At 49.6% G+C, this 56413-nt stretch carries 60 protein-coding genes and 1 pseudogene (1 of these 61 cut by a window edge); 19 read left to right on the top strand and 42 right to left on the bottom strand.

Translation table 11 applies throughout. The features are described from left to right. The 5 genes from efeO to KNQ07_RS12355 all read right to left on the bottom strand — a co-directional run. Nucleotides 1-221 carry the 5' portion of an iron uptake system protein EfeO gene (efeO, locus tag KNQ07_RS12375; protein WP_214767015.1) on the bottom strand. Its footprint begins 610 nt before the window's first position, so 221 of the gene's 831 nt are visible here — the first part of the coding sequence; the start codon lies at nucleotides 219-221; its stop codon lies beyond the left edge, outside the window. Between the two features lie 129 nt (nucleotides 222-350). Continuing rightward, complete coding sequence (locus KNQ07_RS12370) at nucleotides 351-2015, bottom strand: DUF2339 domain-containing protein (RefSeq protein ID WP_214767013.1); 1665 nt, start codon at nucleotides 2013-2015, stop codon at nucleotides 351-353. 147 nt (nucleotides 2016-2162) lie between these two features. Next, nucleotides 2163-3245 (bottom strand): SH3 domain-containing protein, encoded by a 1083-nt coding sequence (locus KNQ07_RS12365; RefSeq protein ID WP_214767011.1) that lies wholly within the window; start codon nucleotides 3243-3245, stop codon nucleotides 2163-2165. Nucleotides 3246-3419: 174 nt separating this feature from the next. Further along, a complete protein-coding gene (locus KNQ07_RS12360) occupies nucleotides 3420-4469 on the bottom strand; it encodes an oxidoreductase (protein ID WP_214767009.1) in 1050 nt (349 codons plus the stop codon). A gap of 73 nt (nucleotides 4470-4542) precedes the next feature. Next, entirely contained in the window at nucleotides 4543-5028 is a 486-nt protein-coding gene (locus KNQ07_RS12355; protein ID WP_012370490.1) for a GNAT family N-acetyltransferase, read from the bottom strand. 564 nt (nucleotides 5029-5592) lie between these two features. Here KNQ07_RS12355 and KNQ07_RS12350 point away from each other — a divergent pair. Beyond that, entirely contained in the window at nucleotides 5593-7056 is a 1464-nt protein-coding gene (locus KNQ07_RS12350) for a potassium/proton antiporter (protein ID WP_214767007.1), read from the top strand. A 58-nt stretch (nucleotides 7057-7114) separates the two neighbouring features. Here KNQ07_RS12350 and KNQ07_RS12345 read toward each other — a convergent pair whose 3' ends face one another. Beyond that, entirely contained in the window at nucleotides 7115-8317 is a 1203-nt protein-coding gene (locus KNQ07_RS12345) for a hypothetical protein (RefSeq protein WP_214767005.1), read from the bottom strand. A 19-nt stretch (nucleotides 8318-8336) separates the two neighbouring features. Then, a complete protein-coding gene (locus tag KNQ07_RS12340) occupies nucleotides 8337-8930 on the bottom strand; it encodes a hypothetical protein (protein ID WP_214767003.1) in 594 nt (197 codons plus the stop codon). A 145-nt stretch (nucleotides 8931-9075) separates the two neighbouring features. Between KNQ07_RS12340 and KNQ07_RS12335 the strand changes: the two genes are divergently transcribed. Then, nucleotides 9076-9225, top strand: a complete 150-nt coding sequence (locus KNQ07_RS12335; RefSeq protein WP_012370495.1) for a hypothetical protein — start codon at nucleotides 9076-9078, stop codon at nucleotides 9223-9225. A gap of 49 nt (nucleotides 9226-9274) precedes the next feature. Here the strand turns inward: KNQ07_RS12335 and KNQ07_RS12330 are convergent, their stop codons facing one another. The 4 genes from KNQ07_RS12330 to KNQ07_RS12315 form a co-directional block, all read right to left on the bottom strand. Then, nucleotides 9275-10063, bottom strand: coding sequence for a PP2C family serine/threonine-protein phosphatase (locus KNQ07_RS12330; protein ID WP_012370496.1), 789 nt, complete (start codon nucleotides 10061-10063; stop codon nucleotides 9275-9277). Between the two features lie 66 nt (nucleotides 10064-10129). Beyond that, nucleotides 10130-11056 carry an alpha/beta hydrolase gene (locus tag KNQ07_RS12325; RefSeq protein WP_261966312.1) on the bottom strand — a complete coding sequence of 309 codons (927 nt, stop codon included), beginning with the start codon at nucleotides 11054-11056 and terminating at the stop codon, nucleotides 10130-10132. A gap of 37 nt (nucleotides 11057-11093) precedes the next feature. Next, nucleotides 11094-12548, bottom strand: a complete 1455-nt coding sequence (locus KNQ07_RS12320) for a PH domain-containing protein (RefSeq protein ID WP_214766999.1) — start codon at nucleotides 12546-12548, stop codon at nucleotides 11094-11096. After that, entirely contained in the window at nucleotides 12545-13048 is a 504-nt protein-coding gene (locus KNQ07_RS12315; RefSeq protein WP_148206618.1) for a PH domain-containing protein, read from the bottom strand. The genes KNQ07_RS12320 and KNQ07_RS12315 overlap by 4 nt, the downstream gene beginning before the upstream one ends. A 133-nt stretch (nucleotides 13049-13181) precedes the next feature. Here KNQ07_RS12315 and KNQ07_RS12310 point away from each other — a divergent pair, with 133 nt between their 5' ends. Next, the gene (locus KNQ07_RS12310) at nucleotides 13182-13637 is read left to right on the top strand and encodes a hypothetical protein (protein ID WP_012370500.1); all 456 of its coding nucleotides are present in this window, start codon (nucleotides 13182-13184) and stop codon (nucleotides 13635-13637) included. A 22-nt stretch (nucleotides 13638-13659) separates the two neighbouring features. Here the strand turns inward: KNQ07_RS12310 and KNQ07_RS12305 are convergent, their stop codons facing one another. Beyond that, a complete protein-coding gene (locus KNQ07_RS12305; protein ID WP_214766997.1) occupies nucleotides 13660-14094 on the bottom strand; it encodes a MarR family winged helix-turn-helix transcriptional regulator in 435 nt (144 codons plus the stop codon). 105 nt (nucleotides 14095-14199) lie between these two features. On the opposite strand from KNQ07_RS12305, the gene KNQ07_RS12300 reads away from it, so the two are divergent. After that, on the top strand, nucleotides 14200-14622 hold the full coding sequence (locus KNQ07_RS12300; RefSeq protein ID WP_012370502.1) for an organic hydroperoxide resistance protein: 423 nt from the start codon (nucleotides 14200-14202) through the stop codon (nucleotides 14620-14622). A gap of 202 nt (nucleotides 14623-14824) precedes the next feature. Here KNQ07_RS12300 and KNQ07_RS12295 read toward each other — a convergent pair whose 3' ends face one another. Next, on the bottom strand, nucleotides 14825-15964 hold the full coding sequence (locus KNQ07_RS12295) for a Six-bladed beta-propeller, TolB-like protein (RefSeq protein WP_214766995.1): 1140 nt from the start codon (nucleotides 15962-15964) through the stop codon (nucleotides 14825-14827). 133 nt (nucleotides 15965-16097) lie between these two features. Between KNQ07_RS12295 and KNQ07_RS12290 the strand changes: the two genes are divergently transcribed. The 3 genes from KNQ07_RS12290 (at nucleotide 16098) to KNQ07_RS12280 (ending at nucleotide 18676) form a co-directional block, all read left to right on the top strand. Further along, nucleotides 16098-17177 (top strand): GTP pyrophosphokinase, encoded by a 1080-nt coding sequence (locus KNQ07_RS12290; RefSeq protein WP_234944519.1) that lies wholly within the window; start codon nucleotides 16098-16100, stop codon nucleotides 17175-17177. Between the two features lie 63 nt (nucleotides 17178-17240). After that, nucleotides 17241-17684, top strand: a complete 444-nt coding sequence (locus tag KNQ07_RS12285; RefSeq protein ID WP_012370505.1) for a MarR family winged helix-turn-helix transcriptional regulator — start codon at nucleotides 17241-17243, stop codon at nucleotides 17682-17684. A gap of 68 nt (nucleotides 17685-17752) precedes the next feature. Further along, nucleotides 17753-18676 (top strand): tetratricopeptide repeat protein, encoded by a 924-nt coding sequence (locus KNQ07_RS12280; protein ID WP_214766993.1) that lies wholly within the window; start codon nucleotides 17753-17755, stop codon nucleotides 18674-18676. Between the two features lie 79 nt (nucleotides 18677-18755). Here the strand turns inward: KNQ07_RS12280 and KNQ07_RS12275 are convergent, their stop codons facing one another. Genes KNQ07_RS12275 through KNQ07_RS12255 form a run of 5 tightly spaced genes read right to left on the bottom strand, consistent with a single transcriptional unit; the run spans nucleotide 18756 to nucleotide 22980 of the window. After that, on the bottom strand, nucleotides 18756-19670 hold the full coding sequence (locus KNQ07_RS12275) for a phosphotransferase family protein (protein WP_214766991.1): 915 nt from the start codon (nucleotides 19668-19670) through the stop codon (nucleotides 18756-18758). A gap of 55 nt (nucleotides 19671-19725) precedes the next feature. Continuing rightward, nucleotides 19726-20295, bottom strand: a complete 570-nt coding sequence (locus KNQ07_RS12270) for a guanylate kinase (RefSeq protein WP_214766989.1) — start codon at nucleotides 20293-20295, stop codon at nucleotides 19726-19728. Next, complete coding sequence (locus tag KNQ07_RS12265; protein ID WP_114595697.1) at nucleotides 20285-20761, bottom strand: hypothetical protein; 477 nt, start codon at nucleotides 20759-20761, stop codon at nucleotides 20285-20287. The genes KNQ07_RS12270 and KNQ07_RS12265 overlap by 11 nt, the downstream gene beginning before the upstream one ends. Nucleotides 20762-20773: 12 nt before the next feature. Then, nucleotides 20774-21505: a glycerophosphodiester phosphodiesterase gene (locus KNQ07_RS12260; protein WP_214766987.1), complete on the bottom strand. Its 732-nt coding sequence runs from the start codon at nucleotides 21503-21505 to the stop codon at nucleotides 20774-20776. Next, nucleotides 21502-22980: a carboxypeptidase M32 gene (locus KNQ07_RS12255; protein WP_214766985.1), complete on the bottom strand. Its 1479-nt coding sequence runs from the start codon at nucleotides 22978-22980 to the stop codon at nucleotides 21502-21504. The genes KNQ07_RS12260 and KNQ07_RS12255 overlap by 4 nt, the downstream gene beginning before the upstream one ends. 144 nt (nucleotides 22981-23124) lie before the next feature. Between KNQ07_RS12255 and KNQ07_RS12250 the strand changes: the two genes are divergently transcribed. Then, nucleotides 23125-23745, top strand: coding sequence for a serine/threonine protein kinase (locus tag KNQ07_RS12250; RefSeq protein ID WP_114595694.1), 621 nt, complete (start codon nucleotides 23125-23127; stop codon nucleotides 23743-23745). 85 nt (nucleotides 23746-23830) lie between these two features. Next, the gene (locus KNQ07_RS12245; protein ID WP_214766983.1) at nucleotides 23831-24148 is read left to right on the top strand and encodes a hypothetical protein; all 318 of its coding nucleotides are present in this window, start codon (nucleotides 23831-23833) and stop codon (nucleotides 24146-24148) included. Between the two features lie 226 nt (nucleotides 24149-24374). Here the strand turns inward: KNQ07_RS12245 and KNQ07_RS12240 are convergent, their stop codons facing one another. The 3 genes from KNQ07_RS12240 to KNQ07_RS12230 all read right to left on the bottom strand — a co-directional run bounded on the left by KNQ07_RS12240 (nucleotide 24375) and on the right by KNQ07_RS12230 (nucleotide 25537). Beyond that, complete coding sequence (locus KNQ07_RS12240; protein WP_214766981.1) at nucleotides 24375-24743, bottom strand: PH domain-containing protein; 369 nt, start codon at nucleotides 24741-24743, stop codon at nucleotides 24375-24377. A 92-nt stretch (nucleotides 24744-24835) separates the two neighbouring features. After that, the gene (locus KNQ07_RS12235; protein ID WP_214766979.1) at nucleotides 24836-25141 is read right to left on the bottom strand and encodes a hypothetical protein; all 306 of its coding nucleotides are present in this window, start codon (nucleotides 25139-25141) and stop codon (nucleotides 24836-24838) included. Nucleotides 25142-25246: 105 nt separating this feature from the next. Further along, nucleotides 25247-25537 (bottom strand): hypothetical protein, encoded by a 291-nt coding sequence (locus KNQ07_RS12230; protein ID WP_214766977.1) that lies wholly within the window; start codon nucleotides 25535-25537, stop codon nucleotides 25247-25249. Nucleotides 25538-25757: 220 nt separating this feature from the next. Between KNQ07_RS12230 and KNQ07_RS12225 the strand changes: the two genes are divergently transcribed. The 3 genes and pseudogenes from KNQ07_RS12225 to KNQ07_RS12215 form a co-directional block, all read left to right on the top strand. Then, nucleotides 25758-26111 carry a YciI family protein gene (locus KNQ07_RS12225; RefSeq protein ID WP_214766975.1) on the top strand — a complete coding sequence of 118 codons (354 nt, stop codon included), beginning with the start codon at nucleotides 25758-25760 and terminating at the stop codon, nucleotides 26109-26111. A 14-nt stretch (nucleotides 26112-26125) separates the two neighbouring features. Continuing rightward, nucleotides 26126-26890 (top strand): creatininase family protein, encoded by a 765-nt coding sequence (locus KNQ07_RS12220; RefSeq protein WP_214766973.1) that lies wholly within the window; start codon nucleotides 26126-26128, stop codon nucleotides 26888-26890. Between the two features lie 2 nt (nucleotides 26891-26892). Further along, nucleotides 26893-27171: pseudogene (locus KNQ07_RS12215) on the top strand (class I SAM-dependent methyltransferase); the annotation flags it as partial. On the opposite strand, the gene KNQ07_RS12210 reads toward KNQ07_RS12215, so the two are convergent. After that, the gene (locus KNQ07_RS12210; protein WP_251139544.1) at nucleotides 27135-27560 is read right to left on the bottom strand and encodes an HAD family hydrolase; all 426 of its coding nucleotides are present in this window, start codon (nucleotides 27558-27560) and stop codon (nucleotides 27135-27137) included. The pseudogene KNQ07_RS12215 and the gene KNQ07_RS12210 sit on opposite strands and share 37 nt — an antisense overlap. Before the next feature lie 280 nt (nucleotides 27561-27840). Then, nucleotides 27841-28389 carry a DUF402 domain-containing protein gene (locus KNQ07_RS12205; RefSeq protein ID WP_214766969.1) on the bottom strand — a complete coding sequence of 183 codons (549 nt, stop codon included), beginning with the start codon at nucleotides 28387-28389 and terminating at the stop codon, nucleotides 27841-27843. 142 nt (nucleotides 28390-28531) lie between these two features. On the opposite strand from KNQ07_RS12205, the gene KNQ07_RS12200 reads away from it, so the two are divergent. Beyond that, nucleotides 28532-29281 carry an SDR family oxidoreductase gene (locus KNQ07_RS12200; RefSeq protein ID WP_214766967.1) on the top strand — a complete coding sequence of 250 codons (750 nt, stop codon included), beginning with the start codon at nucleotides 28532-28534 and terminating at the stop codon, nucleotides 29279-29281. A 40-nt stretch (nucleotides 29282-29321) separates the two neighbouring features. After that, on the top strand, nucleotides 29322-29792 hold the full coding sequence (locus KNQ07_RS12195) for an NUDIX hydrolase (RefSeq protein ID WP_214766965.1): 471 nt from the start codon (nucleotides 29322-29324) through the stop codon (nucleotides 29790-29792). Between the two features lie 75 nt (nucleotides 29793-29867). Here KNQ07_RS12195 and KNQ07_RS12190 read toward each other — a convergent pair whose 3' ends face one another. Genes KNQ07_RS12190 through KNQ07_RS12175 form a run of 4 tightly spaced genes read right to left on the bottom strand, consistent with a single transcriptional unit; the run spans nucleotide 29868 to nucleotide 32065 of the window. Beyond that, nucleotides 29868-30278: a cupin domain-containing protein gene (locus KNQ07_RS12190; RefSeq protein ID WP_214766963.1), complete on the bottom strand. Its 411-nt coding sequence runs from the start codon at nucleotides 30276-30278 to the stop codon at nucleotides 29868-29870. Next, nucleotides 30278-30745 (bottom strand): cyclophilin-like fold protein, encoded by a 468-nt coding sequence (locus KNQ07_RS12185; protein ID WP_214766961.1) that lies wholly within the window; start codon nucleotides 30743-30745, stop codon nucleotides 30278-30280. The genes KNQ07_RS12190 and KNQ07_RS12185 overlap by 1 nt, the downstream gene beginning before the upstream one ends. 1 nt (nucleotide 30746) lies before the next feature. Beyond that, nucleotides 30747-31331, bottom strand: a complete 585-nt coding sequence (locus KNQ07_RS12180) for a DapH/DapD/GlmU-related protein (RefSeq protein ID WP_376778094.1) — start codon at nucleotides 31329-31331, stop codon at nucleotides 30747-30749. Beyond that, a complete protein-coding gene (locus tag KNQ07_RS12175) occupies nucleotides 31328-32065 on the bottom strand; it encodes an SDR family oxidoreductase (protein WP_214766958.1) in 738 nt (245 codons plus the stop codon). Before KNQ07_RS12175 ends, KNQ07_RS12180 begins: the two co-directional genes overlap by 4 nt. 112 nt (nucleotides 32066-32177) lie before the next feature. On the opposite strand from KNQ07_RS12175, the gene KNQ07_RS12170 reads away from it, so the two are divergent. Beyond that, the gene (locus KNQ07_RS12170) at nucleotides 32178-33062 is read left to right on the top strand and encodes a LysR family transcriptional regulator (RefSeq protein WP_214766956.1); all 885 of its coding nucleotides are present in this window, start codon (nucleotides 32178-32180) and stop codon (nucleotides 33060-33062) included. Nucleotides 33063-33131: 69 nt separating this feature from the next. Here KNQ07_RS12170 and KNQ07_RS12165 read toward each other — a convergent pair whose 3' ends face one another. From KNQ07_RS12165 to KNQ07_RS12145, 5 genes are all read right to left on the bottom strand, one after another. Next, a complete protein-coding gene (locus KNQ07_RS12165) occupies nucleotides 33132-35183 on the bottom strand; it encodes a beta-galactosidase (protein WP_214766954.1) in 2052 nt (683 codons plus the stop codon). A 46-nt stretch (nucleotides 35184-35229) separates the two neighbouring features. Then, nucleotides 35230-36078 (bottom strand): galactooligosaccharide ABC transporter permease GanQ, encoded by an 849-nt coding sequence (gene ganQ / locus KNQ07_RS12160; RefSeq protein ID WP_012370531.1) that lies wholly within the window; start codon nucleotides 36076-36078, stop codon nucleotides 35230-35232. 5 nt (nucleotides 36079-36083) lie between these two features. Further along, nucleotides 36084-37340 (bottom strand): carbohydrate ABC transporter permease, encoded by a 1257-nt coding sequence (ganP, locus tag KNQ07_RS12155; RefSeq protein WP_012370532.1) that lies wholly within the window; start codon nucleotides 37338-37340, stop codon nucleotides 36084-36086. 57 nt (nucleotides 37341-37397) lie between these two features. After that, complete coding sequence (ganS, locus tag KNQ07_RS12150) at nucleotides 37398-38672, bottom strand: galactooligosaccharide ABC transporter substrate-binding protein GanS (protein ID WP_214766952.1); 1275 nt, start codon at nucleotides 38670-38672, stop codon at nucleotides 37398-37400. Nucleotides 38673-38802: 130 nt separating this feature from the next. Then, on the bottom strand, nucleotides 38803-39795 hold the full coding sequence (locus KNQ07_RS12145; protein ID WP_214767025.1) for a LacI family DNA-binding transcriptional regulator: 993 nt from the start codon (nucleotides 39793-39795) through the stop codon (nucleotides 38803-38805). A 182-nt stretch (nucleotides 39796-39977) separates the two neighbouring features. Between KNQ07_RS12145 and KNQ07_RS12140 the strand changes: the two genes are divergently transcribed. After that, nucleotides 39978-40865 (top strand): aldose epimerase family protein, encoded by an 888-nt coding sequence (locus KNQ07_RS12140; protein ID WP_214766950.1) that lies wholly within the window; start codon nucleotides 39978-39980, stop codon nucleotides 40863-40865. 81 nt (nucleotides 40866-40946) lie between these two features. Here the strand turns inward: KNQ07_RS12140 and KNQ07_RS12135 are convergent, their stop codons facing one another. The 3 genes from KNQ07_RS12135 to KNQ07_RS12125 all read right to left on the bottom strand — a co-directional run bounded on the left by KNQ07_RS12135 (nucleotide 40947) and on the right by KNQ07_RS12125 (nucleotide 42554). After that, the gene (locus KNQ07_RS12135; protein ID WP_012370536.1) at nucleotides 40947-41342 is read right to left on the bottom strand and encodes an RDD family protein; all 396 of its coding nucleotides are present in this window, start codon (nucleotides 41340-41342) and stop codon (nucleotides 40947-40949) included. A gap of 120 nt (nucleotides 41343-41462) precedes the next feature. Then, nucleotides 41463-41660: a hypothetical protein gene (locus KNQ07_RS12130; protein WP_214766948.1), complete on the bottom strand. Its 198-nt coding sequence runs from the start codon at nucleotides 41658-41660 to the stop codon at nucleotides 41463-41465. 318 nt (nucleotides 41661-41978) lie between these two features. After that, nucleotides 41979-42554 (bottom strand): hypothetical protein, encoded by a 576-nt coding sequence (locus KNQ07_RS12125; protein ID WP_234944520.1) that lies wholly within the window; start codon nucleotides 42552-42554, stop codon nucleotides 41979-41981. 230 nt (nucleotides 42555-42784) lie between these two features. On the opposite strand from KNQ07_RS12125, the gene KNQ07_RS12120 reads away from it, so the two are divergent. Beyond that, on the top strand, nucleotides 42785-43708 hold the full coding sequence (locus KNQ07_RS12120; RefSeq protein WP_214766946.1) for a zinc-dependent alcohol dehydrogenase: 924 nt from the start codon (nucleotides 42785-42787) through the stop codon (nucleotides 43706-43708). Here KNQ07_RS12120 and KNQ07_RS12115 read toward each other — a convergent pair. From KNQ07_RS12115 to KNQ07_RS12095, 5 genes are all read right to left on the bottom strand, one after another. Further along, complete coding sequence (locus KNQ07_RS12115) at nucleotides 43673-44317, bottom strand: VOC family protein (protein ID WP_214766944.1); 645 nt, start codon at nucleotides 44315-44317, stop codon at nucleotides 43673-43675. The genes KNQ07_RS12120 and KNQ07_RS12115 overlap by 36 nt on opposite strands. 12 nt (nucleotides 44318-44329) lie before the next feature. Further along, nucleotides 44330-45061 (bottom strand): DUF5694 domain-containing protein, encoded by a 732-nt coding sequence (locus KNQ07_RS12110; RefSeq protein ID WP_214766942.1) that lies wholly within the window; start codon nucleotides 45059-45061, stop codon nucleotides 44330-44332. Between the two features lie 96 nt (nucleotides 45062-45157). Next, a complete protein-coding gene (locus KNQ07_RS12105) occupies nucleotides 45158-46504 on the bottom strand; it encodes a phenylacetate--CoA ligase family protein (RefSeq protein WP_214766940.1) in 1347 nt (448 codons plus the stop codon). Between the two features lie 230 nt (nucleotides 46505-46734). Next, nucleotides 46735-48093, bottom strand: coding sequence for a phenylacetate--CoA ligase family protein (locus KNQ07_RS12100; protein ID WP_214766938.1), 1359 nt, complete (start codon nucleotides 48091-48093; stop codon nucleotides 46735-46737). A 268-nt stretch (nucleotides 48094-48361) separates the two neighbouring features. Then, complete coding sequence (locus KNQ07_RS12095) at nucleotides 48362-48754, bottom strand: hypothetical protein (RefSeq protein ID WP_214766937.1); 393 nt, start codon at nucleotides 48752-48754, stop codon at nucleotides 48362-48364. A 199-nt stretch (nucleotides 48755-48953) separates the two neighbouring features. Between KNQ07_RS12095 and KNQ07_RS12090 the strand changes: the two genes are divergently transcribed. Beyond that, a complete protein-coding gene (locus KNQ07_RS12090) occupies nucleotides 48954-50408 on the top strand; it encodes an NAD(P)H-binding protein (RefSeq protein WP_214766936.1) in 1455 nt (484 codons plus the stop codon). A gap of 261 nt (nucleotides 50409-50669) precedes the next feature. Next, nucleotides 50670-54257, top strand: coding sequence for a dynamin family protein (locus KNQ07_RS12085; RefSeq protein WP_214766934.1), 3588 nt, complete (start codon nucleotides 50670-50672; stop codon nucleotides 54255-54257). 45 nt (nucleotides 54258-54302) lie between these two features. On the opposite strand, the gene KNQ07_RS12080 is transcribed toward KNQ07_RS12085, so the two are convergent. Continuing rightward, on the bottom strand, nucleotides 54303-55256 hold the full coding sequence (locus KNQ07_RS12080; RefSeq protein ID WP_214766932.1) for a LysR family transcriptional regulator: 954 nt from the start codon (nucleotides 55254-55256) through the stop codon (nucleotides 54303-54305). A gap of 14 nt (nucleotides 55257-55270) precedes the next feature. Then, on the bottom strand, nucleotides 55271-56227 hold the full coding sequence (corA, locus tag KNQ07_RS12075; protein WP_214766930.1) for a magnesium/cobalt transporter CorA: 957 nt from the start codon (nucleotides 56225-56227) through the stop codon (nucleotides 55271-55273). Nucleotides 56228-56413: the final 186 nt, after the last annotated feature.

Below are 56413 nucleotides of genomic sequence, written 5' to 3'. Positions count from 1 at the left end.
TCTGCCAAGTCACCCTCTTTGACCGCTGTCGTGAACGCTTCCGTCTGTTTCGTAAACTGTTCCAGTTCTGCAATCGCATAGGTCCGGTAATCGGCCACGACCTGTTTGAACGGGTCTGGCTTGGGCGTCGCCGGTTTCGTCGTCGCGGTTTGTTCGTTACAGGCTGCCAGTAAAGCCGTCATCGATAAAAGTCCGATGGCCAGTGTTTTTGTATGTCGCATGGATGGTTCCCCCTGATCGTTAAGTAAGTTCATCAATCAGTATAGTCGATAATGATAATCGTTATCAATATATTTCAATAAAAAAATCCTCCCTTTCAGACGGCGCTGTCTGGAGGGAGGATGACTGATTCAGGATTCACGTTTCTTGAAATACGTTCGCGAAATGATAAAGGCCACGATGCCGAAGCCGATAAATACAAACGCTTTTTGAATCAACGACAAGAATGACAAGTCAAACAACAACAGTTTGACGGCACTGACCGACAACAACAGCAGACCGGACAGGCGCCAGGCCGCTGTCCCGCGAATCCGGCCGATTGCCACGAGTACAAACGATAACAGGATGTAGGCAACAGATAACGTCGTACTACGATCCGTTTGATCAAGCGCCGCGTAAAACGGCAGTTCCATTACGATCAGCGTATAGGTGACGAACACACCGGCAGCGGCGAAAAACAGCACAAGCTGCCAATATTTCCGCCACACTGCTTCCTCGTGCGTCCGAACGAGCAGAACGATGAACGCTGTTGTTGCAAGTGTCAGACCGAAAACGGAGACGGCATACGACTGATCGTTGAAGCGGTACGTTTCATATGTTCCGATCGTATACAACACGAACATCACATACACGACAATCCCGAAAATCCGTTGGTGTGGTACTTGCTGACGTTTGACGAACCATAAACCGGCAATCACGAGAGCGTAGAGAATTGAACGGAATTGATCACCGAAACTCAGTGGATCGACCGGTATCTGCGAAATCGCAAACAGAACGGCGACATGACCGACACCATTTTGCCACGCGTCTTTCGTTTGATTCGCGACGACGTAAGCGAGTAGTGCAAACAGAACCGCGAGTCCGTAACCAAACGGCCAATCGATCACGGACAGACTGAGCAGGACGAACCCGCCCGCTATCCAGCTCGGATAGTTATACGTGAGCGGCAGTCGCGTCCCGATATAGGCGAGACCGAGATAAGCCATAACAGAGGCAACGAGTAACGTCACTTCATCAATCAGAGGACGTGTCTCAAAATTGACAGTGAGACTGCCGAAAACAAGCGCCAGGAAAAAGACGCCGGCAGCAACCGGGTACGCCTTGACCGCTTTCAGACGAAGGACAGCAAATAGCAAGGCGGTAAACAACAGCACTTCGTACAGTAAAAAGAGGAAGACGTTCGGCTCGTCCGTCAACTGAAGAAACGGCAATAAAAAGCCGGTAATCGAAACCAGCACCAGCAATGCCGTCGAACGCATCCACAACATTAATCCATATGCGATCGCGAGTACGACAATCTCTAAGAAAAAGGCCAACAGCGGTGGATAAAATTGATATAAGGCCATACCGGCAAATAACGCCGACAAGGAGACGATCGTTCCGGTCGCGACAAGCCCGACGCCGAGCTCACGTCGTTTCTTCTCATACTGAAATTCTCCAAGCGCCATGACGAGCAGACCGATGACGACACCACTTCCGATCCGGACCGCCGGGCTGATCAGTCCGGCAAGTGACGCATAGGAAAACAGAAAAATCGCCCCGATTGCTGCAAAAATCGCCCCGATCCGCGGTAACCAGACCGTCGCGAGGACGTTTTCCCATTCCTCCCGTGTTCGGGCTTTTTTCACGACGGGTGTCCGGGTTTTTTTGACGAACGCCGGTCGGACGGCTGGGCGCGTCACGGAAGAGACCGGTTCCGGCGGCAATTCTTTTGCCGATTGGTGTTCCAATTGATCGACACGAGCCTTTAAGCGGACGATTTCCTGTTCCAGCTGTTCCAGTCGTTGGTCATCCATTTCTTCACCACTCCTTTCAAGAAGAACTTACAGAGGTTGTCATTATTTTACACGATTTTTAAATCGATTCCCATTTCTTTAAAAAAGCGCCCTTGGTCGACCGCATAAAAAAAACCGGTGAAGCCAACCGCTTCACCGGTCAATCGATTAACGGACAGATAACGCGTACTGTCCTGTCGTGTTGTAAACAGACGTAAATTGTGAACGGCTGACCGTATATTTTCCACGGTAGGGATCGGATACCGTAAACGCACTGCTTGAGACACCTGTCACGAGCATGACATGGTAGTTGCGGTAACCGGTAAACGTTTTACCGTCCGGCTTGATCCAAGAGAAGTAACCGTACGGATTTTTGAAATCGACGGTCGCCCAGACGATGACCGGGTTTCCGTTACGGATTTCACTTTCAATTTTGCTGACCCCTTGTTTCGAGATATCAGCAGCACCGCTGCGGTATTTTTTCGCGAGCGGCAGGATGCCTTTCGGATAAATACCCCAGTTTTTATAATAATCAAGTGTTCCTGCCGGATTTCCGGTAAACATTTTTTCCGGATCGGCCCAGTAATACTTACCGTTTTTATAGGTCGCATTTGTCATGCTTTTTGGCATCTGGTTATATAAGGAAGACGCGGAAACGGCCTTTTTCTTGTATTCGAGTGCCATTTTCAGTGAAACGAATTCACAGCCTGACGGATAACCGAGCGTATACTGGTTGTAATACGGGACGTTCAATTGTTTCGACGAACTGCTGCTTGGTGCCGTTTTCGTCAAATACTGTGTCGACACGTAACGGTAGCTGCCGTTGTATAAAATACGTGTCCAGCTGCCGGATGTTCCGTAAGACGCAACCTTTACACCTTTGTTCAGTTGTGTGACGGTTTTCGCCGTCGTACTCGGAGCGGTTCTGACGTTTAATGTCCCGACCGTCGTATAACGTGCCCCGGTCGACGTATACTTCGATGTCGTCGACGTCCGGACATAATCTTTGTGTATGTAACCCAGTTTTGATTTGTACGTGATTTTATACCAACTGCCGGACATCCCGTTTGAAGTATAGACGGCTCCTTTTGTGATTTTCCCCAAGATTTTACTTGTTGTCGATGGTTTCTCACGCACACGTAATACATCTGTCGTGACCGTCAGCTTCGTGGCAGCTTCTGCGATGAGCGATGGACTGAACACACCGAACAAAACACCTGCCAAAATGAAGGACGTAATGATTTTTTTCATGATAAACCCCCTTATTTTCTGTAATACACACATTTTTCCCATCTTTTTGGAATTTTAATCAATATTCCACAAGAAAATTCTGAAAAATTGCGATATCTTTTTCTTTATAACAAAAAATCTCAGCTCTGTATAGACAGATTGCTGAGATGTAATTATATTGATATTTAGTAAAAATCAGTTTTGAAGCTCTAAAATGAACGGGGACGGTTTTGAAAAAGCCTGCTCCATCAAGTGTGCAACGAGTTTCGTATCGGCTTCGGAGACGGGCAACGGTGTCCCGTGGACGATACTTTCATAAAAGGCACGGTATAATTTGCCGTAGTCTCCGACCGGGCTTGGAATCCGGACATCCTGGAGATGACCGTGATCGTCATGGTACAACAGACGACCGAAATCATCTTCTGAGTCTTCACCAAATCCTTCTTCTCCCGGGAAGTAGTTTGCTTTGAGATCGAGTTCCTGCCGGTCGATATGCTGTTTGATGAACGTTCCGTTTGTGCCGTGAAGCATCCAGCGCGGAGCACCCGCTAACGCGATATGACTGGTCCGGACGCTGACTTTTAAGTCCGGATAATAGAAATCGAGGGCAAACGTATCATCCGGATTGCCAGCTAGGCGGACCGTCCGGATATCGTACCCGACCCGGTCCGGTTTCCCGAACAGGGCGACGATTTGATCAATCGTATGGACACCTAGACCGTATAAGGCACCGTTTTCCGGACGCGGAATGGCCGGAGCCGCGTCCGGCCGGTAAAGGTCGAAGTGTGAGACCACTTCGACGAGTCGTCCGAGCTTGCCCGAACGGATGACTTGTTCGACGACTTGAAAATCACTGTCAAAACGCCGGTTTTGATACGCCAGCAGCTTGACGCCTTGCCGGTCTGCTTCCTCGAACAACCGGTTCGTCTCGTTTTCCGTCACAGTAAACGGTTTTTCGACCAACACATGTTTTCCGTGTTGCAAGGCTTGCAGGGCGTAGGCGAAATGCGTCGCCGGCGGGGTGTTGATGACAACGACCTGAAGCTCGGGATCGTTCAGCATCGTGTCCAAATCCGTTGTAAAGCGGACATGCGGCAATCGAGACGCATAGGTTGTCTCTAATTCCGGTTTTGCTTTTCGATTATAAATCCAGGTGATATCAAAATGGTCCTCAATCATGACGTAGGGCAGATGATACCGGGTCGTACTTTTTCCAAAGCCGATAAAACCAATCTGAAGTCGCATCCGATCACTCCTCGAAACATTCTTTTTCTAACCATACCAAAGCAGACAGAACTTGTCCTATCTAAATGTCCCGTTATTTCAGAACCGGTGTTTCCTTATACTCATATGTCGCAAAACCGTCACGAATCCCTTGAGGCTCAAAACCAAAGGACGCATAATAACGGTTCAAGAAGTCGTTTGTCGCAAGACAGTCGAGACGCAACCGTTCCTGCTCTGCCGTCGTGACCGCGATGACATGCCGCAACAGTTGTTTGCCGACGCCAAGACCTTTTGCCGTCTCGCTGACGACAATCCGGTGGATGTACAGCCCTTCCGTATCCGGCCACAACGTCTGATCCCAGGCGAGCGACGGTAACAGCGCAATCGAACCGAGCAGTTCCGCCCCCTGTTCAAAGACATACAGTCGCCCGGCTGCCAAATCGTTTGCGACCAGTTGCTGTAAATCTTCCTTCAGGTAAGCGGACCACTGCTGGCTCCCGCGTGCTTGAAACAATTCGGCTTTTTCGCGCAACAGGGTCGCAATCTGTTTAACGTCCTGTTCAGTAGCTAGTCGTATCATAGTGTTCCTCCTGTAAAAAAAATTCTCCTTCATCCTAACGAAAGTGAACCCAGAAGAAAACCGTTTTGCATAAAGTCCTGCAAAAATCACAAAAACGCATGAGTTTGTAAATTTTTTCATAGTTTCAGATTCTATATCTCGATACTGTATAGTTAAGGAGTGAACAGACCCCCAGTCTGCACAACACAGGTCTACCGACTTCCCACGAGTCGGTAGACCTTTTTTTAAACCGTTTAGTCCAATCCGACCCAACGTTTGGACAGTGCGCGGGCTTGTTGACGGTATGCCTCATCTTCTACGACTGGGTTACTGAGTCGCGGCGCGGAATCCGCGTTCCAGTAATTCTTTAATCGTTACCATACCCATGCCGGAGTTTGCTCCTGTGACTACACAGATGTTCATATAAGATGCCTCCTCTTTCTTCAATCAATGATCCATTATGATACGTGTTTTCCTTTTTTTACGGATTTATACACATCTTCCGGCAAACTATTTTCTAAAGCAACCGCAACGAATGACGTATACTAAAGAAAAGACGTCTTTCATTGAAGGAAGGGATCGCCTATGAACGAAGGAACCGTCCTGTTGCTGGCCGGTATTCTCTTGTTGCTTGCCATCGTCACGACGAAATTTTCTGTCCGTCTGAACGTCCCGACCCTGATTCTGTTTGTGTTTGTCGGTATTCTGGCCGGAACGGATGTCTCCGGCTTGATTGATTTCGCCGACTTCGAACAAGCCCGTCTGTTCGGTACAATCGCACTCGTCATCATCTTGTTTGACGGCGGTTTGAATACGAAATGGCGGGATTTCAAAACCGTACTGCCGGCAGCGTTATCCCTCGCAACCGTCGGTGTCCTCGTCACGACCGGGCTGATTGCCGGCGTCGCGCATTACTTGCTTGATTTCAGTTGGCCGATCGCCTTACTGATCGGGGCCTTGATCGGCTCGACCGATGCCGCTGCCGTCTTTTCCCTGCTGAACGGTCGTCCGATCGATCAAAAAGTGAAGCATACGCTCGAAGCGGAGTCCGGAACAAATGACCCGATGGCCGTTTTCCTGACGATCCTGTTCACGGAATTCGCTTTGGATCCGGCAGCCTTTTCCGCCTTACACGGCATCTTGCTGTTATTTTACGAGATGGGCCTTGGTCTTGTAATCGGTCTGTTCGTCGGCTGGTTGTTGACGTCCTTGATGAACCGCATCCAGTTGCAGTCGTCGGCCCTCTACCCGACGCTTTTGATCAGCGGCGCACTCCTTTCCTACGGCGTCGCAACCAGCCTTCATGCGAGCGGTTTTTTAGCCGTCTACGTGACCGGAATATGGCTCAGCAACCATGATTTGATTTACCGGGATATTCTCGTCCGGTTCAGTGGCAGCCTGTCTCACTTGGCGGAAGTCGGTATGTTCATCATGCTCGGACTGCTCGTTTTCCCGAGGCAACTGTTCGATCCGCATACACTGTTCGTCTCCGGTGTCATCGTCTTGACGTTGATTCTCGTTGCCCGTCCGCTCGCCGTCTATTTATCCCTGTTGCCTTTTCGTTATAACTTCCGCGAACAGAGTGTCATCACGGCCGCCGGCTTACGCGGCGCTGTGCCGATCATCCTTGCGACATATCCTTTGTCGAGTGGCTTACCGGACGCCTATCCGTTATTTAATATCGTTTTTTTCACCGTCATGACATCGGCTCTCCTGCAAGGGACTGCCTTGCCGTGGGTCGTCAAGCTGATGAAGCTTGATGCGAAACCGACCATCGACATTGAACCGTTGATTCAGTTCATGACGGTCGCGAATCCGAATGCCGAAATCGTCGAAGTCAGTGTCCCGTCCTATTGCCGCATCGACGGGAAAACACTGCAGGAGATTGAGATGCCGCAGGATTTGCTGGTCGTCGCCGTCATCCGGCAGAATGCCATCATCACACCGCGGGGACAAACCCGGTTAATCGGAGGCGATCAACTGTTGATCCTGACGCCGAAACAGTCGGAAGAACGGATCCGGAAACTGATTGCGTCCCTTGGAATCTAAGACAAAAGACCGGACACCTGAGGGCGTCCGGTCTTTTTATTTCTTCTTTTTCCGGCAATCACCGGTTTCCGGTCAGATCTTCCGTCCGCTGAATCCGGACTAGCCCCGGCGGACGATGCGGAAACGTGATCGTCAGTCCCGCGAATCGGCAACTGTCATTACTGTTTTGTGCCCGGACAATCCAATCAATCGTTTCTTGCCGTGCCAAGGCGTTGCGGACCCGGTTTTCGACCTGTTGTCTCGAAATCCCTTCACAGGAGACTTCCGTCAAATAGGTTGTCTCGTCGGACTCGAACTGTTTCCAGATCCCTAATAGCAATTGACCGACGGCACTGACGGGAGTTCCGTCCGGCTCCCCCGCCCCGACCGCTTCGTCGAGTCGTTCGATGGCTTCCGGTGCCGTGTCCCCGAGCGCCAAGATCCGTCGCGATCCTTGCTGCATGATCCGGAAACGCTTATGTCCGTCGTCAAGCCACAGGCGCTGGGCAAACGGATTGACCGGAATACCATGGAAAAACGTTACTGTCCCGCGCCAGGCGAAACCGAACGACGGATCGTAAACCTGCATGACCGCCATCACCTGTGCAAGAAATGATTGCACTTCCGTTCGTTCCGCCTGCAACCGGGTCCGGACATCCTCGAACTCGTGAAGCGGGACAGCCAATGGAATCCGCGTGAACAATTCGCTTTCTGGTACACGGTGCGGTGCGAGGACCGTCCCGTCAAGCCGGTAATCACTTGCCGGACGTCCCGTCCGGCCGACGAACAGTTGCCAGTGGTCTTCAACCGCCGCAAAGGCATAGGTCTGATGGGCAAAGGATGGAGCGACGAACAGACCCGGGAACGGTTCGAACGTAGCAATCCGGAGCGGTTCGCCGTCGTTCCACTCCTCTTCGATGACACGGACGAGCTGTCCGGTCAACGAGAGTGTATCCGTCAGATAACGGCCGGTGTTGCTGTAAAAACCTAAAATGTATTCCCGCTCTTCCTCTTCGAACGTCATCATCGTCATTTGAAACAGGGACTGGACCTGGGCTTCAGCAAACAAATCGTCGACGCTTTCCGGATGATGGGATTCGATGGCCACCATCTGCCACCCCATCCGTTCATATAAGTTGATCGTAATCGGGAAAAATAAGAAAGCACCATGTGTGGCTTCAAGTTTCAGGATATCCTGCATGGCAAGCCGCTCGATCCGTAAATCAAACCCCATCCGTTCCAGATGATCTTGCAAACGTCTTTTCCAGTGCGTGAATTCCATCTTTTTCCCTCCTTCTGCCTTATGCGCGTTTACGAAGCGGATTTTTGGACCAGTAAAGATAAAGACCTACCGATCCGGCGATTCCGATCAGATACGCCGGGGTGCCGCTGACTTGCATCAGGACGACGGGATTCGGCACGAATTGAATCAAAACCGCTTTGTACGTCGCAAACAAGATGAAGCTGACTAAAAATTGAAGCCAGACCCGTTTTTTGACGTCACGGATTTTCGGCGACGTGATTAGAATCGACATCGCATCAATCAGGAATAAGGCGATGATCGAAAATAAAATGTAATCTGCGAGAGCGAACTGGAAGATTCCATCGATTCCTTCGATGAAGATAAACATCAAAATCGTCGAGATATAATTCCGGGTCCAGCGCTTCTGAGTTTCGTTCCGCCGCAATTCCGGAATCTCGGCAATCATTTGATTCAACCGTTCTTCCGGTGATTGTCCGTGGACGGTTTCAAACGGTTTTTGCAAGCGCTGGGCTTCATACAGATCCGCTTGGAGACGGCGTTCGATATCCGTCCGTTCCGGTTCTTCGACGTTCAGGTTCAACCGTGGTAACAATGACTCCAAAATACGTGTGTTGGCTTTAGTAAGTTTCAAGCGAGATCCCCCTTTTTCACGTTTAAGTATACCGGTTTCAAGGAAAAAAAGACTACCGGGAAGATGACGATTACTTGACGAATCACGAATAAATATTCAGAATAGTTAAAAAGGTGACACAATTTCCAGAAAAGGAGGGATACAGATGTACCAAACCTTGACGAATACGGCGCTGATCGCTTTACTGACGAGCGTCGGGATTGCCCTGCCGTTGGCACATACCGAAAAAGAGGCACAGGAGCCGATCCCGTTACAAACGAACCAGACGGATGCTGAATCAGCAACGACCGAATAAAAGCATGACCCCTTTCCCTGATCAACGGAAAAGACGGGTCATGCTTTTATTATTTTGCATTTCCAGGCATTGTCACATGCTCCTCCACCTTGACCGTCCAGGCCAAGATGGTCGTGCTGTCCCGAACACCGAGCTGCTTGATTGTCGTCAGTAACGTCTCAACGCCAGCCGTTGAAGTGTTCAGAATCGTTTCCATCTGTTTTCCGTCCTGAAACGGGGCTCCCGGACATTCAATCAATCCGTCCGTCGTCAACAACAGCTGATTGGTTCCCCGACGTAATTCACGAATCCCCCGCCCGTAACACGGAACCGGTAAATCAAATGTATTGACCCGTCCAATCCATTCAAAAAATTGCCGCTCGTTTAACTTGTATTGCAGATGTTTACTTAAATCAGGATGGAAGAGATAAGCGACGACATCACCGACCGATAACCACCAGACATATTTTCCTTTCCGGACAAGAAACAGACAGGCGGTCTCGCCCTGTACGTCTTGACAGGCGGACCGGAAGGCTTCGTTTTGCAACAAGGATACGACCTGCTGTTCGAGCGTGGAGAACATCGTTTCTAGAGGTTCATTCAGGATCCGCTCAATTTTCGCACGATGCGCGGTAAAGTAGTCGGTCAATAAGACGGCACTTTCCGCCGTATCATGCGCGTCGAGGAGCATGGTCCATTCCCAGTCTCCCCCGATCCAGACGACACAACCGTCTTCATTTTTAGTCTGTCCGGAACGGCTGCATCCTCCGAATCGTCCGACCGTGATCGGTCCAACCGATTCAATGGAGATGACATCGACGAACGGTGTTTCATTTCCTACCCAAACCAAATCCGTCATTTTTGTTGTGGCCCCTTTCAATCCGTCTGTTTACTGCCCGGTCATCCGCCCTCGTGACATGACCGGTTAAGGAGTCGTAACAAAAGGTTGAACGAACAAACGAAGACGTTTTTCGTAATTCTTAGCATTTTCGGAATAGGTCATGCCGTGACCCGCTCCGCGGACCGGATACAATTGTTTGATCCCGGGTTTTGCCTGATACAGCTCATAGACCATCCGCGGGGGAACGATCTTGTCCCCCGTTCCCTGGATGAACAACGTCGGCACCATGATCCGGCTCGTCTGCCGCGTGACGGAAACATCCCCGTAAAAGAAGTCCTGCTCAACTTTATTCAAGATACTTGCCGCAGCAAGCGACGGACCGGCCGGATACGACAGATTTGCTTGGGCAAGAGACTGGAGCCAATCGTCCAGACGGGCATATGCGCCTTCGGCAATGACGACCTTGACTTGTTTGGGAACGGTCGGTTCTCCTGCTGCGAGCAATGCCGTCGCCCCTCCGACACCCAGTCCGTGATAAATGATGTGACGGGTTCCGGTCTCCTCAATCAATTGATTGGTCCACTCGATCAGATCCAGCCGGTCAAGCCAACCATAGTTCAATGGTCCTTTGCTGCCTCCCTGACCGCGGCGGTCCGGAACAAATACGTTGTATCCGAGCTGTTCCTGATAAAAGCGGATGAGCGGTTCCGTTTCGGAGGAACCGAGGCGGACATCATCAGCAAGGAGCACGACCGTCTTGTCGGAAGCGGGAGAAGCGGGCAGGTAACGGCCGACGCGCGCTTCCCCGGTCGTCTTTAATTGGATGGTTTTCAGATCCTGCCGCTTCATCCATGCCTGATCCGCTGTGTCCGGATTGGTTGGCTTCGCAGGGAGGAGACGAGAGCGGTCAGACGCTTTTGTTAAAGTTTGCTGTAACCGGTAGCCGTCATATCCGATCAGACCTCCGATTCCGAAAAGAATCAGCAAGAGTATCAAAATCCATTTGCGCACCACGTTCACTCCTTTTGTCATCTGTTTCTTTCAGAAGCTATTCGTCATCCGACAGCCGTGTCCCTGCCGGTGAAGCCGGTGGTTTGAGAAATGTCTGTTGATACCAACGCAGTACATCTTCAAACTCTTCCTGTGTAAAGTAACCGGCATGAAAAACAGTTGAACCGCGTAACGTAAGATGAAACTTCAGAATATCTTTGTGTTCCAGAAAACGGGACACGTGACTCGAGAAGGCTTCAATCTTGAGGCGCGGCGCATAAATCGTTTCCCGGTTGACCAGTTCCTTGCGTAGGACAAACAAATCGTCCTGATGCCCGTAACGGGTGTTTTGATAGCCGGACCGTGCGACCGCGTAATAAACGGGCAACAGCAGAAGGAACGGTAATCCGAAATATCGGAAAGGTTCCGGTAACGTATACAGCATCGCCCCGTTCAACAGAAGTAATCCCAAACTGTAGCCGAGCAGCGGCCAACGGACGATGTAAAAAAATCCCCGGTCGACGGCCCGTTTCTGCGGATTTTGCAATTGAAAGCGCGGTAAAAACCGGCTCAAAAAATCGTCAATCTCACTCGTGCGGATAAACGGGTGCAAGAGCAACTTCTCTTCTTCACCGCTTGCGGAGATGATGTGTAACGAGAGGTGCGCCCGTTTCAAACGCCGCTTGATCCAGCTTTCCTCGATGACCAGCGCCTGCACCTTATCTTGATGAAAGACGATTTCCGTCCGGTTCAAGAGGCCGTATCCAATCGTCATCCGCTGTTTATCACGCGTCGCCCGGAAAGAACCGTACCGGAGGACGAATACTAAAATCGAGCCAAGGTAAATCAAGAGTAAAAGCATTCCGCCGAGAATCAGCAAAATCATAAGTGATAAATGCAACAATTCGTCAAACGCCCGGCTGATGTAAGGCTCGATGAACCGGTTGGCGAACTGATAGACGGCTCCGAATCCGACGAGTGCAAGACCGAGCCGGCCGGATAATGCCCCTGCTGTCACTAAATCCTTTAAGCCGACCGTATAAGTGACGGCTGCCTCCGCATTTTCCGCGGATGGCAAGACCGCTGTTCCGATCGTCGATTTCAATTGTTTGGCAAACTCGAGCCGAACCCCTTTTAATTCGACTTCCGGTTTGCCGCTGTCGGATGACGTTTCGACCGCCAGTGTCGCCAAACCGAGAATCCGCTCGAGCAGATTTTGATTGATGCCGATTGACTCGATCCGCTGACGTTGCGTCGTCCGCTCACTTTTTCGGAAAATCCCTTTATTGACCCGAATCGTTTGTTCATCAATCGTAAACGTATAAAAGTACCAGGATATGATACCGAACACGAGTAACAGAAAACTGATGACCACGACACCAATCATCGTATATATGCCAAATCCGTCATTTTTTAAATCATTGAACAGGATGACGGCAATCGGAATGACGAGTGATCGGAGCTGCGTCAACGTCGTCATTAAGATGAACAAGGGGTGGACCCTCCGTGTCATAACGACTCCTCCTCCTGTTCCTCGAGTTTCGCGAATCGTTCAATCCGTTGCCGTAAGATGCCGGCTTGCGTGACCTCAAGTCCGGGTAACTCAATTTGCCCGGACGCCGTATGCACGCTCATATTCATCAGCTTCAAGCGGCGGAGCAACGGGCCGGACGACGTATCGATGATTTGTACTTTGACCAGTGGTGTCACAACATGTCGTAAGATAAAGATTCCGAATTCGACGACTAAAAATTCATCATCGACCCGGTATTTAAAATACCGTTGTCTCATCTTCGGGACGTATACGAACTGAAGCAAAAAGAATCCTGTCCACAAACCGGTCAGAATCCACATCCACCAGGGAGATAAATCCAGCCACTTGATCTGAACCACGGTCGCCGTTCCGATGAGCAACAGATAAATGGTATACTTAATGCCGACGTATTGACGTTCGGCGGTTATCGAGGCACGCGGCAAGTGTTGCCAGTCCCCGGTCGGTTGATTTGGTTGCATCCAATCCCCTGCCTTTCCTTTTTTCATACGGGAAGAGACTTGCTCAAGTTTCACTGTCATCAAACAGACGTTGACATTTCGTTGTGAATCATCGCATATATAAGAGAGTAGAAATGTATTTCAAGGAGGAACCATGCTAACATTTGAAGAAAAATTAAACATCATCGAGACTTTCCCGCAACTTGTCCGGAAAGAAGTCTCGCTTAACCGTGTCAATTTCCACTTCCCGGAGAGTCAGTTCGAGAAAAAAATCGTCGTCTATCATCTTCATCCGAACGGCAACGGTTTTGTCTACGCTGCAGGATTACCGGGATATGAGACGGACCGGAAAGGTTTCGTCAACATTCGTGAATTCTCCGAGCCCGCTTTAATCCTCTTGTTACAAGATGCGATCAAAGCGCTAGAGACAGTCGAAACGGTCGAAACGCTGGAAGAAACGTGGATCAACGACAACCAGTTCGAATTGACGTTATTAAACGAAGACCTCGATACTTGGTTGGTGTACGCGGGCGACTTGCTTGACGGAGCGTTCAATTCGTATAAAGAAGCAGCGAACTACCTTGAAGAAGAAGGATTCCGCCGCAAATAAATAGTCAAAGTGAACGGGACTGTCAATCAGTCCCGTTCATTTTTATGGTCAGGCGATTTAATGTCTGCTTGACCAGTTCCATGTCTTCGTCCGATACACCCAGTAATTCTTTTAAAGCCAGCGGAATTTGTTCGGCCTCATTTCGAAGGGCTTGGCCGTTTGCCGTCAACGTGATTTGGATATGACGTTCGTCCACCGGATTTTTGACCCGTTCGACTAAACCGGAAACTTCTAATTTTTTTAACAAGGGCGTTAACGTACCTGAGTCGAGATGCAATCGCTCTCCGACCGCTTTTAACGATTGTTGATCCTGCTCCCACAAGACGAGCATGACGAGATATTGCGGATAGGTTAATCCGAGCGGCTCCAGCAACGGACGGTATCGTTTCGTGATTTCACGGGAAATCGCATAAAACGGAAAACAGAGTTGTTCTTCAAGCAATAAGGGATTCGACATATATATCCTCCTTTAAGCAAAATAGTTGCGTTCTTTTATAGATTGTATACAATCTAATTGTAAGCTACTTAAATTAATCAGCCAACCCGAAAGGAAGTTATCATTATGAAACCAATGTTCACATCATCTGCTACAGCTGTCGGAGGCCGTGACGGCCGCGTCGTATCGGAAGACGGTATTTTAGACGTCGCTCTTGCCATGCCTGTACCAGGATCAAAGAAACAAGCGACAAACCCGGAACAATTATTTGCTGCCGGATACTCTGCTTGTTTTGATTCCGCTTTAAATCTTGTCGCTCGTAAACAAGGAATCAAGCATGACGGCAGTGAAGTAACGGCACACGTCACGTTGAACGAAGCAACAGACGGATTTACACTTTCAGTGGAACTGGACGTTCTTGTCCGTGGCGTTTCAGAAGAACAAGCTGCGGAGCTTGGTAAACTTGCCCACAGCGTTTGCCCTTACTCACGCGCAACAGCTGGCAACATTCAGGTCGACATCTTCACACGGACGACTGACTCAGAATAAGCATACCACTCCTCCTCTTGCTTGGCGTATTTCGCTGACGGGGAGGAGTTTTTATTGTTTTTGACGCATATAAGCTTATACTTCTTGTTTTTTAATTTGTTTTTATATGATAAATACGGTATATGAAATAAATAGGTCTTCTGTTTAAAAATCACACTGCCTTTTTCACAGTGTGATTCCCTGAATTGTTCGGCTGTTTCGTTCATTTTAACTGATTGACGGAAAGGATGACCAATTCTCCGGCGACAATCATATAATAAGCATCCTCGAACCGGTGACGCACTGCCTGCTCACCGTCATACACCGTGACCATCGGTTCAGCATCCGTCCCGATCGATTCATGCAGGTAAAACCGGTCGCGCAGCACCCGCTCAAACGGGTCACGGTCCAGGTAACGGGCACCCGTCCGCAGATTCATCACTTCATGGTGCTGATCCGACCGGTCATTGACGATGAAAATCGTCGACTCGACATCGTCATAGGTGAAGTCCAGCGGTTCGAAATCACTCCACCGAATCCGTTCCCGCTCCGTAACGGCCGTTTGTTCCTTGATTTCATAAAACACTTCTTCATTGAGGCGTTCCGTATAGGCACTAAACACGAGATGGCCGTCCTGTTCGCCCAGGTACTGGACGGTATCCCCTTCCCCGTCGAGCCGCAATAACGTCCGAAAGGACAAGTGTTCCACGCCTTGCTCGATTTCCGTGACGATCGTCGACAACGGAGCAATCAACAGACTTTCCGAATGGTCAATCGGATCTTCCGGTGAGATGACTCCGCTTTCCAGCGCATCATAAAAGGAGAACTCATCGAGCCGGGCATTGCAGACGATATAATCGGCATCCGCTAACGTGATGAGGAAAAAATACAGTTCACGGTAGTTTTCCGTGATACCGTACAACCGTTCATCTTTAATCGGATGCTGACGCGTCGTCTCGACGTCATACAAAAAGGCCGTCGTCCCGTCATCGACATGCAACAGGACCATATACCGCTCATTCAGAACCCAGTAGAGCGTCAAATCGCCCCCAAGGCGCCACGAAGCGAGGTGCTCGCTTTTTCCTGAATGCAGGTCAATCGCGATTAATTGCGTCTCGCCGCCCTCTTCCCGGTCTTTTTCATTCAGGCAATACACTTTTCCCTTTTTGACGAATGGCCGGGTCGGTCCATGATCCTGCAACACTTCAGGCGTCAGATCGACCTGTTCTTGATCTTTTAAATCAAACCGGCTGATATGAAATTGACTGTCGTTGAGTCGGCGGCGGAAATAAACCGATGATGGTGTGACATGTAAGATATCAGAATGATCAGCTGGCAACGCCCGCGCGTCCAAAATTTCCATTCTAGCACCCCTCCCAGATGTTCTACTCTGTCTTTCCCACGAAGCGTCCTCCTTGAAACAGGGTCCTTTCGTGCGTCCATTGAAAACGAATGCTACAATAAAGCAAGAAGAATTGATGAGGAAGGTGAATTCCGTGCAATCGCAGGACTTAAATACGATGATGCTCGAATATGTCAATGACAAGGAAGACTATGACGCCTTTGCCGATAAATTAAAAGTCTTATTATCGGAATTGCTCGATGCAGCCGGCATCAAATACCATTCGATCGTCGCCCGGACGAAAGAGTCCGACAGCCTGTACCAAAAAGTGTTACGGCAACCGAATAAATACCAATCGCTCCGGGATGTGCACGATTTGACGGGAATCCGGATCGTGACGTACTTTCACGATGATGTCCGGGAAGCAGCCCGGATCATCGAAAATGAATTTTCAATCGACCGGGATCAATCCGTCGACAAATCCACTCTGCTCGATACGACCGAGTTCGGTTATCTGTCGGTCCATTTCGTCGCCGCCTTAAATGAACAGCGGCTCGCGCTCAGTGAATACGGCCGTTTTAAGGACCATACCGCCGAAATCCAGATCCGGTCGATTCTGCAACATGCCTGGGCGGAAATCGAGCACGATTTAGGATATAAAAATCCGAACAGTGTGCCGGCCGAAGTCCGCCGCAGTTTCAGCCGGGTCGCCGGACTCCTTGAAATCGCCGATCAGGAATTCGTCAACATCAAAAAACAATTGAAACAATTCGAAGACGAGACGGTCCAGCAAATCTTGTCGGATCCGCAAAAGGTCCGGATCACTTCCGATAACTTAAACTATTTCATCGACCACTCCGCTGTCATCAACGATCTCGACAAACAGCTGGTCACGTCCCAGATGATGCTGGATTCCGATCAGCAGCTGATCAATGAACTGATCCGGATGTTCCATTATGTCGATATCCGGAATTACGGAGAATTGATTGAAGCCGTCGCCGCCCACAGCCCGCTCGCCTTGAAGTGTGCCCAGGTCATGCCGAACCCTTTCCTCCCTCGCCAAGGAATCGGCATCGCCTACATCTGTATGGCCGTGACAATCGCCGGGAACGATCCACACCGGATTGACTATTTCTTCCGCCGGTTCTATCCGGAGCTCCGGAACGTCGAGGACATCATCAAGCAGGTCCAACCGTTAAGTAAACAGATGATTCAAGAGAAAAATATTGATTAAACTAAAATTTTTCACTATACTAAATCACGGAAGAAGAAACTACGGTATGGAAAGAGTGAAACTATGGCAACTACATTAGAAGTAGCAAATCGCGATCAGTTGATCGTGGATACAGAAAAAGGGTTACGGATGAACTACCGCGCCATCAAAAAAGATGTCCGCAGCATGTTCACGACTTACTTGACGCGAAACGAATTCTTTATCCTGAAGTCGCTTTGCACAAGCAGTCCCCAAATCGCATCGGCTTTATCCAACGAATTTCAGTTTTCAGCGAGTATGATCACGGCACTGGCCGATGAATTGACGAAAAAAGGGCTGATTTCACGCGAACGCAGTGAACTCGACCGTCGTGTCGTCGAACTCCGGGCAACGAAAGACGGGATTGAATTGTACGGGAAGCTTGAAGCGATGAAGATGGAATACCTGTCGGACGTCTTCGCTGACTTCTCGGATGCCGAACTCGATACGTTCCGGACACTGTTAACGAAACTCGAACAGCAAAATTAACATTCAACCCTTCAGCCTGACCGGTTGAAGGGTTTTTGTATGATACCCAACGCGAGGAGTGCCTTGACATGACAGATGCCATCACGATTCAAACTGCGCGCTTACAAATTCGACCGTTGCCTTTCCGACACGAACCGGTCCGGTCTGCAACAGACACGTCCACGTTTGGTCTGTTTCGTTCAAACGATGAAACGAAGGTCGGGACAATCCGAATCTCGCCAATCCGTCAGGCGGAAGTCCGCTCGGCCAAAATCGACTGCGAGATCGATCCGCTGTTTGGACGACAAGGATATGCCACGGAAGCATTTCCTGCCATGCTGACGCTCAGTTTCAAGACACTCGATTATCAACAGGTGGTGGCCATGATGGACCCGGACAATGAACCGGCGCTCGTTGTCGCCTCCAGGGCCGGTCTGCCGTTTCGCTCCAGCGTTTCATACGGACCATCGAGTCAGCAGCTGACCTTCGTCTACCGTCCGTCAGATGATCTCTCCCCTGCGGTCGGGTTTGACCGGACAGCCGTCTCGCGTCTTCGTCAAGCGAAACAGTATCACGCCGCAAAAGCCGTCGTCGCCTCTTACCTGAATCAGGCTCCGGACGATCCACAAATTCATTATCAGATGGCCTGGTGTCATGATAATCTCGGAGAGGAAGCCGCTGCCGTTCCGCATTACGTCGCTGCCATCGAACAGGGTCTGGCTGCGCCCGATTTACAGGAGGCGTACGTCGGACTCGGCAGTACGTACCGTGCCCTCGGCCGTTACGATGATGCCTACCGGACGTTGACGGAAGGACTCGCCCACTTTCCGCAGCATGCCGTCTTGCAGACATTTTTAGCACTGACGTTACATAATCTCGACCGGTCGGCCGAAGCAATCGAACGGTTGATCGGAACGCTTGTCGATACGACGGGAAATCCGGAAATCCATGCTTATGCCCGCGCCCTGCGCTTTTATGCCTCCCGTGTCGACGAGACCTGGGACGGAAACTGAACCAAAAAAGCCGTGCCCTGACCGAATCAATCGGTGAAGGCACGGCTTTTCCGGTCGAACGAAAAGTCTACTCAGACGATCACGTCCGGTCAAACGTTGCATACCAAATCGGGACGGCACACTCAAACCGCCGGTGATCGGACAACACACGTTCGAGCCGCCGGCGCATTTGGTCCGTTTCCTCCGGTGCATGCCGGATTGTCCAGACGATCGATGAAATACAAGCCATCGCCAGATAGACGCTGTAGACACGCCAAAATAGCTCCGGAACATCCCCTGCAAAATAACCGTCGACTTGACCGACGGCAAACGGAATACTGTCGTCGACCTGAAACAGTCCCATTTTGACGAAGTCATGCCACGGGTCACCGACATCGTGATTCGAGAAATCAATCAGTCCGACGAGGTGTTCCCCGTCCGTAATCAGATTTCCGAGGTGAACATCATCGTGTTGCAGCCGGTTCGGCCGTCCCGCGATCAAATGGATGTTTCGTTCGATGAAGGACAGGATGATTGAATCGTCGGTCAACGGTCTTTCTGCTTGGTACAGCGCAACATACCGCTTGTGTTTTTCGAGGCAGCGGATCGCCCACTCCGTCGCCCGGGGCACCTCATGCTGATGGATCCATTGTAACAAGCGGCCCGTCTCCTGACCGAGTCTGTATGCTTTGTCCCGACAGAGCGGTAAACATGCCTGGATCGTCTTACCGGTCAGAAAACGATAGCGGCTGTAACAGACAGCGGCTGCCGAAATCTGCTTCAAGTCGAGTGGTTCCGGGACCGGCAACCCGTCGTGTCGTAACTGCTGCAAAAGCTCAAACTCCCGCTTTTTCCGTGCCAATGATGCCAACGGAGCGGTATGAATGATGAATACTCCGCTTGCGTCACGCGCCGTGTATTTCGGTGAATCGGTATAGCGCGTCGCAAGACGGTTCCAGTCGGTCAAGGACCTGAGCTCCGGTTCCGCCTGCAAAAGCTGTAGCCAGACATCCATCCACCTTCCCCCTCTCCTTAACGATACTAAAAACAGCAGGGATGGTTCCCTGCTGTTACGATTCGGACGGTTGTCCGGGAATATAGGCGGAAATGATGCTCAACAAATCCGCATAGGCTTGTTCAAAGTCGATGTTTTCAATCATATAATCGTAATGATCGCGCTCTTTCCAGGCATCCGCATAGTCGACGAGCCGTGCCTCGAACTCCGGCGTATCCCCCCGCATCAGCAACCGTTCCTTCATCAAATCCGGCGGAACGGAGACGAAAATCGTGATGACGTGATCGGCAAACAACGTTTTGAACGCTGTCGCCCCTTTCGGATCAATATCCTTGATGACGATTCCGTCCGTCGCTAAAATTTCTTCATATGCCTTTCGTGGCGTACCGTACCATGCCCGATGTACGTGGGCATACTCAATGAATCCGTTCTCCTGGATCAATTGTTGGAACGTCTTGACGTCAACGAAATGATAACTTTCCCCGTCATGTTCCGTCGGACGTTTCGGACGTGTCGTCACAGACGGAATAAAGCGGACCCGTTCATATTCCTGGCGTAAGCGTTTGATCAAGGAAGATTTCCCGCTGCCCGATCCACCAATCAACAGAATGATTTTACCTGACATCGTCATCCTCCTTTTGTTGTTGTACTGTCATGAAATAGCTCGAAAAGCGAAGCGCAAATTGTTCCAGTTCACTGTCTTCGATCACCCCGTAAATCGGGCGGATGACGACGAGGTACCGGTCATACGTTAAAATCCGGGACACGTCATTTCGGGTCATCTGAACATTTTTTTCAGGATAACTCGCAACGTAATACCAATCGACGGCGATACGCGTCGGTGTCGGACTGGAATAAATCCAGGTTTGGCTCGAACGAGTGTGCTCGAGCGTGCTGGTACGGGCAAACCGTTGTACCATCTTTAATTCGGTTTTGGCGTCGCGGAGTCCTGCCTGAAAATCATCCGGTCGCGTCACCGATTCCTCGACCTGTTTCGGTTTTGGTGCCGGCAGACTGGCAAAACCAATCTGCAGACCGATGACGAGTGCGACCAATGACGCTAAAATGATGAACAGATGCTCCTTCCGCATGACGCTACCTCCTTATGGGATGGATAGACTTTTCTGAAATGCTTGTGGATCATTGACGATGACGGCGTCAATCCCGATCTCCATCATCCGTCTGACATCAGCAGCCGTTTTCGGCGTATAGACCCGGACTGCAATCCCGGCCTGATGGGCAAGGATGACATCTTCTCGTGTCACGCGGCGGTAATCCGGATGAATCGCCTTTGCCCCGAGCAGGATGGCTTGCTGCTCCGGGTGGTACAACGGATACGGATAGAGAATCGCTGTCTCGATCGTCGGATCAAGTTCCCGGACGGTCGCGACCGAATAATGATTAAACGAACTAAAAATCAGGCGGTCATTCGCAATACCGTGGGCACGACACCGTTCGAGTGTGTACGCTTCGATCCCGGGATACCGGATCGTATCTGTCTTCAGCTCGATATTGAGTAAAAGATCGGTCGGCGCAAGTAATTCGAGGACTTCGTCAAGCGTCGGAATCGTCGTCTGGATCGGTCCGCCGTCTCCTTTGAACTGGGCTCCGGCGTTGAGCTGTTTCAGTTCAGCGAGCGTCAAATCGACGACCCGCCCCGTTCCGTCCGTCGTCCGGTTCACCGTCTCATCATGAATGATGACTCCGACTCCGTCACGTGAAAAGTGAACATCGAATTCAATGCCGTCGACGTACGGAATTGCCGCTTCGATCGCTTCGAGCGTATTTTCCGGAAACCGGTCACTCGCTCCGCGATGGGCGAACCAGCGCATCATAATGCTTCGACGACCCGTGTATATTTTGCCGTCAAGTAGTTGATCAACGGCTGGACGGAAATCGATTGTCCGGTTGCCGCCTGAATCAGTTCCGCCGGGGTCTTCGCTTTTCCGTGCCGGTGAATGTTGACGTTCAACCATTCCTTGATGGGTGCCAGTGTTCCGTCGGCAATCAGTTGATCAACATCATTGACGTCACGGCGTAACGCTTCGTTCAGCTGAGCACTGTAGACGAGACCAAGCGCGTAACTCGGGAAGTAACCGAACGATCCGCCGGACCAGTGGACATCCTGCAGAACACCTTTTGCGTTCGTCGGGACATCAACTCCGAGGTATTCCTTGTACAGACGGTTCCATTCCGCCGGCAGGTCTTTGACTTCGAGTTCGCCCGTAATCAGGCGTTTTTCGAGCTCGTAGCGGATGATGATATGCAAAGCATACGTCAATTCGTCCGCTTCGATCCGGATCAGTGACGGTTTGACTTCGTTGACCGCGGCATAAAACGTCTCAAACGGGACATCCGTCAATGAAGGAATCGCTCGTTGCAGACCGGCATAGCGGGCAGACAGGAATCCTTGATTCCGGCCGATGAAATTCTCAAAGAACAACGACTGTGATTCATGGATTCCCATCGAGGCCCCGTCCCCGAGTCCGAGCGTATCGAGATTCGGATCGATGCCTTGTTCATATGTTGCGTGTCCGGCTTCATGCATCGTTCCGAAAACCGAATTGCGGTAATCATTTTCATCGTACTTCGTCGTGACGCGGGCATCTTTCCGGTTGATCGTCGTTTGGAACGGATGGACGGTCTCATCGAGTCGCCCCGCCGTGAAGTCATAACCGATATCCTGCAGCCACTCGTGATTCAATCGAATCTGTGTCTCGCGGTCGGCTGACCAGTCGAGTGTCGGGAATGTTTTTCCGTCAAGTTGTTTTAACAACGTGATGATCGCCTGACGGAGTTCAGCGAATAACGGATCGAGTTCTGCGACCGTCATGCCCGGTTCATAGTCATGCAGCAACGCGTCGTACGGATGGTTGTCATATCCCCAGTACTCGACGAACTTCCGTTCCATCGCGACAATCTTTTCCAGGTAAGGTGCAAACAAGTCCCAATCATCCGCGTCCTTCGCTTTCTCCCAGACACTTTCTGCTTCCGAAATCAACGTGATGAACGTCTGGTATTCCGCTTCCGGAATCTTCGAGTCCCGGTCGTACGCTTGTTTTGCTTTGGCGTAGGAAACGGCTTCGACGCCTGTCAACGTCTCTTGCCCCATCGCTTCAAGCAACGTTTGATACGCTGTTCCCGTCCGGCGGCGGAAACTTTCCGTCGATAAGAAGCCGATTGATTTCGAACGGTTGTCGGCGGATTGTTCCGGCATGTATGTCCGCATGTCCCAGTAAAGTAACGCGACGGCTTCATCGTATGCACGAAGCGCTTCAAAATGGTCACGCCATTGTTGTAAAGTAGTCATCAAAATGCCCCCTTGAGCTAAGTAGTATCCGTACATTTTCAGCATATCACAAAATGTTCAAAACTTTCACACAGGAGCCGTTTTATGAAACCATCCGCAGCCAAACGTCGTATAATATAAAAGAAGAGAAAGGAAGTGGCATGTGTGAAGACAGATTCCGAACTGGCTTGTGCCATCCATCTGACGGAGACGCCGGAGGGATTTACGGTAACGTCGTATCCGGACGAACTGGAATGGATTGGAACAGGCCGCAGTGCTTTTGTATTTCGCATCACCGGAACCGACCGGGTGATTAAAAAGTTTTTCCCGTCGCACCGACATTTGGCAGCAATCGAAGGATCGATTTACGAACAATTGGATTCGTTTGCAACGTACGCCAAACAGTATGAGTATGGTTCGGACTACCTCGTCATCGAATACATCGAAGGACAGACATTGTTCGAATGTCTGATCAGCGGCACGCTCATCACGGACGATGTCATCCAGACCGTCGATCAGGCTTTAGCAGAAGCCCGCTCGGTCGGCTTGAACCCATCCGACATTCACTTACGAAACATCCTGCTGACGCCGACCGGCACGCGAATCATTGATGTCGCCCGGTTCCGGCAGACGGATCCGTGTACGCAGTGGGATGACTTAAAACGGGCCTATCAGTATTTTTATGCGAAACCGTATTTCCCGAAACGTTTTTCCGAATCCTTCCTGAACACGATCGCGGACGTCTACAAGGGACGTTTGTTTGAGTCGATGCGAAAGACAGGGTAAACCAAAACGACCGACAATCCAGTGGCTGTCGATCGTTGTTTTGCATAAAACTTCAATATTTTAACTGAAATGGAGTGATTTTCAAATGAAGCGTTGGCAAAAAATCGGTCTGTGGATTGGTGGATTCGTACTCACCTTGTTAATCGTCTTCCCCCTGCTGTCGCCGGTCGTCTTTTCAAATGAGACCGAAAGCGGCGCCATCCGCCATTATTTGTATGAACAGGGTCATCCGTATCAGAGTTACACCGCCATCCTCGACAAACGAATGGTCGATCCGGACTACGGTCGCATGTATGATGTCGTGTGGTACGACTATGACAGCGAAACCGGCATGACCCCGACGATCTGTTACAGCAAAAAAACAGCACAACAGTATAGCGTCAGTTGCGGAACGGGTCCTTGAAGGATCCGTTTTTTTGAACATTTTTCTTTTTTTACCTGTTATGACAGCTGAAGGTTTGGAAGGAGTAGAATCTCCTGTGCCTGTATGAAATCATTTCATACATAAATTACGGAAATTGAAATAAAATTAACGGACCCGTTTCGTCCGGCAGAGGCTTGCAAGTAACGTCAAGACAACCAGCAACGCCGTTTTTTGAATTCCTCGTTTCATCGTCCAGTCCCCCTTTTTAAAGAATCGCGTTCGCAATCAGCAAGTCAATTTTTCGGACATCGACCTTTTTATTGAGATTGATTTTAATCGTTCCGGCCCGCGTAAACAGTTGGACTTCCGAATTGATGTCAAACATCCCGCCGGCGTTTTCCGTTGAATACATGTTGATCGACTTGTAGGGAATCGAATAGACTTCGACCTTCTTGCCCGTCAATCCTTGCGCGTCGCGAATGATTAGCCGGTGTGTCGTAAAAATCGCGACATCACGGATCGTCTTATAGGCGGACAACGCGTTTTCCCCCTGAATCAATATTCCTGTTACGTCTTGCGGGATGTCACATTCGGAGACAAACGTCCATGCGAGTTGGTTCAGTGGATTACTCATCAAACATCGCCTGCTTTCTGTTTTTGATTGGGTTACCTGTCTAGGATAGCTGATTTTCCTTTCTGTACCAAGTCAGGCGGAACGGTCCGTCTTCACTCGCGAAAATGCAGGCGAAACAAAATCACGCCGGCGAGCAGGACGGCCTGTGTCTCAAAATCCGGGACATCAAACGTCAGCAGGTGCCGTTTCCGGTGACTTGTCACAATCGTTTTCTTGTCACGTCTTACCTCAATCCGTCGGGATAACCGGGGTGACCGGATCTGATACGTCTCGCCACGGTACGTCATCCTTAGTACTTCAGTGAATTCGACAGCATGCCGGACCGTATTTTCAGTTAGAATGTCACCAACGGTTTCGCCGCTCTCTTCGATTGTCCACTCCGTCTGATTGCTCCACAACCGTTGCCCCGCTTTTTCCTCGAACCGGAGTTCACGTTGCGATAGATTAAAATCGAGATTCAGAAAAAAATTCTCGACTTTCGGAAAAGCGACAAACCAGCGGTGCTAGACTTGTTTAAACGTCCGGCGGTAGGAACCGACGACCGTCTCCGCCCGGTAGATCTGTTTGATTCCCGTCGATTGCCGGTCACTGAGTCGCGACGTGTAACCGGCTCCGTTTCCGGCAAACGCTGTATCTTGTTTTTGCTGCCGCCGCTCAATCGAAAAGAGCAACAGGGCAGCCGGGAGAAATGCGAATACACTCCCCCACTCCGTCCAGCGAAATATCTCAAAATACAGTCCCCGCGCCGTCAGGGCAACCACACCGACCGCAAACATGCCGATAAAATAGACCATTTCCGAGCTCCTTTCCTGAGAAAACTTGATCTTCTGTCTTCTGACTTTATACTAATCGAAGTAGATCTGACGCGGTAACTTTTTTCCTTTTTTCTTCCATCAAAATAAATTTAACATCCATTTTTTAGTTAAAAAAACAGGGATTACAACCGATTTGTCGAATAACATACAGTAGACGTTTTTCATCCCCACCGGTCACATTTTGCAAGGAGGTTGATCCATGTTATTCCTATTGCTCGTTAAAGCGTCAAGCCGTTCAGAAGCCGGTCTTTTTCCCGATCCATCCCTCCAAGAAGCGATGACCGCCTTTAACCGGGACCTGGTCGAAGCGGGTGTCCGGATTATGGCGAAAGGACTGCATCCGACGCGAGAAGCTCTCCGGATTTCGTTTCGCCGTCCCGACGAGGAGCCGGACGTCACATCCGGACCGTTTGAACCTCCGGCGGATCAATTGGCAGGATTCATCTTGATTGACGTGGCGTCAAAAGAGGAAGCAGTGGCCTGGGCCAGACGTATGCCGGATCCGCAAGGTCACGGCGAAGGACAAATCGAATTACGCCAAGTATTTGAATAAAGGAGAATCAATTAATGCTCAGCTACAAAAACAGTACGAAGGTTATTCAAGACAGTCAGACTGTCACCGCGATTCTCTCGGTCGGGGCAACGGAACAGTTCGGACCGTATTTGCCGATGCATCTTGATACATTGATTGCCGAGCACCAGGCCGCTGTCTTCGGTGAACGGTTAAACGCCTATGTCTTACCGACGCTGCCGTTTAACACCTCCGAAGAACATGCCAATCGAATCGGGACCGTCACCGTCAGTCCGACGGCGATCGCGCTGATGCTCGAAGAAATCATCGTCAATCTGCACCGCCAAGGATTTACTCGATTCGTTCTCTACAACGGACACGGCGGTGCCTACTGGGAGTCGGCGTTCGTCAAACAGATTAACTTTAAATATCCGGAGCTCGTCGTCATCACGACGCACCGCTACCGGGCCTTCGAGGAAGCTTTGAGTGCTGCGGGACTCGCCGGATTAAACGAACGGCACGGCGGTCTGTTGTCCGTCGCGACCGCGATGTGGCTTTGCTCGGAGCTCGTTGACCTGCAACCGATGGGCGGCGACGTTCCGCTGCCCTATTATCCGGTCGCCGATTATGTCTTTTGGGATCAGCTGACGACGGATGGTTGTTGGGGAAGCTTTGAACCCGGTGTCTATTCGCCGGACGAACTCGCAACGATCGGTGAGACGTTTTGGACGACCTTTACGGAAAAACGGGCAGAACACTTAAAAGAAACACTCATGACGGCGGTCCTCCTGCGGAACCTGCCGGGAAGAAACGAGGACTGATGATGAACGAAACGATTCGGACACACGACGACCTGTTGCAGATGCTTGACGCTTTACTCCGGGAACCGACCGCTTTTTGGGACGGCTTTTATGCCGACCGAACGAAACGGATCCCCTTTTTCGTCGACAAACCGGACGAGAACCTGGTCCGCTACGTCGAACAACTGGAGATCCCGGTGAACCGGGTGCTCGAACTGGGAAGCGGTCCCGGCCGCAATGCCTTGTATCTTGCGGAACACGGCAGTCAGGTCGACGCGGTCGATCTCGCGTCTTCGATGCTGTAGACACCGTCGAGCCAACGCTCCAGCGCATACTGCCGCACGATAGCCGCTAGATATCCTTTCCAGCCGTTACTCGCGATATAAACAGCATGTCCGCTTGCCTGTAATGCAGCCAGTACTTCTTCCGCCCCCGGATACAGGGCACCATGCCCCTGTTCAATATGGCGAATCAATGCGTCTTGAAAGATTTGATCAGCTTGCGCCCGGTCCGCCTCTGTATGTGCCGGCAACAACGTCCGCCAGACTTCCGGCAACGGTACGCCCATGATCGCCCGATATTCGGCGAGCGGCGTCTCTGTTGTCCACCGGCCCTGTTCACGCAGGAAAGCAAACACATCCTTCAGTGCATGACCAAGAATCCGGTCTGTTTGAAATAACGTGCCGTCCATATCAAAAATGTAAGCCTGTTTCACGATCATTTCCTCCTTGATGATAATGCCTCATTTCGTCACCGTTTGATAACTTCTTCTTTGGTATCCTTTATTCGTTTTTTTGAATTACGGGTAAAGACCAGTAACAGCAGTTGCTATTTTTTCGGCGGGAAAAAGGAGATGAATCCCCATGGTCCTCATCGTGGTTGCCTTAGCTGTCATCAGTATCGTCGTATTTGTCGTCTTCAATAACCGCAACAAGATGGTTTAACCGTCTCGCAAAGTCCCGTTGATTTTTTCAACGGGACTTGTTCATCTGCCTGAACAGGTCCGCATGGGCACAGGCAAGTGGACTGGGAACAAACCTCGCTGTCCGGATTTGTTGTTGCAACCGGTTGATTTCCTGCCACGACCGGTCGTAATCCTCCTGTGTAATCTCGCCGACCGTCAAAGCCGTTTCCAGCTCCTCCGCATCCAGCACAAAATATTCTCCGGACGGCAATAATACGAGATCGAGCATTAAATCGTCCCAAAAGATACCGGTTGCATCACGTCCGTGTCGCAGGCAAATATCAATGTACGTCTGCACGAGTTGCCATTGATCATTAAACATCGTCGTGATGACGTGCTGCTTGCCCGCCGGAAACTGTTGAATCCAGACGTAACCGTCACCGGCAATTTGGAGCGCTTGTTCCGTATACTGGACAAACAACGGATCCGTCACCCGGATCATCTCAAGACGTGTCACATGACCAGTGAAGTCGTCGGTCTCGAGGTAAAGCTCCTGGTAATTCCGTTCGCTGATCCGGTTCCACGCCGTGCGGGCCCCGTATTTCCGCTTGATCATCTGAAAACACCTCTTTTTTCATCATATCATCCAGCAAGGCATAATTCTGTTGATTTTTGTAAAAAAATCCCTCTTTCTCTAGACTTCCTTCCTCCGGAAACGGTACGATGAAAGCGCATATCTTTAGATTGGAGGCACTCTTATGACTGATCGAAGACAGCTTGCCCTGATTACCGGTGCGAGCCATCCCCAGGATATCGGCACAGCCATTTGCCGGAAACTGGCTGCCCAAGGTTTAAACATCTGTTTTACATATTGGAAAGCGGACTCCGAATGGATCCATACGTTTCAAGCTGAACTGTCGGCGGCCGGTATTTCAAGTGAAGCATTCGAAATTGATTTGTCCGCACCCGATGCCGCGGAACGTGTTCTGGCGCATGCGGTCGCGACGATCGGTACACCGTCCCTTCTCATTAACAATGCCGCGCATTCGACACACACCGATTTCGCGACACTTGACGTGACGGCACTCGATGCCCATTACGCCGTCAATGTCCGGAGTACGCTTTTATTATCGACCTTGTTTGCCCGGGCTTTCGCGGAAGCCGGTTTGAAGGACGGCCGGATCGTCAATTTGACGTCCGGACAGGATCTTGGCGCGATGCCCGAAGAACTGGCCTATGCGGCAACAAAAGGAGCCGTCTCATCGTTCACGACTTCCTTTGCAGCAGCCGTCGCACCACTCGGCATCACGGTCAATGCACTTAATCCCGGACCAACCGACTCGACCTGGATGACAGAGGAGATTCGGACGCATTTAACACCACAGTTTCCATTTGGCCGGATCGGGACACCGGAAGACGCCGCGCGGACGATTGCGTTTCTCGTTAGTAAAGACGCGGCCTGGATCACCGGACAGGTCATCCATGCTGAGGGCGGTTTCAGTCGGTAAACAAACAGAGTTTCATCACATAAAGGAGTTGTTCAATCAGATGGGATATATCTCAGAATTACGCAAAACAATCGGCAGCCGTCCGATCATCAGTGTCGGCGCGACAATTCTCGTCACCAATGACCAACAGGAAGTCTTATTCCAACACCGGTCCGACACGCTCGACTGGGGACTGCCAGGCGGGTCAATGGAGCTCGGCGAGACACTGGAAGAAGTCGCTATTCGCGAGCTACACGAAGAAACCGGACTACAGACAAGCGAACTGGAACTGATCGGCGTCTTTTCCGGCCCCCGCTTTTACTACCAGTATCCGAACGGAGATGAAGTGCATGGCGTCATTCATCTCTATCATGCGAAAAACGTTACGGGGACACTCGTGATGCTGGACGGGGAAAGTCTCGATCTCGCCTATTTCAGTCAAACGAAGTTGCCGGAACACATTGAAAGTCGGGCCAACGAACTGATGCAACATCTTGGTGACTCCATCTTTAAACTTGACAGTTCGTTTTAATTTTTTTACTCCAAACAAAAACGAGATCTACGCTCTGGTCCGGATGACGGACTGAAGATAGATCTCGTTTTTAATTCATTTCTTCAGCACATCGTATTCCTGTTCCGCAACCGGTTCCAGCCAGTCCGGTGTCCCGGCCGTGATCGTCAGATGCGAAAACCAGCTGTCTGACGTCGCTCCGTGCCAATGTTTGACGCCGTCGTGTGTGACGACCGTATCGCCGCTTCGTAACTGACGGGCCGGTTTGCCCATCTCCTGATACCATCCTTCCCCATCTGTCACGAGGAGGATTTGGTATCCGTCCCGGTGAAGATGCCAATGATTGCGACAACCCGGTTCGAATGTCACCTGACCGACTGAAATTTCGAGCGTTGGATCATTGACTAACGGGTTCAGGTAACTTTGTTCGATAAAGTAAGCCGCAAATGCTTCATTTTTTTCTCCCCGTTGAAAAGGATGTTCTACAGCTGTCTTCGATTTTGTCATCATTCTCCTCCCTCTCCTTCATACCATTGGACGGAAACCGACTTGTTTCCGAACGACGCCCGGATATCCTGAAAATGATGGATTTTTCCAATCCGCGTATACGGAACAACCGGTTCAGCCGCTTGGTAAAAGATCACCAGACAGTTATTTTGATACAGCAGCACGTCTCCGGCTTCAATCGTCTGGATTGCTTGGGGCTGCGTCGGAAACGACTTGCCGAAATAATGATATTTTTCATTCCGGTGTAGATCATCCATTTGAATCGTAAACGGAGCTTCCGCCACTAAAGCTTTGGTTGTTGCATTGTCTTCCAGTTGGATCGAGGCGACCTGACCGTTGACGTTGATATTCATGGTATCTCTCTCCTCAACCTCTTGTTTGACTTCTGTCGAAATCGGGACCGCCGGACCGCAACCTGCCAGTCCAAGTGAAAGAAGGACAATGACGGTTTCCAAACGTTGCTTCATATCAATCCTCCGATTCATCGATATAACGGATGATCCGGGCCGGGGTGCCGGCAACGATGGCCTTGTCCGGGACATCTTTCGTCACGGTCGCGTTTGCTGCAACGATGGCATGTTCGCCGATTGTGATACCGGGCAGGATCGTTGCCCCCGCTCCAATCCAGGCATTTTGTTTTAAGTGAATCGGCGCGACGAGCAAACCACGACGCTTTGCCGGACTGACCGGATGATTGACGGTCAATAGCTTGGCAAACGGACCAATCAGTACGTGATCATCAATCTGAATCGATCCGAGATCCGTCAACATGACGCCACGATTGATAAAGACGTTTTTCCCGAGTGAGATATGGCGTCCGAAATCCGTATAGAGCGGAGGTAACACGATCACACTTTCATCCACCGGCTGACCAATCAACTCGGCTAACGTCTCGCGAAACTCCGCCGGTGACAACAGCTGGCAGTTTAACCGGTGGAGCAATCGTTCCCCGTCCTGTTGGATGGCATGAATTTGCTCGAATACGGCATTTTGTGGCTCGACCAGCTGATTTTCGATTTGATGGTAGATCGTTGAATGCTCCATGCGCGTCACACTTGTTGTTGCGTCGGACGGATGATTAAGTTACTGATCGAAACCCGGTCCGGTGTATCAATAGCATACAGAACGGCCTCGGCGACATCTTCGCTCGTCAACCCCCACTCTTGTTGCGCTTGACGGAGCGACTCGCCTGTTGCTTGATCTCTGATCGTCGTATACAGCTCTGTCTGGACGGCTCCCGGTGAGATAATCGTCGATTTGACATTATTTTCACGTTGCTCCTGACGTAATCCTTCCATGATTGCCCGGACGGCGAACTTTGTCCCGCAATAAACGGCTGATTCCGGATAGACGACATGTCCCGCGACCGAATCCGTTGCAATGATATGACCGGACTGTTGCTGTTCCATAATCGGCAAGGTCGCGGCGATTCCGTTTAAGACTCCCATCACATTGATATCGAGCGTATTTTTCCAGTCCTCCCGGTGTCTGGCCGCAAGCGGAGCGGTCGGCATGATGCCGGCATTGTTGAAGAGAACATCAATCCGTCCGTAGACGGCTTTTGCTTCCTCGACGACGGCTTCGACTTGATCGAACTCCGTGACGTCCGCCTGTTTAATCTGAATGTTCGCCTCAGGATATGCTTCCTGAATGCTTTGTAAACGCTCAATCCGACGGGCCGCAAGCATTAATTTGGCTCCACGTGACGCGAGCAGTCGTGCGGTCGCTTCGCCGATTCCGCTTGACGCGCCCATGATGACAATGACTTTATCTAGTGGTGTGTTCATGTGTATTCCTCCTCTTAGTTGTTGCTTGTCTACAAGGTTACGAGTATTCACCCTTCATGTCTAATGCTAATATAAAATCATATAACATAACCAAAACGCATAGGAGGACCCCATGGAAATTCAACAATTAAGATACTTTTTAGCAGTCGTCGAGGAAAAAAACATTACTCGGGCAGCACGGATTCTTCGGATTTCACAGCCTGCTCTGTCCCGTCAAATCCAACGGTTAGAAGACGAATTGGCCAGTCCGTTGTTCGACCGGACTCCGGGGGGCATCATCCTGACGGAAAGCGGGTACTATTTGGCGGAACGGGCGCGTGAACTTGTGACGCTGGCCGATAAAATCGTCACCAATCTCTTGACCGAGGAAACGTTGCGTGGCGAACTTTATATCGGCGGCGGTGAAACGGAAAGTCTATTGCCCGTCATCCGGTCATTCAAACAAATGCAATCACAGCATCCGGACGTCACGATTCGGATTCACAGCGGGAACGGTCAGGATATTCTGGATAAGCTCGATAAAGGAATTCTGGATTTCGGACTGGTCATTGAACCGTTTGACGTCAACGCCTATCATTATCTGAAATTGAATCAGCCTGATCAATGGGGTATCTTGACACGGCGCGATCATCCGCTCAGTCAAAAGGCGACGGTAACGGCAGACGACTTGCGGGACCTTCCGTTAATCGTTTCGGAACAACTCCAAGGAAACCGGACGTTTGCCGAACGGACCGGTTTGGACTGGGACACGGTCCATATCGTCGGAACCTACAACCTGCTGTTTAATGCTTCGCTCCTCGTCAAGGAAGGAATCGGTCATGCCGTATGTCTCGACCGCATCATCAACACAAGCGGTAGTGAACTCATTTTCGTTCCGCTTGCGCCGGCGCTCACTGCCAACACCTACTTGATTTGGAAAAAACAAGCAATCCTGTCACGTCCGGCTAAAACATTGCTCGAATGGATGAGCCGTCCGCAAGAGGACACAGCCTTTTAACGGACACATCCAAAAAACGGCTTTTCGGACAGAACATACCTCTGTCTGAAAAGCCGTTTTGAATTGCGTTCATGTTTTCTTCCGTTCAACGATCTTGACTTCATACGGTTTAAGCATCAGCTGACCGCTGATTTCCGTTTGTGTTGCAGACTCAAGCAACGGCTCGAACAGTTCAATCGTTTGCTCGACTTCGGAAAAGTTCAGGATGAACCCGTAGTCCGCCTCCTGTCCACGGCGCATTTGAATCGATACTTCTGCCGTATGCGTCGTGTCGAAAGGTGCCTTGATGTTTAACCGATCCGCTAAAATCGCATACAAGTCACGTTGAAACGTTGCCTCGAGTCGTCCGCCGATATACCAGGCGACACCTTTTCCATACTGATTTTGGGTCACGGCCGGTGTCTGTTGATAAAAGTCATCCGTATAGGTGCCAACGACTTCTGCTGAATCGACCTGGATGACCGTCGCATAATCCTGCAGTTCATACTGTTTCCCGTTAAACATCACGTGATTGCGATCGCTCGGATACAGCGTGTCCGTCTCTTCCGGTGTCAGGCCAAAGATCGTCTTCAGTTCATCCGGCCATCCGGCATACGCCAAATCATGTTCATCGACGAGACCGGTCATGTATGTCGTGACCAACGTTCCCCCATGCTCGACAAATCGTTGTAGCCGTTCCAAGGTCGCCGCACTGACCAGATACAGCATCGGCACGATCAACAGTTTGTAAGCATCAAATGGCTGTTCTTTCGTGATGACATCGACCGGAATATCCTGTTCGTAAAAGAAACGATAATGTTCCTGCAGCGTTTGCGGATACTGTTTCGTGTCGTTTGCGAACCCTTGCGCATCATTTAATGCCCAGTTATTTTCCCAGTCGTAAAGAATCCCGACCTCTGCGGGACGCGTCGTACCGACGACGGCGTCGAGTTGCTCCAGCGTTTGTCCGACGTGGGCGACTTCTTGAAAGACCCGATTTTCTTCCGACCGGTCATGGTCGACGACCGCCCCGTGAAACTTTTCTGACGAGCCGCGGGATTTCCGCCACTGGAAGTACAGCACGCTGTCGGAACCGTGGGCAATCATTTGCAACGAGGACAACAGGTGCATGCCCGGACGTTTCGCTTTGTTGACGGGATGCCAGTTGACAGCACTCGGCGTCGATTCCATCAAGAGGAACGGTTGTTGCTTTAAACTCCGGAACAAGTCATTGATGAACCCGACCTTCATCGCTAAATTGGCCGTCGTTTCCCAGTCATTGTGCCAGGTCGGATAGGCATCCCAACTGACGACATCGACGTGTTTCGCGAATCGACTGTAGTCAAGGGCCTGGAATGGAATCAGGTCTTCCATATCTGCCATGAAATTGGTCGTGATCGGAAGATTGGGTGTCAACTCGCGCAGGGGAACACTTTCCTGCTCAAAAAACGAAATCGTCTGATCGGTCACAAACCGTTTCCAGTCGAGATTCAGACCATGGACCATGCTTTCGCCGATCGGTGATGGCGACTCGATTTGCGACCAGTCGTCAAACGTATGACTCCAAAAGGCACTCCACCAGGAAGCATTCAGTGCATCGAGCGTCTCATACTTCACTTTCAGCCAGTCGCGAAAGGCTGCCTGACAAAGCGGACAATGGCACTCGCCACCGTATTCGTTCGAAACATGCCACATCAGCAGTGCCGGATGATTCCCGTACCGTTCGGCCAATAAGCGGTTGATCCGTTGTGTTTTTTCACGGTAGACCGGAGACGTCAGACAGTGATTATGACGCCCGCCGTGCAGCTGTCTGATACGGTGCTCGTCGACACGTAACACTTGCGGATACGTTTGCGACAGCCAGGCCGGACGTGCCCCGCTTGGTGTCGCCAAAATTACCTGTCCGCCGTTTGCGTGAATATCGTCAATAATCCGGTCAAGCCAGTCGAACGTGAACTGATTTTCGGTCGGTTCGAGCGCACTCCAGGCAAAGATGCCGATGGAATACGTATTCGTATGCGCAAGACGCATTAACCGTAAATCTTCCTGTAAGACGTCCGGTACGTTGAGCCATTGATCCGGATTATAGTCCCCGCCGTGCAACAGATGTCTCGCTTTTGTCGTATAAATCGTTTGCCTCATTTTTTAAGCCTCTCCCTTAATCCTCTATTTCGTTTCTCTATCTCTCTTACCCTTTTGTTCCCCCTGCCGTTAGCCCGGACACAAAATGTTTTTGCAGCAGGACAAACAGAACGGCAACCGGGATGCTGATTAAAATCGCCCCGGCAGCAAACGTCGTATAACTTGCACCCATCGCTTCGTTGACGAGATTAAACAGACCGATCGGTAACGTATACGCTTCCTGCGTCCGTAAAATCGTCGAAGCGAGCACGAAGTCCCCGAGCGGGCCCGTAAATCCGTTCATCGCGACCACGGCAAGCATCGGCCGACAGAGCGGTAAAATAATTTGGATGAAAATCCGTGTATGACCGGCGCCGTCGAGTTTGGCACTTTCATCGAGATCGACCGGAATCGAATCCATGTATCCTTTCATCAAATAGGTGTTCATCGGAATCTGACCGCCGATATACAACAGAATCAGCAGCCAGTGACTGTTCATCATGCCAAGCATCTGGGCCAGGACGAACAGGGCAATCAAGGCGGAAAACTGCGGAATCATCTGTAACAGCAAAAACAGCGTTAAGGCCTGCTGACGTCCTTTAAAACGGAAGCGCGAAAAGGCATAGGCCGTAAAGGAAACGCTGACGATCGTCCCGAGCATCGTAAAGAGACTGATTTTTAACGAATTCATATACCAGTGACTGTATTGCAGACTTTCTTTTCCGGCAAACAATTCCCGGTAATGATCCAGTGTCGGATTTTTCGGGATGATTGATGTGCTGACTAAACTGTTGCCCGGATTAAAACTCGCACCGATCGTCCACAGGAGCGGATAGATGATACAGGTCGCAACGAACAGCAGAATCAAATAGGTCAGCGTCAGGCGAACCGTCCGCGTTTTGTTCCGTGTCACCATCTTGATCACGCTCCTTCCTTAAATGCATTTGTTCGTCTGAACTGCCATAAGGCAATCCCGATGACAAAAATCGACAGTAAGATCGTCAACGCGGCCGCTAACGCATATTGACCGGACTGCATCGTCAATTTATAAATCCAGGAGACGAGGATGTCCGTTCCGCCGGCATTTGAACCCGGCACGGACGGTCCGCCGCCGTTAAAGAGATAAATGATATTAAAGTTATTGAAGTTAAAGGTGAACTGGGTGATGATGATCGGCGACATCGCAATCAGCACCATCGGCATCGTGATGTGCCGGAACTTTGCAAACATCGAGGCACCGTCAATCGTTGCCGCTTCATATAAATCTTCCGGAATCGATTGCAACACACCCGTCGTCACTAAAAAGACATACGGGAATCCAAGCCATCCCTGCATGAAGACGAGCGCGACCCGTGTCCACTTCTCATCTGTTAACCATGGGACCGGATCAAGACCGAACAGAGACAGCAGATCCATGTTGACGGCCCCAAAACTGTCATTAAAGAGACCGGCAAAAACAAGAATCGTCACAAATCCCGGAACCGCCCACGGCAGGACAAAAATCGTCCGAATGACCCGTTTGAACCGGACCTCTTTTTGGTTGACGAGGACTGCCATCAGGATACCGAGCGACACTTGTAACGTCGAGGCGACCAAGGTCCAGACTACAGTCCAAGACAAGACATCAAAGAACGTCGATCGCCAAATATCAACTGTGAAAATTTGAGCAAAAGTAGAAAATCCGACCCAATCCGCCAGTTTCGCAGGCGGGGAATGATATAAATCATAATTTGTGAATGCCAAGGCGAAACTGAATAAGATCGGGAAAATTACGGCAAAAATCAACAGAAACAGGGACGGACCACTGACCAGATAGGGATATCCCTGATTGATCAAATTCCGATAATCCGATAACAGCGAATCCGGCCGCATCCCTTGATCCCGCTTTTGTCCATTGCGGTAGGAATCGCGTAAATTAAACACATAGACTCCTGTCCCAAACAACAAGACGATGATGGCAATGATGCCTTGCGCCAACAGAAAAATCGAGTTGTCGCGCGGGACTTCCGTTCCTAGCGTCACGATTCCCCATAATCCCATATTGAGCAAGTCGGCGAACGTAATCCAAAAAGCAATGCTGACTATAAGCAGGAGTCCGCCTTTCATCCATTGCCGGTGATACAATTGGCCAAGTCCTGGAATGATCGATAACATCAATCCAATTTTCCGGTGCTGCACGTCCTTCACCTCTTTACTAGAATCTCTGACTGTCTGGTCGTATCATATGAAGCGTTCTTACTTCGCTCCGTGTTTCGCTTCGATTTGCCCGTCGATCGTTTTGACGGCCTGCTTCATCGCGGCTGCCGGTTCAGCTTTTCCGGTCGCAATCGTTTGAAGGGCGGCATCGACCGGCTTCCAGACTTCATTCATTTCAGGGATGTTCGGTGTCAATTCGGAAAATTTCGATTGTTCGGCGACTGCCTGTGCGGCTGGACTTTTTGTGACGGCAGGATCTTCTGCCAACGCACTGACGGCCGGGACTTCTTTTGTGATTTCAAAACGCTTTTTCGAGTTTTCCGCATTCGTCAGGTAAAGCGCTAGCTTGTTCGCCATTTCCGACTGTTTGGAGTAAGCGCTGACATTATAACTTTTGACACCGATGAAGGAACTCATGTTTTTTCCGTTTTCCAGTTCCGGCAGTTTCGTAATGCCGAAATCAATGCCTGCTTTCGTAAAGGGTTCGACATTCCAGGGACCGGAGATGATGGCGGCTGCCTTCCCTTCCGTAAACAAGGATTCCAAAACGTTGATGCCCTGCTCCCCGATGATGCCTGCCGGGAATAATTTTTCCTGATAGAACTTTTGAATATAGGACGCACCTTTGATGGCTCCGGTATTCGCAAGACCGACTTCTTTTGTCTGGTATTTTCCTTGATTATCTTGTTTGAAAATATAACCGCCATATCCACTTAAGATACTTTGGGCATAATAGATTTGATCAAATAAAGCGAGGAACCCGAACGATTGTCCAGTTGTCGTTTTTTTCGATAAGGCGTACCATTCTTCCAGTGTTTTCGGTAGCTTGTCTTCTGAGACCAGTTTTTTGTTGTAGTATAAAACCGTCGTTTCCACCGCTTTCGGGACACCGTAGAGTTTTCCGTTCACTTTTTGCGAATCAAGGGCAACATCGGTATAAATCGACTGGACCTCTTCCGGGACATTCATCTCTTTGATGATTCCTTCCGTTACCGCTGTGCCAATCTGATCCCCCGGCATCGTCAACAAATCAGGACCTGTACCAGCCGGACCATCTAATCGTAAATCCTCGATTTGCTTAGCGTACGGTTTTTCGATGACCTGTACGTCGACATCGTTGTCCTGTTCGAATTTTGAAACGATGTCTTTGATTCCTTCGCCTTTTTCAATGTCTTCCCAGACGATCAGCTTCGCTTCTTTATTTGATGATTGTTCCTTGTTTCCCTGCGCTTCTTCCCCGGGACCACACGCCGCGAGCGAGGCTGTCAATGCCAGACTACTCAGGACAGTCATATATGTAATGGTTTTTTTCATCTTCTTTTTCCTCCTGTGGATCATATTATGAAAAGATTAGAACACTTTTTGTAAGCGCTTTAATAATCAAAATATAGCACCACAAGAAAACTTTGTAAATAAATTTAGTAAAAAATTTTACTAAATTTATTTACAAAGTGCTTTTCCGAGTAATCAATTCTGCACCGATATAGACCGTTTTGACGATATTTCGTTTCTTTAACACACGTTCTAGTAAAAGTTGAATCGCATTTTGACAAATCTCCTCGAGGTCAATATGAAACGTCGTCAGAGGCGGCGACACATATTTCGAAATACTTGTATCATTGACACTGATCAGACTAACCCGTTTCGGAATCTCGATCTGTTGCTCGTTCAAGACTTGCAAACAACCGACTGCAATCGGATCCGCCGCTACATAAAACGCTGTCGGCAACTCTTCCCCGAGTTGTTCGACCGCCTGATTCATTAAGTAATGCCCATTGTCGACCGAAAATCCCCGCCGGCAAAAGATGAAGTCTTCCCGTAACAAGTCACGTTCCTCCATCGTTTGCCGAAACGCCCGCTCCCGTCCATCCATCTCTTCCGCATCCGTATCAAGATTATGGTACGTGCCGCCGATAAACCCAATCTTTTCATGACCTTGCTCCACTAGCACTTCAACTGCCTGACGGGTGATTTGTGCAAGATCCGGACGAACCGAATCGTAATGTGCGGGATCAGGTGTCGAGTCGATGAATACGCCATGTGGTGTCAATTCTCTCAAATACTCCAACTCACGGTTCATGAATGAACCGACAGCAATGAATCCATCGATATCCAGCGGGATTTTTTCAATCCCGCCTTCGAGTTTGTAGGTCGTCATTTCGATGTTATTTTCCCGTGCTTTTTTTTCGATTTCCACCCGCATCGTTTGAAAATAGACGTCTTCGAGCTCTTCGTTATCGGTCAGCCAATATAAAAACGCGATGTTCTTCACGAGTGTTTTCAATGTTTTTTTCCGGTATCCGATTTCTTCCGCCACTTCAAAAATCCGGGCTCTTGTCTCGTCACCCACTGATAACGTCGGGTCGTTATTCAATACGCGGGATACCGTCGAAATCGAGCAACCCACTTCTTTTGCAATATCTTTGATCGTCGCCATCATGCATCCGCCTCTTTTTTTGAATTATTTTAAGTAAAAAAATTTAGTAAATTTAAAGTTTTTAAATTTTATCATATGGTAAAATGAGAGGGAATAATTTTACTCAATGAATGGTTAATAGCTGTATTTGTATTATACCGTTAAAAAGCGTTTTATTTCATACGAAAAGAGGAGGAAAGAAATTGCAGGTCCGTATGAATTTACAACAAGACCAGTCGACACGATATCGTGTGAAAAATGATCGGGGAATGGAAGTCGAGATTTCAAGCAAAGGAGGAAGCATTGAACGTTTGATCGTGCCTGACCGGAATGGGCATCCGGAAGATATTATGTTCAACTGTTATTTGACACCAGTCCCTGTGATTACTCGCGGTTTATCTGGCAAGCTGTATGATACGTCGTCCGGTTCCGTTCACGAAATCGATCTGGCATTATATCAACTTTTATTCACAGCTGAACCTTTCTCGACAATACAAGAATCCGGACTACGTCTGTCGGCGGAAATATCTGTCAATGGACAGGTGATCGCAATCGACATGCTTTATGCGCTAACTAACAGCAATCAACTGATTCTCCGATATGCAGCGACGACCAACCAACCACTTCGCCTCTCTTTGGCGCTTCCGATTTTCTTTAACCTAAGCGGTAATTTAAAGGACAGTATTACACAACATGATTTAAAGTTTACCAGTTCTTGTTTCATCCATCCCGTACCGACGTTGTCGATGAATCCCTGCTTGCAACAGACGAAAGGGACCCCCTTTGATTTTCGGTTAGGACGTCGTCTGCACCGTTTCTTTTTAGACAAGGTGTTTTTACAATCTCCTGTCGACACCTATTTTTCATTTCATCAACAACCGGTCATCTCTGTTCATGAAGCCGTAAGCGGGCGCTGGGTGACAATCGAAACTTCCCACCCCGGCTTTGTGTTGTCTGCAGCAGCGCATCATACCGACACGTCCTTCTCCGGTATTTGTTTTGATTCAACGGATTTCCTGCTGTCATCTCTCATCCGCGGTTCAATTCCCTACTTTCACGAGACGACTTATTCGTTTAGCACGACGTATTGATTTCACAGCAAGAGGAGGACAGCAGATTGTGCGTCTGTCATCCTCCTCCGTTTGATTTGTTTTACGGGTCCACCCGCAAACCTAGTTGATTTTCCGGATGACCCGGGTTCCGGCAAATTCATCCTCCGGCAGAATCGATCCGTCTCGCAGATATACTTTCCGGTTTTTCCATGTCTTGATCGGGGCAATCGTTTCCCGGTATACAATCCGCTTCGCAATCTGTTTTACGGCAAGCGGTTGTCCGTTCTCACTGACGACTTGAATCCGAAACAGGCGTTGTCCGACGGTTTGCCCGCTCCCCGTCGATAATTGGACCGTCTCGATGAAACAGTTCACGGCCGGTTCCGTAATCAGCGCATGTACTGTTTTGTTTTTAACGCGCTTTAACAAAGTTTTCTCCAGGACACCGGACACAATTCCCTGGACAAGGACATCGACGACGCCCGCTCCGATTCGGCGTTTTAATAAGCCATCCATCTTCCCTTCCTCCTTTTTTCACTTCAACTTCAACTGGCAGATCTGTTTCTATGTCCTTCGTGCCGAAATCAAAAAAACCTTCTTTGAAACGGATGACTCCGATCAAAAAAGGTTCGTGCGTCAAGTATACAACAGGACGATACTGCCCAAACCGAACAGACAGCCCGTATACAGAACAGCTGCTATTCGTTTACTGGATCCCGGAATATCCCGACGGACGAACAGCCGTCCGTACTTCATGGTTAAAACAAGGCCGATGACAAGTGCTGCAAGCGCGAGGCTCGGCATGTCAAGCAAAGTCAAATACAGATTCAGCATATCTCTCCATCCTTTCCGGTTAACGTTTTTATATGTAGGTTCCCTGTCAGCCCAGCCACGCGGTACTCCCAGAGGCAACAAACAAGCCCTCTCTTATCCCGTTTAATCGTGGATTTGATCACTCTTTGCTCGTTGATGGTTTAGCTTTCATGATCTGAGCGTTCACCTTTGTTCGTTGTTCCTTGAGCTGTGAACATTGAACTTTCACTTCCGGTTCTCAGTGGAACCGATGTGAGGTGCCGAAGCACGGATTGTTTTGTTATCGCACAAAACAGGCGTGTTTGGTCGCAGGAATATCAGACTAACAGGGAATCGTCATTACGCAAAAATTTTCGTTACGGTATTGCTTTCCGACAATGTAAAGTCCACTTCCGTTTCAAAGGTATCGATCGTCTCATCCAGTTCAGCGATGACCTGGCGCAAGTTCGACGGATCAATCAACTTCGGCTCCAGGCGCTCGATGAACAGTCGACGTGATTTTTCCATCTCGTCCGCATTCCCTTTTTCCCGGGAACCGTACGTTGCCTCGATGTGGCTGTCTGCCCGCCGTACGATATCTTGCCGCTCTGTCTCGATGGTCTGTTCGACTTGCAGGAGTTGCTCCCGTAATGTCTGCAACAGTTGCCGTTCATAGACAAGCCCGGCATCCCGCCGGTCAATCGCCTCCGCAACGGTCATCTCACGGCCGTTAATACGGACGACCGTTACAGCATTCGATGCCGTGATGGCAGACTTAATCCGGTTCCGCCTTTCCATCAAATCCCGAATCGACTGCAGGTTGGCTTTCGCTTCTTCCGCAAACGTCGCGACTGAAGGATATCCCGCCGGCGCCTGGCTGCCGTTCTGCACACCGATAAACGCTTTCGCCTGTGCTTTTTGAATCCGTTTATCCAAATTTTTTAACTCCACTAATCCGCGATGAATTGACATTTCGATTCGTTCGATGGGGGTCACGTCCTTTTTCTGTTTCTGTCTTTTTTTCAGAATAACACAGACTTGTTCGTAAACTGACACTGTCCCAACAGTTTCCACCTTACAAAATTGTCATATTTTTATTTTGATAAGGAATTTTTTACCTTATACTATAGAAAGAAGTCTTATGTTTTTAGAAAAGAGGGGTTTTTATGCATCAAGAACGCTTACAGGTCACGGCAGCCCGGTCTGTCACCTGGACGAGACATCATCTTCCTCCGGTCCAAGCACACGAACTGCTTGTCCGGACAATTGCCGGTGCAATCAGCATTGGGGCTGAACTGCCGCAAGTCCGGGGCGACGATCCGACCGATCCGGCTCCCGTCTATCCGAAGGAGACTGGCTATGAAAGCTACGCCACTGTCATTGCCGTCGGAAATCAGGTCACCCGGTTTCAAGTCGGCGACCGTCTACTTGCCTTTTACGGTCATCAGGATATCGCACTCGTCGACGAAGCCAAAGCCATTCCTGTTCCGAACGGTGTGTCCGCCAAACTCGCCTTGCTGAACATCTTATCGTGCGACGCTGCGAAAGGCGTCCGGAAACTGGTCCCTAAACCGACGGACTCGGTTTTAGTGACCGGAATGGGTGTCATCGGACTGCTGGCCGTTTTCTATCTGCGGCACTTCTATCATGTCGACCGGATCGTCGTCTTTGACCCTGATCCCGTCCGCTCATCGCTTGCACTGTCACTCGGGGCGCATGCATCATACTCAGATTCGGATGAGTCGTTTACACACGCATTGGAGTGTTCTGCACGACAGGACGCTTTCGCCTTATTACAGGAAAAGCTTGTTCCCCACGGACAGCTCTGTATTCTTTCAGACGGGAATCATGAAACCTTATCGTTGACGCCGGCCTTTTACGAGAAAGAATTGCGGCTCGTCGGTTCGAGTGACGGATGGGATTACCAGGAACATGCCGCCTGGTTTTTCAAGACGGCACCACATGTTCCACATCTCGAACAGTTGTTTGAAAAAACGGTCTCAGCCCGTGACTTAGTCCAATGTTTCGACCGTTTGCTGACAGACGCGCCGCCTTTAAAGGTGCTGGTCCTCTATCCGTCCGTCGATTAATGCAGGCGGACTCACCGTCCGGACCTCGAGACCGTTCGGATCTTGCACCGGCAGCGCAGGTATTCCGGAAAATACAACCTGTCTGGCATGCATCCGTTCCGCTACAACCGACGTAATTTCCGGAACCGGTCGAGCCAGTAATTGAGACAGCAACGGCTCAAGACCCGGTGTCGGTGTCGCGATTCCAAACTGCAGGAGCCGGTCCCCTGTTTCTGACTCGACGGCATCCGGATGGGTCTGCAATTCAATACGGAAACCAAACGGCGTTCCGATGAACGTCCGACGTTCGTTCGCCTGAATCGTCAGTCCCAGACCTTCCGCCCGGCCGAGTACCTGCAGTCGCTCGGCTTCCGTTACAAGGAAGCCGATATGGTCAAACATCACTTTTTTCCCGTAACCAAACGTAAGATTGATGGCTCCTCGTTTCATCTCGATGATCCGAAACAAAATCTGTTGCTCACGAAAATCGTCCCAATCGAGCGGAGGATCAAACGAAGTGAACTCCCCCGCGTATTTCCCAATCCGTTGTGTCACCTGAAAACCAAGCTGTTGATAAAACCGTTCTGTTTCCTCCACAAACGGTGTCCAAAGATGATAATGAAATAACATATGTATCGCTCCTTATATCATAATATCGTCAAGCGTCAAAAGCATGACCTCGCCACTCTCCGTCAACAGCTGTTGCAGCAAGTGAACGTGTGCAAGACCATAGATGACCATAACCCGTTCATCTGGTTCTGTAACACCCGCAAGGATGTTCTTAAAGATCATCAGATTGCGATAATACCAATATCGCGAGACCCACTCCATTCCGGACTCACCAAGACAAGCAAGTTTTAAATAAGTTTGGTGCATCTCCTGCACACGTCCGTCAGTATTGATTTTCTGTAAAAAGGAAAGCAACGGTAGTTCAGTAAACTCCTGTTCCATCTGTTGCATCCGTGTGGTCTCCCTTGCAATGATTTCGTCAAATTGTTCCGGTTTTTCCCTTCTCAGCTGGTCGAGCGATGGTATCCCGTCAATCAACTGGTTCCAATCAACTGCTTGAATATCATCGAGACCATTTTGAGAGGCGAGACGAAAACCAAGTTGATGCCGTTCGTCGGCGGTCAACGTCAATTTTCCGGCGCGATACGCCGCGTACTCACGCGTCAAGTCCTGTTGATGTTCAGAAGGGCTTTCAAGCATGATCTTCGTCGGACGAAAGTCGGACAAGACATTTAATGCGTCCTCAATTTGTTTTTGCCGGTCCGGCGTCAGCATCGACACGCCTCGCAAATGAAGTAAGTCTCCGTTATCCGGTCGGTCGAAGTGTATCGTTCCAAGCAGTAGTACCGCGGCACGTGACCTCATCGTCTTCCTCCTTTTTCGATGATCTTCTTTTATACTACAACAATTGTAAAAAAATCCATCAAAAAACACGGATCCTCAACTGGATCCGTGTTCCGTTTACATCAACTGTTTGACTAGAAGCGTCTTACCGCTGACTTCCCGCGGAATGTTATCGACAGCACGTAACGAGACGTTCATCTCGGAACCAAGTAAAGTCTTTAAAAACCGGTACAGTTGTTCTTCGTGCTCCGATAAAAACCGGGTCCGGTCCGGAATATATAAAAACGTGATGTCCCGTTCACTGTTTTGGATATATTGGACCCGTTCGACGCTGTTCGGCAACACTTTGACCAAGCTGGACAACTGACCTTCAAAAACCTTTTGTCCGTTTTGTTTGACGATATACCCCCGTCCCCGACCGTCAATTGAATCAATCACGGGACCCGGATGGCCGCAGGAACAGGTTTTGCCGCTGCTCGTCATGCGGTCCCCGACCCGGTAACGGACGAGCGGCGTCCCATGGGTATCAAAGCTCGTGACAAGAATTTGCCCGTCCGGTTCAATTTCAATGATGCCCATCTCGTAGTGCAGGTGTTTATTTCCGAAACGGCACTCGGAAACGATCGGTGCCCCTTCCGATGAGGCATACTGATCAAACACCGGCGCGTGAAAGACGTCTTCAATTAATTTCCGTTCCGTCGCGGTCATCATCTCTGCCGTCGGAAAGATAGCGCGCGGCCGGCACTGCAACTCCATTCCGATTCGTTTGGCATGGTAGGCCAACTCAATCATCGCTGACGGCAACCCGTCAATCGATTCTGGATCAAACCGGTCGATTGCCTGCAAATAAGCAGTCATCGTTTCAGGGCTGAGTTTCTTGACGGTGAACAGCAGTTGATTCAGCGCATGGTTCATCCGCCAGTAGACAGGTTTTTGTTGCCGTTCCGAAACGAGCGCCTGTGCTGTAAAACTGATCCGGCGCATTCCTTTTTTTACACCGTGAGTCGCCTTAAAAAAATCGAGATGCGCCATCCGCACCTGCATATCTTCTTTCGTATACCGGACTTGAATCGACTTCCCTGTCGTCCCGCCTGTTTTCCCGAGAATCGGTGCAGGGAGGTCCGTACGAATCGATTCGATTTGCTGCCGTAACATCTCCTTTTCAAGTGACGGAATCTGCCGAAGCTCCGTTAACGCTCGAAAAGGCAATTGCAGATTCAAGTCTTTAAACAGCGTGTGGTAATAGGGGCTATGTTGCCGGCAAAACAGCAAAAACGTATTGAGACGCGCCAATTGATCCCGTTCCACATCGATTGGTTTTTCTAATTTGTCTGCTAATTCCTGAAATCGTGTTTGGTACGCCGGTCCATAACGTTCCCGTTGAAGTCGATAGCCATACAAAGTGGTAAGAAGATTTTGCATGAACACCGGTGAATACAGATAGACTTGCTCTTTGATTCCCATCTGCGCACGTCCTTTCGAACAACGACTCGACGCCTTCACTGAACATATTCTTAATAGGTTCAGCTTACGTCGGCATTCTGACAATCACATGACAAAATCTACCGCACTACACTTTCACTTCGATTTTTTTCCTCCTTTAGCAAACTCCTTCTTTTTTTGAAAAGACATCAAAAAAGCAGACGACCTTTTTGAAAATAAAGGGAGTCTGCTCGCGTCGTATAGCGAATTCTTCAACTTTTTTCCGGCAATAGTTGTTTGATCAATAATGTTTTTCCGCTGATTTCTTTCGGAATTTCCGGCACTGCCCGTAACAACACTTCCATTTGTCCGCCGAACAAACGTTTTAAGACGAAGTACAGTTCTTTTTCATGTTCTTCTTTGAAACAACGTTCGTCCGGTACATACAACATAACGATTTCTTCTTTGTCGGATTGAATATACTGGACCCGTTCGATACAGTTCGGGAAGGCCCGTACGATCCCGGCCAGTTCTCCTTCAAAAATCCGATGACCGTCTTTCAGCTGAATGAAACTTCGTCCCCGTCCGTCAATGGATGCAATGACCGGACCGGCGTGTCCGCACTGACACGTAGCTTCACTTAACGTCATCCGGTCCCCGACACGGTACCGGACGAGCGGCGTGCCATGGGTATCAAAGCTCGTCACGAGAATCTGACCATCTTCCTCAACCTCGATGATGCCCATTTCATAGTGAAGGTGTTTTTTTCCGTAACGGCATTCCGCGACAATCGGTGCTCCTTCAGACGATGCGTATTGATCAAAAATCGGCGCATGGAACACTTCTTCGATCAATTGGCGTTCCGCCGCCGTCATCATTTCCGCTGTTGGGAAAATCGCCTTCGGTCGGAACGTACACGGAATATTGTACTTTTTAGCATGACGTGCCACTTCAATCATACCTGAAGGGAGGCCGTCAATCGATTCCGGATTAAATCGGTTCAATTGTTCGATGTACAAGGCTGCCGTTTGCGGATTAATGTTTTTGATCGTAAAAAGCATCTGATTGATGGCTTTATTCATCCGCCAGTAAACAGGTGCTTTCTGTGATTCTGCCGCCAGTGTCTGTCCCGTAAAGCTGGCGCGCCGCATGCCGCGTTCAATCCCGTGTGTCCACTTAAAGTAATCGAGGTGCGCCATCCGGATCTGCATGTCTTCCTTTGTGTAATGGACTTGAATCGACTTCCCCGTCGTTCCACCCGTTTTCCCGAGGATCGGCGCTCGGATCTTAGCATGCACGTCCGCATTACGTGTCCGGAGGATTTCCTTGCTTAAAATCGGAATCTGTTTTAGTTCGTCTAATGTTTCAAGCGGTAAAGTGATCCGGTGTTGCTCAAACAGCTCTTGATAGTAGGGGCTGTACGTCTGACAAAACAGCAGAAATTGATTCAGACGCGCCAACTGTTCTGCCTGTGCATTCGTCTGAAAACGTTCTTTTTCCTTCAGCTCCTGTAACCGTTTCTGATAAACCGGACCATATCGTTCCTGATACAGCACGCGACCATAAATCGTCGTTAAGATATTTTGAAGAAAAATCGGTGAATGAAAGTAAATCGATTGCTTGAGTTGCATACGTCCACTCCTCTCACATCTCAGTCAGAAATTTCAGTTGAGCCGTTATCCATTTCCTGTTACTTACATCTTATTTCCAGTGATTCGGCGGTTCAATCAAATCTTAGTAAACAAGCTTAGCTTTTATTCGGATACCGTTTTATGATAGTAAACTTACATCACAAACATCTTTTAATAAAATTCTTATAATTATCCTTTCTTTACCGTTTCCGGTAAAAAACAAAAAAAGAGACTGCTTTCAGCCTCTTCTCCTTCGTTCGAATTCCGGTTACGTTTGACGCCGTTCCGCCTCTTCATCTGCTGTTCCAAACATCCGGACCTGAATGGCTCCGAGTGCCAACTTCAATTCCGTCGGACTCAACTGATCGATGATTTCGATCACAGTCACCGTCGTCCGCCCATTATACAACTGCACAAGGAGTTGACGCTCCACATCGATCATCCGGTCATCAATCGACTCCGCCAACATTTCCTGATAAAAAAACTCACCCGTTTCCGGGAAAAAATAGTCACTGAATAATTGCATCAATTGTAAATTTCCCGTCGCCAAAAACAAAATGGCTTGAAACGGCGGTTTCACACGATTCCGCGTACTCAAACGTTTTAATATCATCTGGTACCGCTTCTGGTGTTGCTCATCTAAGAAACAGACTGCGTTCATCTTCGCCCTCTCCTTAAAGTAGAAATTAAGTAATATGTACATGGAAGTTGGTGGAGGTCACCACTCCTATTCGGTCTCTTTTTTCTTTTCCCTGTTTTTTATGCCTCAAGCCTGTTATTTCCTGAAAACATCTGAAGGGATTACGAACCGATTGATTCGGGTAAATTCAACAAGTAACGTTAATCGAGGGGGAAAACTCATGACTCAAACACGCAAACGGTTGGCACTTGCAGGTGCAACCGGATATATCGGACATAATCTCTTAAACGAACTCCAGAAAAAATATGATGTCATCGCCTTATCGCGAAACGGTGATGACAAGGATGATGAAGACCATGTCGAGTGGCGCTCGTGTGATTTATTTTCGCTGAATGATACCATCGACGGGTTACAGGGGGCGGATATCGCCATCTATCTGGTCCATTCGATGATGCCGTCCGCTAAACTGACACAGGGCTCATTCGAAGATATGGATTTGATTTTAGCGGACAATTATGCCCGTGCCGCCAAAGAAAACGGCATTCAGCAAATCATCTACCTGAGCGGCATCATTCCGGAAGAAACGGAAGACTTGTCCCGCCATTTGAAAAGCCGTTTGGAAGTGGAACGTGTGCTTGGTGCTTACGGGACTCCCGTAACGACCATCCGGGCTGCGTTGATCGTCGGTCCAAAAGGATCTTCCTTCCCGATCTTATCGAAGCTCGTCAAACGGCTTCCCGTCATGTTGCTGCCGGAATGGACACGGAATCAGACGCATCCCGTTGCATTGCCAGATGTCATTCATGCCCTCGGAGCAAGCGTCGGACGGGAAGATTTGAAAGACCGCGCCATCGATATCGGCGGTCCGGAATCGATGACGTATAAAGAAATGATTTTGAAAACAGCCGAAGTCATGGGGAAAAACCAACCGACGTTCGATATTCCTTTAATGACAGTCAAACTGTCTCGCCTTTGGGTGACATTAGTTTCCGGAGAGCCGAAGGAGACGGTCTATCCGCTCGTCGAGAGCATGGTCCACGAAATGGTCGCAGATCCGGATAAAATGGTGGACGGCATCAGCAACGGGAAAGTCACATTCGAGGAATCCGTTCGGATGGCGTTAAAAGAAGAGCAGAAGGAAAAGGATCAGAAAAAACAATCGGGTCATTCGTCTAAAAAAGAAAAAGACGAAGTGCTCGATGTCCGGTCCGTTCAGCGTGTCCGTCTGCCGGAAGGACGCGATGCCAACTGGGCGGCAGATAACTATGTATCTTGGCTCTCCTCTTTCGCTAAGCCGTTCCTCACTTCTGTTGCGAACGAGACCGTCGTAAAGATTCAAGTGCCGTTTCTCGATGCACCGCTTCTCGAATTGACGAAAGAACCGTTTCAGGATGCCGAGCAAGCTACGTACCGGATTACCGGCGGAATGTTTGCGCAAGTTCAGGAAGGCAGCAAAGGGCGGATTGAATTCCGACAAATTCCCGGATCCCAGGAGTGCCTGATTGCCATTCATGAATATGTACCGGCCTTACCATGGATCATTTACAAATCGACGCAAGCCAATATTCATTTGCTCGTCATGTACCTGTTTAAGCTCCACCTTCTCCGTCTGATGCAGACAACGGAACACGCTCCTGACGAGTCGGATATGATTGTCCCGGAAACAAACGCTTGATTTTAAACAAACTCAGATTTCCTACCAGACTGAATTCCCCGAGAAGCGGGGATTCAGTCTTTTTTAATGACTTTTCACCAGCCGGGTTTTCGACGGACCGCTTGGTAATCAGTCTGTTATTATCATATAGCATTTTGCGGAATCCGTAAGTTTTAATGTCTTGCCTGTTGCTTGACTGCGGAACTTACCGATGAACAGATGACGGAACCAAAATAAGCGTGATACACTGAAGCTGAATTGTAAGAAAGGGGTTTCACACGCATGCGCTCATTTGAAGAACGGTTAACGAATCACATTGAAGCGACTGCGCTTCTCACGACATTGATTCAACCCTCGTCGGATCAACTCCGGCTCGACAAGTTAAATAAATTTTCCGAGAAATTATTAAAACGCGAATTTACGATTGCTTTTGCCGGACATTTTTCAGCCGGGAAATCAAGCATGATCAATGCATTGACCGGTGAGTCGATTTTACCGACCAGTCCGATTCCGACCAGTGCCAACATCGTCACATTACGCCGGGAAGAACACGATGCCGCAATCATCCATTTTCACGACCGCCCTGCCGTAAAGCTCGCAGCGGCCGACTTACCGCATCTCGAGACGTTAGGTCGTGACGGTACCGTTGAACGGATTGATATCACCCACGCCGGCTCAAACTTACCGCAAGGACTTGTTTTAATGGATACACCGGGTGTCGATTCCGTCGATGACGCCCACCGGATTTCCACCGAGTCCGCTTTACACCTGGCTGACTTGATTTTTTATGTCATGGACTACAATCATGTCCAGTCCGAGTTGAACTTCACCGTCACTCGTGAATTGTTGACTTCCGTACCTGAACTGTATTTAATCGTTAATCAAATCGATAAACACCAGTCCAGTGAATTATCCTTTGCCGCCTTCAAGCGTTCCGTCATCCAGTCGTTTGCCGCCCATGGCGTGGAACCAAAAGGAATCTTCTTTACGAGCTTGCGGGAAGCGGATCATCCGGAAAATGATTTCCGTTCCGTTAAAGAACTCGTCGATCACAGCATCCGGGACGTCCAACCGAAACTGTTGCAATCAGCGGCTACTACACTGGAATCCTTACATGCCGAACACGTGGCGTACCTCGAAACACGGATCGAAGAAGCCGCTGAATCGACAAATGAAGGATTGACACCGGCAGAACGGCGACAATCGGACGCATTGCTTGAACAGCTGCACCAGCTAGATTTACAACTCGAACTGATGGCTCCCGAACAATGGGTCAGCCGGTTTTCACAGCACCGGGAAAGTTTGTTGCGCAATGCCACTTTGATGCCGTTTGAACTTCGCGAGAAAATGCGGACCTTTTTAGAGACACGACAAGCGTCCTTTAAAGTCGGGTTTTTCAGAAGTGCGAAAAAGACACAGTCCATCCAGCAACAGGTAGCAGACGAACTCCTGCGGGCGTATCAATCCGTCACGACATCCGAAATTGCCCTGCACCTTCGGAAATTGATGAAACAATCGTTGGCGGAAGCCGGTATTTTAACGGATCAGCATACGATGCAGATCGACAACTATCCACTTGATCCACCGCTTCGTGTCATCGAGGGTGCTGTCCAGGAAGGCATTACGATTACCGGTGAATCCGTCCTCCAGTTTACGAATCGTGTCGTCAGTCTGACGGCTGACTGGTATACGAAAGAGACGAACCGCTGGCGGGACGGAATTCGAGCGGAACTCGAACAAACAGACGGCAGCGTCAAACAAGAGGTGTTGACAGAACAAACCGATTTACGTCAAAAATGTGACTTATTGAAAGCCGAAGCCGACGCCCGGCAAGTCTTAAACACGTATCTCGAACAGGCTGACTCACCGACGGACAAGCAACTGCAAACCGCAAAACAACAGGTCGTGCTTTGGCAACAAGAACTGATGCAGGCCGAACAAGCGTTAATCCCGTTTCAACCGCAGGAAACGCTGGAGGAAGTCGCCGTCGCGGCAGAAGCGGTTCAGTCAACCGATGTCGAGGACACACGTTCCTATACGCCGGAAGAAATGCACCAGATTCAAACGATTTTGTCGTCCGTTCCCGGATTTGAAGAGACGGTCGCCTACTTGCAAGACAAACTGAAACGGGTCGCTTCGAGTACCTTTACGATTGCTTTGTTCGGTGCGTTCAGCGCCGGGAAGTCATCTTTTTGCAACGCGTTGCTCGGACAACCGGTCTTGCCTGTCTCGCCTAATCCGACGACGGCTTCGATTAACCGGATTAACCCCGTCAGTGCGGCACATCCGCACGGGACGGCGACCATCTGCTTTAAGACGGAGCAGGAACTCGTTGCTGAATTAAACGATCTCCTTCAGGCGTTCGACGAAGCAGTCACTTCTTTGAAAGAAGCGGCGGATTGGATCGAATCCCAGCCGGCACACACATTACGGGATGCTTCTTTCTTACGGGCCTTTGCAACCGGTTATCCGACTGTTGCACCGTTCGTCGGAACGACACAAACGGTCGATCAAACGATGTTCACCGATTATGTCGCAAAAGAGCACCTCAGTTGCTTCGTCGATGTCATCGATTTGTACTTCGACAGCCCGTTGACCCGTCTCGGGATTACATTGGTCGATACGCCGGGTGCCGATTCCATCAATGCCCGCCATACGGATGTCGCTTTTGACTACATCAAGGATGCGGATGCCATCTTATTCGTGACGTATTTCAATCACGCGTTCGCCCGTGCGGATCGGGAGTTTCTGATTCAGCTCGGCCGTGTCAAGGATGCTTTCGAACTGGACAAGATGTTTTTCATCGTCAATGCAATTGACCTTGCACAAAACGAGGGCGAAAAACAAGCAGTCCTTCAGTATGTCGAGACGGAACTACAACGGTTCGGCATTCGGACCCCTCGTCTGTTCGGCGTCTCGAGCCTCCAGGCGTTAGCAGAGAAGCAAACGGACCGTGCGCTTGACTCGGGTCTTCCGGTCTTCGAAGACGCCTTTCATCAGTTTTTGGAACGGGATCTGAAAGGACTGGCTGTCCAAGTATTGTCGGAAGAAACGGAGAAAACCGTGCACCGGTTACGTCAATTGATGGAGCAGACCGAATTCAACATCGCCCGTAAAGAAACACGTCTCGAAGAACTGGATGACTTGAAGCAGACGATTGAAGCACACTTTTCAGATTCAAGAACCGATTTACTTCGTCATGCCTTGTTTGCGGAAATTCATGAGCTGCTGCACCATGTCAACCAACGGATCTATTATCGTTTCCCTGACTTCTTCAAGGAAGCGTATCATCCCGTCCGCTTTGCGAATGCCACAAAACAGCAGGCGTTGCAGGAAGCGCTTGTCGAGTTGCTCGGTTTTTTGAAATATGATTTTGAGCAAGAATTACGTGTGACACACTTCCGGATTGACGGCTGGATCAAAACTGCGCTCGTCCAACGATTCCAGGAAGAGGAACGGTATGCGGCGAAGTTGAACCCCTCTTTCCAACTGCCCCCATTCGAAGCGCCGGCGATGACGTCCGTTCATTTCGAGGGGCCGTTCCAGGATGCGACGCCGTATCAGTCCGTAAAACAGTATTTCCGTAATCCAAAAGTCTTTTTTGAACGTAATGAAAAGGAACAATTGAAAGATGCTTTGATTCAGTTGACGAAACCGGATGCGACCTCTTATCTGGAAACGGAGGAACAGCGGTTGCGCGAACTCGCGCAGCAACATGTCGCCCGTCTGCTCGACGAGATGTATGCCCGGATTTCCGAAACGTTGTATAAACAAATCGAGATGGAACGAACCAGCTTGGCGACGACCGACCATCTGGAACAATTCAAACAAGCTTACGCCAGCATCAGCCGTCTGAATCAAACCGTTTAATTTTTCCCGTAAGCGGTACACAAAGAACCCGAATCAGCTGCTCTTCTACAGAAGAGGCGGCTGGTTCGGGTTCTTTTTAGCGTCTGCTGTGCGATCAGACGGAGGCGGCCAATACGATTTGAAATAATGCAGCACATAGTCTTCGACGTGGCGCACTAGCGGACGCTGCTCGACTCCCGCCAGACGGTTTAACGAAACGTCCCATAACATCGGCGGGTCAAACGGTAAGATACGGATATCATCGGCATGATGAAACCGGAGAATCGGTTCCGGCAAAATCGACACAACGTCGAGTTCTTGCACCATCCCGATCAATAAATCCCAGGCACCGGACGTAAAAAAGATCTGTGGTTCGACCTGTACATGGCGGAACTGGGATAAAATTTGATGATGCAACATAAAACTGTCATTGAGGATGACGAGCGGTTCCTCTGCCAAATCACGATAAGACACGCTTTCAGATTCGCTTAACGGATGGCTCGGTCTGACCGCGACGACGACTTCATCTTCAATCAACCGATGCCGTTCGATTCCGTATGTCTCCCCCGGTTCAATTAAAATCGCCAGATCCAATTCTTCAAGCAGCAGCCGGCGTTTCAATTCAAATGCCCCTTCTTCGATGATTTCCAACTCGATACCGGGATGTTCCGCCATCAATTTCGGAATCAGTTGCGAAAAGAGAACGGGCAGGATGACCGGCGGAATCCCGAGCCGGACTTTCCCGCGTAGGACACGCGACCGCTCGTGCAGGTGTTCCATCATTTGTTGATGTCCGTGCAGGACACTGAGGGCATCCTCATAAAATTGTTGTCCGGCGTCTGTCAGACCGGTCAGTCGTCCATGGTGCCGCAAAAACAATTCCACTTGTTCCAATTCTTCAAATTCTCGCACCAGTTGACTGAGCGCCGGTTGCGAAATATGCAGATGTTTGGATGCCCGCGTTAAATTATACGCATGGTCTACGATCGTCGTAAAAAACGTCAATTGCCGGATATCCACCGGACTCCCCCCTCTTACTCATCAAACCAATGATTTTTTCTAAAGTACACAATCATCCCCAACGCAATGACTGCCATCCCCCCGAGTGTAAAGAAATAACCAAAACGTGTCGTCAGTTCCGGCATATGTTCAAAGTTCATCCCATAGATGCCGGCAATGAACGTTAACGGCATGAAGATGGTTGTAAAAATCGTTAACGTTTTCATGATATTATTCATCCGGTACGAGTTGAGGGAAATGAAATTATCCCGGAATTCGGACGTCATTTCCCGGTTATACTCAATCATTTCGTTCAGTTTGAGCAGATGGTCGTAAATATCCTGGAAAAATGCTTTTTTATTGGCATGAATCGCAAGCCGACGGGATTCAACGACCCGGTATAACAAATCCCGCATCGGTAAGAGCGTTCGGGCAACAACTAATAAATCGGACCGAATCTCAAATATCTCTTCCATGATCCGTTTATCATTCCCACGCTGTTCATACCGTCCTTCCAGTGCAAAAATCTTGTCTTCCAATGCATGAACAATCGGAAAATAACCATCGACGATTTTATCCATGATTTTATGTACAATTTCGATGGTCCAGTGCTCGGAATCAGTATGTAGACGCTGGAAAGCTTGGAACACCACGTCAATTTCACTTGACGGCTCCTCGTGGTAGGACACCACATAGTTCTCATTGACAAACAGGTTGATTTCTTTTCCTTTCAATGACTCCGTGTCCAGGGCATGGAGCACAAAAAAACTGTATCCTTCATAATATTCCAACTTTGGACGCTGTAAGTATTGAAAACAATCTTCGATGGCCAGCGGATGAAAATCAAAGGCGGAAATCAACTGTTGTTTTTCCTGCTCCGTCGGTTGATTGAAATCAACGAAATACCATTTGATATCAGGTGCGTGAATCCGACCCAAGCCATCATCCACTACAACTTGATGATCCGTCGTCACCAGAAGACAGCGTATCATGAACATTCACCTTCTTTTCGTTACGGTTTGTTTAATCAGTATCGCAAACAATCTGCTCGATTTCCATAAAAAAAAGACTGCAGGTTTAATCAAGCCCTACTGGGCTAACCTAAAATTTTGAGACAATATAAAACACCTTCGGAGTGGTACACTTTTAAAAAGTACTAATATCGGAGGTGTTTTTGC

This window comes from Exiguobacterium sp. s145, assembly GCF_018618835.1.
Classification (GTDB): Bacteria; Bacillota; Bacilli; order Exiguobacteriales; family Exiguobacteriaceae; genus Exiguobacterium_A; species Exiguobacterium_A artemiae.
The sequence above is the reverse complement of the archived record's forward strand: the minus strand, read 5'-3'. Positions and strand labels throughout refer to the sequence as shown.

Bases quoted from the DNA above. Each gene is read 5' to 3' on its own strand.
- KNQ07_RS12085 (WP_214766934.1), top strand. From the start codon at position 50,670: ATGCGCTCATTTGAAGAACGGTTAACGAATCACATTGAAGCGACTGCG.
- KNQ07_RS12355 (WP_012370490.1), bottom strand. From the start codon at position 5,028: ATGATACGACTAGCTACTGAACAGGACGTTAAACAGATTGCGACCCTG.
- ganQ (WP_012370531.1), bottom strand. From the start codon at position 36,078: ATGGTGACACGGAACAAAACGCGGACGGTTCGCCTGACGCTGACCTAT.
- corA (WP_214766930.1), bottom strand. From the start codon at position 56,227: ATGATACGCTGTCTTCTGGTGACGACGGATCATCAAGTTGTAGTGGAT.
- KNQ07_RS12185 (WP_214766961.1), bottom strand. From the start codon at position 30,745: ATGAAGCAACGTTTGGAAACCGTCATTGTCCTTCTTTCACTTGGACTG.
- KNQ07_RS12135 (WP_012370536.1), bottom strand. From the start codon at position 41,342: ATGGATGGCTTATTAAAACGCCGAATCGGAGCGGGCGTCGTCGATGTC.
- KNQ07_RS12310 (WP_012370500.1), top strand. From the start codon at position 13,182: ATGCTAACATTTGAAGAAAAATTAAACATCATCGAGACTTTCCCGCAA.
- KNQ07_RS12350 (WP_214767007.1), top strand. From the start codon at position 5,593: ATGAACGAAGGAACCGTCCTGTTGCTGGCCGGTATTCTCTTGTTGCTT.
- KNQ07_RS12170 (WP_214766956.1), top strand. From the start codon at position 32,178: ATGGAAATTCAACAATTAAGATACTTTTTAGCAGTCGTCGAGGAAAAA.
- KNQ07_RS12175 (WP_214766958.1), bottom strand. From the start codon at position 32,065: ATGAACACACCACTAGATAAAGTCATTGTCATCATGGGCGCGTCAAGC.
- KNQ07_RS12260 (WP_214766987.1), bottom strand. From the start codon at position 21,505: ATGATGCGCTGGTTCGCCCATCGCGGAGCGAGTGACCGGTTTCCGGAA.
- KNQ07_RS12220 (WP_214766973.1), top strand. From the start codon at position 26,126: ATGCTCAGCTACAAAAACAGTACGAAGGTTATTCAAGACAGTCAGACT.
- KNQ07_RS12370 (WP_214767013.1), bottom strand. From the start codon at position 2,015: ATGGATGACCAACGACTGGAACAGCTGGAACAGGAAATCGTCCGCTTA.
- KNQ07_RS12210 (WP_251139544.1), bottom strand. From the start codon at position 27,560: ATGGACGGCACGTTATTTCAAACAGACCGGATTCTTGGTCATGCACTG.
- KNQ07_RS12265 (WP_114595697.1), bottom strand. From the start codon at position 20,761: ATGCGGAAGGAGCATCTGTTCATCATTTTAGCGTCATTGGTCGCACTC.
- KNQ07_RS12315 (WP_148206618.1), bottom strand. From the start codon at position 13,048: ATGCAACCAAATCAACCGACCGGGGACTGGCAACACTTGCCGCGTGCC.
- KNQ07_RS12305 (WP_214766997.1), bottom strand. From the start codon at position 14,094: ATGTCGAATCCCTTATTGCTTGAAGAACAACTCTGTTTTCCGTTTTAT.
- KNQ07_RS12090 (WP_214766936.1), top strand. From the start codon at position 48,954: ATGACTCAAACACGCAAACGGTTGGCACTTGCAGGTGCAACCGGATAT.
- KNQ07_RS12230 (WP_214766977.1), bottom strand. From the start codon at position 25,537: ATGGTCTATTTTATCGGCATGTTTGCGGTCGGTGTGGTTGCCCTGACG.
- KNQ07_RS12270 (WP_214766989.1), bottom strand. From the start codon at position 20,295: ATGTCAGGTAAAATCATTCTGTTGATTGGTGGATCGGGCAGCGGGAAA.
- KNQ07_RS12280 (WP_214766993.1), top strand. From the start codon at position 17,753: ATGACAGATGCCATCACGATTCAAACTGCGCGCTTACAAATTCGACCG.
- KNQ07_RS12105 (WP_214766940.1), bottom strand. From the start codon at position 46,504: ATGGGAATCAAAGAGCAAGTCTATCTGTATTCACCGGTGTTCATGCAA.
- KNQ07_RS12110 (WP_214766942.1), bottom strand. From the start codon at position 45,061: ATGAGGTCACGTGCCGCGGTACTACTGCTTGGAACGATACACTTCGAC.
- KNQ07_RS12345 (WP_214767005.1), bottom strand. From the start codon at position 8,317: ATGGAATTCACGCACTGGAAAAGACGTTTGCAAGATCATCTGGAACGG.
- KNQ07_RS12100 (WP_214766938.1), bottom strand. From the start codon at position 48,093: ATGCAACTCAAGCAATCGATTTACTTTCATTCACCGATTTTTCTTCAA.
- KNQ07_RS12165 (WP_214766954.1), bottom strand. From the start codon at position 35,183: ATGAGGCAAACGATTTATACGACAAAAGCGAGACATCTGTTGCACGGC.
- KNQ07_RS12285 (WP_012370505.1), top strand. From the start codon at position 17,241: ATGGCAACTACATTAGAAGTAGCAAATCGCGATCAGTTGATCGTGGAT.
- KNQ07_RS12195 (WP_214766965.1), top strand. From the start codon at position 29,322: ATGGGATATATCTCAGAATTACGCAAAACAATCGGCAGCCGTCCGATC.
- KNQ07_RS12190 (WP_214766963.1), bottom strand. From the start codon at position 30,278: ATGACAAAATCGAAGACAGCTGTAGAACATCCTTTTCAACGGGGAGAA.
- KNQ07_RS12145 (WP_214767025.1), bottom strand. From the start codon at position 39,795: ATGGCGACGATCAAAGATATTGCAAAAGAAGTGGGTTGCTCGATTTCG.
- KNQ07_RS12300 (WP_012370502.1), top strand. From the start codon at position 14,200: ATGAAACCAATGTTCACATCATCTGCTACAGCTGTCGGAGGCCGTGAC.
- KNQ07_RS12130 (WP_214766948.1), bottom strand. From the start codon at position 41,660: ATGCTGAATCTGTATTTGACTTTGCTTGACATGCCGAGCCTCGCGCTT.
- KNQ07_RS12255 (WP_214766985.1), bottom strand. From the start codon at position 22,980: ATGACTACTTTACAACAATGGCGTGACCATTTTGAAGCGCTTCGTGCA.
- KNQ07_RS12275 (WP_214766991.1), bottom strand. From the start codon at position 19,670: ATGGATGTCTGGCTACAGCTTTTGCAGGCGGAACCGGAGCTCAGGTCC.
- KNQ07_RS12245 (WP_214766983.1), top strand. From the start codon at position 23,831: ATGAAGCGTTGGCAAAAAATCGGTCTGTGGATTGGTGGATTCGTACTC.
- KNQ07_RS12095 (WP_214766937.1), bottom strand. From the start codon at position 48,754: ATGAACGCAGTCTGTTTCTTAGATGAGCAACACCAGAAGCGGTACCAG.
- KNQ07_RS12320 (WP_214766999.1), bottom strand. From the start codon at position 12,548: ATGACACGGAGGGTCCACCCCTTGTTCATCTTAATGACGACGTTGACG.
- KNQ07_RS12360 (WP_214767009.1), bottom strand. From the start codon at position 4,469: ATGCGACTTCAGATTGGTTTTATCGGCTTTGGAAAAAGTACGACCCGG.
- KNQ07_RS12295 (WP_214766995.1), bottom strand. From the start codon at position 15,964: ATGGAAATTTTGGACGCGCGGGCGTTGCCAGCTGATCATTCTGATATC.
- ganS (WP_214766952.1), bottom strand. From the start codon at position 38,672: ATGAAAAAAACCATTACATATATGACTGTCCTGAGTAGTCTGGCATTG.
- KNQ07_RS12330 (WP_012370496.1), bottom strand. From the start codon at position 10,063: ATGACGGATTTGGTTTGGGTAGGAAATGAAACACCGTTCGTCGATGTC.
- KNQ07_RS12120 (WP_214766946.1), top strand. From the start codon at position 42,785: ATGCATCAAGAACGCTTACAGGTCACGGCAGCCCGGTCTGTCACCTGG.
- KNQ07_RS12365 (WP_214767011.1), bottom strand. From the start codon at position 3,245: ATGAAAAAAATCATTACGTCCTTCATTTTGGCAGGTGTTTTGTTCGGT.
- KNQ07_RS12335 (WP_012370495.1), top strand. From the start codon at position 9,076: ATGTACCAAACCTTGACGAATACGGCGCTGATCGCTTTACTGACGAGC.
- KNQ07_RS12115 (WP_214766944.1), bottom strand. From the start codon at position 44,317: ATGTTATTTCATTATCATCTTTGGACACCGTTTGTGGAGGAAACAGAA.
- KNQ07_RS12240 (WP_214766981.1), bottom strand. From the start codon at position 24,743: ATGAGTAATCCACTGAACCAACTCGCATGGACGTTTGTCTCCGAATGT.
- KNQ07_RS12205 (WP_214766969.1), bottom strand. From the start codon at position 28,389: ATGATCAAGCGGAAATACGGGGCCCGCACGGCGTGGAACCGGATCAGC.
- KNQ07_RS12225 (WP_214766975.1), top strand. From the start codon at position 25,758: ATGTTATTCCTATTGCTCGTTAAAGCGTCAAGCCGTTCAGAAGCCGGT.
- KNQ07_RS12200 (WP_214766967.1), top strand. From the start codon at position 28,532: ATGACTGATCGAAGACAGCTTGCCCTGATTACCGGTGCGAGCCATCCC.